Here is a 47698-nt window from a genome sequence, read left to right on the forward strand (position 1 = left end):
CCCCGACGAACTCCGTCAGGGGCAAGGTTCCACATGGGTCAAATCTCAATGACAATTCCGACTGCCGCTGGGTCAGTTCTCAGTGACATCCAACACGCCGAGGGACTTCAGCGCCTCGCCGGACGTAAACGTATTGATGATCGCGAACGAGTGCGCACCGGAGGCACGGTTTTCGGCAAGCCGCGCGCGCGCGGTGGATGCAACGTCCGTCAATGCAGCGAGAGTATCCTTGGATATTCGCGCGACATCATCCCTCTGGCCCGGCTCAGTCATATTCCCCTCAATGCTTGTTCTCCTGGTGTGCCTCTCTCGTCAGATCCCAATGATGGACCTCACGAACATGTCTAGCGTTCGGCCCGCGGGTCTGTGAGAAATCGATGCACAACGGTGAGCAAGGTGCTGGACAATGTTGGCGTCGGCATACAGTTCAGTCTCGAAGAGTTCGAGGACCCCGATCGCCCGGCCAATGTCATCTTGATAGTAACTTAGTTCTACTTTGCGATCCTGGAAGCCGGTGGCCTTCACAGGGAAAGGATACGCTAAATTCAGTTCGAAGATCCTATCGTTAGCGCTCCTTACAAGAAATGCCTGGCCGTAGTGGGTATCGTTCCCAAAATTTGAGTCTGCATCCTTGGCTCCGAGATCGACGTAGCGATACCGATATGGGTCGCTCATAGGTAAGAGAAGCGTCCGGCCCTTTGGAAAGTGTTCAAGCAGCATTGGCTGAATTAGCTTTCCGTGATCTACAACGCGTCCACTTTTCGTTACACCCATGATCAAGGGGGGCGTGCCGACAGACCTTTCACGGACTCCATGAAGCATTCTCATGATGGGCCGATGTAAGCGTGCTGGTTCACCAAAAATTCCTAGAGGACCATCAACCAGGAACACGGCGCCATCCAAAATGGCGCGCGTATGTTCCGAAGCGTCTAGCCTCATGATAGTGTGCGCGAGTATGAGGTGCTCCAGCACATTCATTGCTCTAGTGTATGCCTGCTGATTGCTGCCTTCCTCGGCGAAGGCTTCTGACAATCGCAATACATCTGTCAAGAAAAGAGGTCTGTTTCCCGCGCGTGGCGACACCGCAAAGCCGATATCCTCGGGAATAAAAACATCCACCCCTAACAGCTCTCCCGTAATTGGACACCGCCGGTTCGAAGGGACAACCACATGGCGCTTTCCATCCTTTAGCCGCGTCTCCCCAGAGATTTCGAGAAGGTCTACGAGCGTCTTATCGAGGCCCTCGTCCAAGAGTTCAAAACGTGACGACCTAAACGCCTCAAACGTTGATCTCCTGAAGCTCTCTCTTGGACCTTCATTGTCTAGATAAATGCCGGCTCCGGTGAGTGGGACTGAATATGTGTTTTTCTCTTTTTCAAGCTTCGCAATAACAATAGGGTCTGGGTCGCCTCCAGACCGCGGGTCGATTTTGTGATAGGCTTTCGTGTCAATCCAGACCTGACCAATCTTGAGCAATCCCATGCGAGCGCTTGGGAAGCCGTCGGAGACCGATGCCTCGTAGTTTGATCCATCGGCAGCAATGACATAGCCGCGCTCCGGGCGCTTGACCTGATCGGTAACGTCCACAACCGCAGACAGGATTTCCTGTTGGTAGGCCACCGGATCGACATGATGTCTGCATCGGCCAAAAAGCGCTCGGACCTCCAAGTCCTTCATAATGTCCTCCGCACCAAGAGATGACGGAGTTTCTTTCGCGAATGGCATTATTCATGCTCCAGGTCGGGCAGAGGCCTAAACCAGTCGTTGTTGGGAATTGCCTTGACCCTTTGGAACTCTTCACGAACCGCATCTGGCTCGAACTTCAAAATCTGCGTTGGCGTCACAAAGTTGGCCGACAGTGTTTTAATTCTCGCAAAACCAACATCCTGACTCCTTTTGAGGCCAGCGCCAAAGTCAGCAAAATCATAGAAGCCGGAAAGAGCTCTTATCTCATTGTCATTGTTAAGGTGCGTTACGAAGAAGTTCTCAGTATTGGCGAGGATGTTCGGGTGAATCGAGCTGGGCTCCTGAGTCGCATATACCAAAGCGATCCCATATTTCGCTCCCTCCTTCGCGATGCGCGGCCAAATCTCTGTCAACTCCGCCTTCTTGCCGATTAGATTATGGGCCTCCTCAACGTAGATTACGATGCGGGGCGGACGTTCGCCCCGGTTGAACCGCCCGCTGCTCTCACGAAAAAGATCTTGGACGAGGTTCCGAGACAGTTCTTCTCGGATCGAAGGGCTTCCGACTGAGAGATCCAAGATGACAATCCTGCCCTTTTTCAAGAGCGCACATATGTCCTGTGCTATTTCACCCGATCCGTTCGGCCCGTGATATTCGCGTGCCGCGCCGATGGCCTGTCGCCCTGCTATCGGCGCGTCGTTGACCGAGGACCTTCCAACAAGCACACTCAACAGGCTGCGTTCCGTCTCATCGAGCCAAGGAGAGCCAGGAGCATTTCTAGTTGGTTGTTTGCTCAAGATGCCGTCGGTATCGCTGGTGTATCCACCTGCAGCGCGTTCAATTTCGCGGACTGACCTCCAGAGGCGCGTTACATCTTCCAGTGAGCCAACGACCTCACTTCCCGCCTCCCGAAGATTGAAGTACGTGCGGCAGGCATCAGCGAGTTCATCTTCAGTGGCATTGGCGTCAAGATCCCCAAGGCGAGATTGATCCAGCTTGTTGGTCCCGATGCCCTTACGCATCAGATCAGCCTGAACTTTTTTGCCCATAGTGAAGCGCTGCTGCCGCGCATTCGCGGCATCAGGTACGTATTGGGCAGTAAATAGGATGCTCCGGATGATTGACACCTTCTTGTGCCAGCGGACGGATGCCGATCGATCTGACTGAGATGGGCGCTCCAGGTTGAGTGAGAGAAAGGATCTAAAGTCACCGCTGCTGGCCACGTGCCCCTGTTCTTCCGCGGCATACCTGATCAGGTCCATTGCGATCGTTAGATCATCATAGAAATTCGAACGGAGGTCGCGAAAACCAGGGGTATCCTTAATCCGGTACCGAACAGTCAGGTCCGGGAAAACATCATTGATTGCACTGCCCGCATCCTGCTCGTTTGCATTGGAGTACTCGCCGTTTATGTCGAAGATCAATTGCCCGATAGGCTGATGGGTCTGAAAGGCTGTTGTCGCTACCTGCGACACCATCGTTTTTGTCGTGTTCGACTTGCCGGTTCGTGTCATTCCAAACACAGCTGTCCGCCGCGCAAGAAAATCGACCGGTGAGATGTAGACTGGTACCTTTGTGCTACCGCCTCGCTCGGCCATGTGTTGCGTGGACGTGTAGCGAACAGTACCGATTTGGAACGGAACTGGAACTCCGACGCCAGCAGCTTTGGCCTCATCTTCGGCGTTCTTTACCCGGTCTGGATCTACGTAATTGACGATCTTCTCAAGCGCGGTAGGAGTAGGTTTGTAGACCCGCATCATTCGAGTCGCAAAGATGTCTTCGATATCGGTACCCATGCGCAGCTTGCTGTCTTGACCGACGAAAAATGTGCCGAGTATGTGGCCGCGCATTCCCGACCAACTCATCCGGTTCACGGTGATCGGTTCGAGTCCCTCAAGCCTGCCCGTCCTTACGTCGGGATTTTCCTGAAAGAACTGCGTAATTGCTCTGAGATGCTCAGAGTCAGTCTCTATCGGTGCGCGTCCTGTCACGCGAAGCAAGATTACCCTCCGATCGACCGGTGGCGTGGTCGCGAATGCCGAAGGATCGAAGGTTGCCGCAAGCAGATAGGAGTTGTGCGGTATCCCCTCCACGTCGTTTCGCCAACGGTCGTGTACCATCACAAGCGCTTCGTTGTAGTCCATCGAAAGGGTGAAGCCGATACGTCGGCTATCTTGCGCTTGCGGATTCGAGGGATCGCCTACGACTAGTCCCACGAGTGGGGAGGTTGCCGCTGTCGCACGCTCGATAATACTATTCATGTTCAGCTCCAATCTCTTTGCATTGCATCGGCCCCCAGCATGAAATGCATGGATCTTCCATGTTAGGGCCGCGCGATGGCGTCTAGTCTTGCGCTCGGCTCGACTGTGACTTGGGCCGCTTCACCACTATGCGCTTCACTTGTCGGACCTGGGTCACCGAAAGCGTCCTCAGTCGAGATGTCGGTTTGCTGTGCGAAGTTATGGGCGGTAACCTCCTTTGAGGAGATATCATCGATCATCGATTTCTTGTTGGCTGTGTAGCGCATATCAGCAAGCGCGTATCCTGGGAGGCTTCGTAGCGATGCTCGAGCTTCAGGGCAGTTGTCGTATGACAAGAACCACCTACCGGGGACAGACGCTAGATGCTCCTTCAGAGCTCGGTGATCGTCATCGGCGAACCACATCCTGTAGAGCCGGTCAGCCTTGTGAAAGAAAGGTGGGTCAAGGTACCAGAAGTCATTTGGAACAATAGCTCGGCGCGTGGCAGCTGCCCTGTATGAAGCGATAAGCCGGCGGAAGTCCGTGTTCTTAACCGAAACGCGGTGCGACAGACGTGAAAGCTCCCAGATTCTTTCCGCCAATGCATACCGATTGTAGCGACATCCAATCTTGTATTCTGACTTCTGCGCCATGCCGCCTATTGGACCGGCAGTTGCGCTTAAAGCGCCTGAAAAAGATGTTCTATTTAAAAATAGGCACTTGAAAGCACGTTCTATTTGGTCTTGCGGGGCATTGGATCGCAGTCGTATCCATTCATCGACTGAAACCTCAGCATCCAGCACTCGGTCTGCAAGCTCGCCAGCGCGAGACGAGAAAACTGTTGCCCAAAAGTCCGCAACGAGCGGGTCCAAATCAGAAATTACCGCACGGTCAGCAACTCTGGCTTCAAGAAACGCTATTGTTACGGAGGCTCCACCCACAAAGGGTTCAAAGATCCTATCGAAGTGGTTCAGGCCGTGACAATCCATTTTCATAGCAATTCGTGCGGCGAGTTTGCGCTTGCCGCCAGGATACCTTAATGGACTTAGATAGTATTTTTGCAGTGCCTTACGTACTCGAGCCTCTGCACTGCTCGAAGCACCGGCCGCGCTAACTCTTCTTGACATTGCCTGATGTAACCTCTCTCGCTTTAGACCATTGCGCGGCAAAGCTCATAAATCAAGGGGTTGGAACTATCAGAGGCACAAATTCTGTGGCTCTGCAGCGGTGGGACTTCGATGAGCGCCGCGCTTTTGGCCTGAGAATTCGTCCCTCTGCATCGTCCAGCTGAGCGGGAACGGCTCAAACACCTGCGCAAGCGTCACCTCCGGCCCCTGCTTCCCGTTCAGGATCGCCTCGATGACGTGGGGCGCGAGCAGCGTCAGCCGCAGGACGCGTGCCATGTAGGTGAAGGCGATACCCTCGCGCTCAGCAAGTTCGGCGATAGTAGCAAACTCGCCCGATTCCAGCATCCGTTTCCAGCGAAACGCCCGGGCCAGCGCCTTGACCAGCGCGTTGTCCGCCTGGCGCGGCAGCGCGTTGCCTTCCGGCAACCGCATTTCCTTCCGCCCGCCGCGCTTCACGATCCGGAACGGGACGTGGAGCGTCACTGTGTCTGGAACCTGCGCTTGCCGGCTCATGCCGCCTGCCCCATCTCGCCGCCCACCATCTCGCGTGCGAGGCCGCCGAGGCCATCGACGCGCAGGCGCACGTTCAGGCCCTCCGTGCCGATGTCCACGCGCTCGACCAACAGCGCCACGATGCGCGCCTGCTCGGCGGGGAACAGTTCGTCCCACAGCGGGTCAAGCTGCTGCAACGCCGCGTGCGCATCGGCCTCGGTGAAATCGCAGTCTTTCGCGCGTGCCGCCTTCCACGTTCCCGCGACGATCTCTGGCTGGCGGAACACGGCGCGCAGCTGATCGATGACGGCGGCCTCGATCTCCCCCGCAGGCACGCGGCCGACCGGGCATGATCCGGCGCCATGCTTCAGCACGGTCTGGCTGACATAGTAGCGGTAGAGCCTGTCGCCCTTGCGGGTGTGTGTCGGCGAGAACGCCGCGCCATCGGGGCCGAACAGCAGCCCCTTCAGCAGCGCGGGCGTGTCGGCGCGGGTGCGCGCGGCTCGCTTGCGCGGGCTTTCCTGCAAGATGGCGTGGACGCGGTCCCACGTCTCGCGGTCGATGATCGCTTCGTGCTCGCCGGGATAGCTATCGCCCTTGTGGACAGCCTCCCCGATGTAGGCGCGATTGCTGAGCATCCGGTAGATGTATTTCTTGTCGATCCGGTTGCCGCGCGGCGTGCGGATGCCGCGCGCGCCGACCTCCCGCGCCAGTTCGGTGCAGGACCCGATCTCGAGGAAGCGGGCGAAGATCCAGCGCACATGGTCGGCGCTTTCCTCGTCGGCTACCAGCTTCCGGTTCTCGACCCGGTAGCCGTACGGCGGTACCCCGCCCATCCACATGCCCTTTTTCCGGCTGGCGGCGACCTTGTCGCGGATGCGCTCGGCGGTAACCTCGCGCTCGAATTGGGCGAACGACAGCAGGATGTTCAGCGTCAGCCGCCCCATCGAGGTAGTCGTGTTGAACGACTGCGTGACCGAGACGAACGTCACGCCGTTCCTGTCGAACACCTCGACCAGCTTGGCGAAATCCGCCAGCGACCGGCTCAGACGGTCAATCTTGTAGACCACGACCACATCGACCAGACCGTCCTCGATATCCTCCAGCAGCCGCTTCAAGCCGGGGCGCTCCAGTGTGCCGCCCGAGATGCCGCCGTCGTCATACTGATCGCGGACCAGCACCCAGCCCTCGGAACGCTGGCTGGCGATGTAGGCCTCGCAGGCCTCTCGCTGGGCGTGGAGGCTGTTGAACTCCTGCTCCAACCCTTCCTCGGAGGATTTCCGGGTGTAGACCGCGCAGCGCAGCTTGCGGACGACCTTCGATTTTTCCGGCGGCTTCGTCATGTCCGCCCCCTGTGGTTCTTCAGCCCGAAGAAGGTCCACCCGTTCCAACGCGTGCCGGTGATGGCGCGCGCGATGGCGGACAGCGACTTGTACGGCCGACCTTGCCACTCGAAGCCGTCGGCGGTGACGGTTACGATCTGTTCGACGCCCTGCCATTCACGCAGGAGGCGCGTGCCGGTGATGGGGCGGTCGCGATCGGCGCGGATGCCGCGCTTGGATCGGTCGCCGCCGTCCAGTTCTTCGCCGAGCCGCTCCAGCAGCCGGATCGTCTCCGGCTTCAGTCCGCCATAGGCGAGTTCCTGGATGCGGTAGGCCAGGCGGGACTCGAGGTAGCGGCGATTGAACGGCGGCGGCTCGCTGTCGAACAGGTCGCGCCACTGCTTTTTCAGGTCAGGCGTCGGCGTGGTCTTGAGCGCGGCGAGGCGCGCGGGGATGGGATCGGGCTTGTTCATGCATTTCTCCGGTGCGTTGGAGTTGCATGACGGCATTGGTCGGGCGGATAGTGTAGGCAACGTTCTCCAGTATCGTCAGATACTTCGTCCCCATCGCGCATCCGCAGCCGAACCAGCCCGAGCGCCAGCAGGCCGCACAGCTCAGTACGGCGTTCTGCGGGCGTCATCGCCGAGGGGGCGAGCGGGTTGGGGCGACGAATGGGACCGGGATCGAAAATCATGATCCATCGGTGCCGGATTGCGCCGCCGGCCGCGACCTCGGAACGGGTCAGCCCGCGACCGACAGGAAAGGGTGAACCCCTTAGGTGTTGCAACACCTTGGTGGGTTGAGGGCTCAGGGCGTTCCCATTATGTTCGAACTGTCCCCAATCGATTCACGAGGCCGCCCATGTCGCTGCAAACGCTCGATCGCACGCAATGGAGTTTTGCAGAGGCGTTTGCCCATGTGCAGAACGTGACGGTCGCGCGGCGCGCGGTTGAGGCGGCCAAGCTGCCGCCGAAGCCTGTGCCGGAATACCAGACCTGGAACCCGCCGCAGGACCCCAAAGTGGCCTGGAAGGCGGAGGCGGAGACCGAGTTGCTCGTCGCGCTGCGAGACGGGGATCTTCTGGCGCAGGGGCGCTTCACCGAGGAGCGAACCCATGGCTGGGGCAACGGCGGCAGTAGTAGCGGTTTCGGTCTGCATTCGGGCTATCACACCAGCATCCGCCCGGAGCAGTGGCGCGAGGGAAAGTATTCGTTCGGGCGACTGACCGCGCGGGACTGGGAGTTCATCGACATCCGCGTGGCGCGTTTCCTCGTGAAGGCGATCTGGCCGGATTACATCCCGGAGCCGGTGCGACCCGCGCAAGGCGCGGCAGATGCGATTTACACCACGCCCTATCTCAAGCTGATGCAGACGGCGATTGCACATTTCGGGATTTCACCGGGGAACCAGGGCAAGAAGGAATGCCTGATGGACTGGTTTCTCGAGCAGCAGATCGAGGGCGAGCCTGTGTCGAACAAGCTGGCCGACGCCATGGCCACGCTGATCCGGCTGCCGTCGGCACAGCGCGGCGGCGCGAAGCGGGTGCTGGGGCCCGATCTGCGCCAGACCGGATAGGATCGGCGAAGGCGCCGGCAATCGCGTTGTTGGGGACAACGCGATTACGACGGCGGCTGGCTCTGGCCCGTGCCTTTACCATTGCCCTCGATACCCCTGTTGCAAATGCGGCTCCGGACGCTGGGCGTCTCGATGAAGGGCGGAACCGTTCACCCCGTTCGCGCGGACGAGGGGTCACCCCTCTGATCGGCCGCGGCCGCTGAGGGCGCTCCACAGGGGTCGCTAGGCTCGTTGGGGTCCACCCATGAACTGACGTTATTTCAACGCCTTGCCGGAAGGGGTTACCCCTTTCCGGAGCGATGGCCCGTGGCCGGCCAGACCGGTTCCGAGGTCGCGAGGGTGGTCTGATGCGCGGCAGAACCGGGGGCAACGACGCCCCTATCCGGTTCTGCAGCCCCCGTGTCCGCCCGTCTTCGCCAACTCTCGCACCAAGCCGCCGCGGCTCCTTTGCCGACCGGCGTGCATGCGCCCATCCCGCGGGGGCGGCGATGAGCGGGCGGGACTGGCGGGCCTTCGACGCCGAGCTGCGTGCCCGCGTGCCGGAACTCGCGGTGGAGCTTCTGGGCAAGCCGACCTTCTGCGCGGGGCAGGAATGGCGCTGGGGCCGCAAGGGCAGCCTCTCGGTCGTCGTCAGCGGCGCGCGGGCGGGGATGTGGTTCGACCACGAGGAGGGCCGGGGCGGCTGGTTCTCGGATCTCGTCGGCCGCGACCTCGGCATGGCCCGCGAGGATGCGACCGACTGGATCGCGGACCGGATCGGCATGGGCGCCCGTCACCGCCCGGTGCGCCAGCGTCCGGCACCTCGGGAAATGCCGGCGAACGATCCGGGCGAGCCGCCTTCGGCACCGGGCACAGAAAGTTCCGAGGCGCGCGTCGATCACGATGGCGACGCTGCGCCAAACCAGGCGGACGAGGCCGCCGCGCGCGCAGCCCGGATCTGGTCTGGCGCGCGTCCCGCCCCGGAGCACTATCCCTATCTGGTCGCCAAGCAGGCCGCGCCTCTCGCCCTGCGCATGGACGCGAGCCGCCGCCTAGTCGTGCCATTGCAGGACATCGGCGGCCGGATCCACAGTCTGGAGACCATCGCACCGGACGGGGCCAAGCGCTACCTGGCCGGTGGGGTCAAGAAGGAGCATTTCGCGGTGGTGGGCGCCGAGCCCGCGCCGCTCGAGGAATGCACCGGCCCCATCCTGATCTGCGAGGGTTGGGCGACCGGCGCCAGCCTGCGCATCGCCACAGGCCATACCGTGATCGCGGCGATGGACGCGGGCAACCTGATGCCGGTCGCCGAGGCGCTGCGGGCTCGGTTCCCCGAGGCCGATCTTGTCCTCGTCGCTGACAACGACCTGAAGCCCGACCGCGATGGAAATCCCGGTGTCGAGGCGGCGCGGAAGGTGGCCCTCGCCGTCGACGGTCGCCTCGCAGTGTCAGTCGGCCCGGGCGATGCCAACGACCTCTTCTGCTCCGAGAGGCCGGAGGCCGTTGCCGCGCTCGTCGCCGGCGCGGCCCGGATCCCGCCGCCACCGCCAACCTATCCGGAACCGATCCTCACGCCCGAGGAGGCCCGCGCCAGCCTGGCCGAGGCCATCGCCGGCTTCATGGCCGCGATCCCGGATTACTGGGCCGCCGTCGAGGCGGCGCAGGAAGAGGCCAGGAACACCAACGCCAACCGCGATCCGCTGGATTTCAACATCGTGGCGCGGGCGGCCTTGTCGCCGCTCCTCGGCCTGCCGGTCGACGTGGGCCTCGGCAAGACCTCGAGCGCGCGTGCCGCCATAGCGGAGCTGATCGCCGGGGGCGGGATCGGCAAGCGCAAGGTCGTCTATGCCGTCCCGCGGCACGATCTCGGCGCGGAGCAGGTCTCGGCCTTCGGGGCGTTGGGCCTCAACGCCATGCTCTGGAAAGGCCGCACCGCGCCCGATCCCAGCGACGACAAACCCGACCAACTCATGTGCCTCGACACCGAGGCGACCTTCGACGCGCTCGAGATTGAGCATCCGGTCGAGCAGAGCTGCTGCAAGGTCAAGAACGGGGCCGAACTGCTGCTCTGCCCCTGGTTTCACGACTGCGGCTACCAGAGCCAGAAGCCGCTGGCGCAGGCGGCGCAGGTCATCGTCTGCGCCCATGACAGCCTCTTTCACATGAAGCCGCAGGCCATCGGCGAGGTCGGGCTTCTGGTCATCGACGAGGGGTTCTGGCAGTCGGGCCTGCGCGGGCTCGACGGCAAGGCGACGCTGACACAGGACGGTTTGGAGCCCGGCCGCACCTCGCTCACCTGCTACACCGGCAAGGGCAAGATGGATGTCGGCGCCACGGCCGACCTGATCGCCGCGCGGGAGCGGCTCTGCAAGGCGCTGCGGGTCACCGAACCCGGTCCTCTGCGCCTCGGCCTGCTGGAGGCCGTGGGTCTCACCCCGGAGGACTGCCGTCATGCCGCGACGCTGGAACGTCGCCGCATGCGCGATGCCGGGCTCCTGCCGGGCATGTCGCCGGTCGAGCGGCGCAAGCGGATCGAGGCAGTCCTGCCGCAAATGGGCGAGCCATGGGCGCCGCCCGGGCGTTGCGCCACGCTCTGGCTGATCCTCGCCGAGGCGCTGGAGAACGGCCATGACGCCGCCGGCGCCGAGCTCGTGCACGAGATGACCGAGGCCGGCTCGGTCCGCGCCCTGCGCCTGCGCTGGCGCAGCCGCATGCGGACCGGCTGGGCGGCCCAGGCTCCGATCCTGCATCTCGACGCGACACTGCGCCCGGAACTTGTCGAGACCTACCTGCCAAGAATCGATATCGGCACGCCCGTCGCCGCGCGCCAGCCCCATGTCCGCGTCCGCCAGGTCACCGGCAGCCCGACCTCGGCACGCGCCCTGACGCCTTCAGCCGACGCGCCCGAGCGGGACCGCAAGGCCGCCGCGACCCGTCTGCGTGACCTCCGCGCCTGGATCGACCTCCGCGCCCGCCAGTGCCATCGCCCCGGCCATGCCATCGATCTGCTCGTGGTGGGCCAGAAGGCCGCCATCGACGCGCTCCGGTCGGCCGGCCTGCCGTCGCGGGTCGAGGCGGTGCATTTCAACGCGCTGAGCGGTCTCGACCGCTGGGGCGGCATCGGAGGCATGGTGATCCTCGGCCGCACGCTGCCAGCGCCTCGCACGGTCGAACTGATCGCGATGGCGCTGACCGGACGGATGCCCGCACCGAACCCGCAGGACGCCGGCTGGTGGTATCCGATGGTCGAGCGTCGAGTCCGGCTTGCCGGCGACCGGACCGCGCCGCTCGCGACGGAGGAACACGCCGATCCCATCGCCGAGGCCGTGCGCTGGAGCATCTGCGAGGGCGAGCTGATCCAAGCCATGGGCCGCGGGCGCGGCGTCAATCGCACCGCCGCCACGCCGCTCGAGATCGACCTGCTCACGGATGTGGTTCTGCCGGTGACCGTCGACGCGCTCGTGCCGTGGTCCGACCTGCGCCCGACCCGGCGCGACCTGATGGCGCTCACCGGCATCGTGCTCGAGAACGCGGCCGACATGGCAGTGTGCTTTCCGGAGCTCTGGGCAACCCGCGAAGCCGCCAAGAAGGACGGCCAGAGGAAGGGGACAAATGACTATTATAGGGATCTCTATAATAGCAGAATGTCCCCATCCTCTGCGGAGGTGACCTGGCGCCCGGAAGGCGCCGGCCATCGCGCCCGCACCGCCCGCGTCGATCTCTCCCGCATTCCCGATCCGGAAGCCTGGCTCACCAACCGCCTCGGGCCGCTCGCCAGCTTCGAGATGCGGTCGATCGCGGGCGCCAGATCCGACGCACCCGATCTCACTGAGGCGGCACGCCTCGACACCCTCTCATCCCGCCTGACCGCCAGCATGCAGGCCGTGCTCGCCGCGCGACGTGCGGCCCTCGACGCGCTGTCTGTCCGGCTGGAGGCCGCGAAGCCCGACGCCCAGCGACACCCCCATCACCCCCAACCAGAAGAGGAGACCGAGGCATGAGTTACGACAGGATGCGCCTCTACGACGCCGGCCGCTTCCACGATACCGAGCTGCCCGACTGGTATCACGATGCCGAGCGGCTGAGCGAGACCGAACGCATCGACTTCCACCGGGCGCTCGAGCGCGTCCTCGATTGCGAGCACACGCTCCTGACCGAGGAGGGCATGCTGGGCGGCACGCTCGAGATCCGGTTCTGGCCAAGCGAGATCCATGGCGTCTTCGTGCTGATCGAAACGCCGCTCTCCTTCGTCGAGCATGTCATTCTCCCGAACCCCGCCGACTGGCTGCCGTTCCTCTCGCGCCATCTCGCGCCCCTCATAGCGGTCTCGCACCAGAGTTCCCTGATCGCGCTGCACGGCAAGATCGGCAACGCCTTCATAGCCTGGGCGCGCCATGGCGAAGGCAGTCATGTCGATCGCGACACCGGCCTCAGCCGCATCGATTTCGACAACGACCGCGACCGTCGCCGGGCCCAGCAGGCCCGAGCAGCCATGGAACGGGCGAGGCAGGTGGGCCGTACATGAAGACGATGCGCTGGCATCCTCCGGGCTATGGAGGCGAGCGCCGGGACCCCGACCGTGTGAAACGCGACGGTTGGCGCGATCAGGGCGTGCTGGCCATCTCCATTGACGACGAGCGGCTTAGCTGGCCGGAGCGGGAACTGGTCCGTCAGCTGGGCGATAAGCTGTATGGTCCGCGACACCGCGAACCCGAGGCGCCGGACCCGTGACCGGACTCTCTATGGACCCCGGACTCCGCACCGGGGTCCACGTGGGGTCCAGGGCCTGCCCGGGGAGTTTCTGGTTCCTTTCCGGGCACTTGCGTATACGGGAGGGCACAGCGCGGCGCATCGCCAGCGACAGGACCGGTTTTTTGGGAAGCCACCCCGGAACCCGGAGTCCGGCTGATGGCGAGAAGAACCAATGATCATTGGCGTTCGAGCGGACGGGAAAGTGGATTCCACGGTGGATCCGGAATCCGACTGGAGTCCGGTGGATACGATCTTCGCGGAGTCCACCTTTGGGAAAGCAGAATAGAATCCCACATGATGCCACGATGCGTTACCGTCGGACCGTGGACGCATGCACACGATGGCAGGCGGACAGGAGCATTGGGACGGGGTCTACGGCGCGAGGTCGGAAGACGAACTGACCTGGTTCGAGGCCACGCCAGCCCTGTCGCTCGAACTCGTTCGCGCGCATCTGCGGCCGCGTGAACCGTTCATCGACATCGGCTCCGGCGCGTCCCGGCTCGTCGACGCGTTGCTCGATGAAGGGTTCGGACCTCTCGCGGTGCTGGACCTCTCCGCGGCCGCCCTGGCCGTCAGCCGGCAGCGGCTCGGCCCAAAGGCCGACGACGTTTCGTGGATCGAGGCGGACATCACGACGTGGACGCCCGACCGGGACTACGCGGTCTGGCACGACCGGGCGGTGTTCCATTTCCTGACCACAGCCGAGGATCGCGCCGGGTATGCTCGTGCCCTGTCCGTTGCCCTGCGCCCGGGCGGGATCGCGATCATCGCGACGTTTGCCGATGACGGGCCGGAGATGTGCTCGGGCCTGCCGGTAGTGCGCTATGCGCCAGAGGCGCTGGCGCAGGAACTCGACCGACTGCTTCCGGGCCGGTTCGAGACGCTCGATGCCAGACGCCACATGCACATCACGCCGAAGGGCAACCGGCAGAGTTTCCAGTACAGCGTGTTCCGCAAGACGGACCGTTGAGACGAGAGCCGCCGCCCTCTTGGGGCGGCGGCATTCAACGGGATGCCGTGCGCGGGGTCAGTCCTTTGCGATCATGTAGGCCCTGCCACGCCCTTCGATTTTCTCGGAGGTGATCGTCAGGCCCAGCTTCTTTTTCAGCGCGCCGGATATGGCGCCCCTAGCGGTGTGAGCTTGCCAGTCGAGTGCTGCTACGATTTCCTCGATGGTCGCGCCGTCCGGCGCGCGCAGCATGGCGATCAGCGTGGCCTGCTTGGTGCCCTCGCGCGGCGTGCGCGTCTTGGGCGCGGTCTCGGCCCCGGTGGGGGTATCAGGCGCGGGCTCATCGGTCGGCGCGCCCGTCGCGCCCGCAGGCGCGGGGTTCGCGTCATCGATCTCGATGCCGATGGCGGCGAGGCCTGCGTCGGTGGCGACCAGCGTGACGCCGTGGCCGTCGCCGGTCTCGCGCCAGACGGGCTCGCCGTTGCGCACGTCCGCGTCGACCTCATCGAGGAAGCCCTTGGCGAGCATCGCGCCGACCACCTTGGCGGCGGCCCCGCCGCACAGGCTCCCGGGCAGCGGCAGGGCGATGTGCTCGGGCCGCTGGGCGGCGGCGCTGAGGATGATGGCTTGGGTATCGGAAAGCTTGGTCATGGGGTCGTCTCCGTATTCGGGCCCGCGAAATGCGGCGCCTTCTACGACCCCGAGCCGCGCAGGGCGCGCGGCAGGAGTTCTGGCTGGGCCGGAGATCAGCGGGCGTGTTCGCCCTCGCCAAACGCACTGTCGGTGATGCGCTTGAGGAGGCTGGCGTAGTGTCCGAGGGTGCCGACGTGGCCCCAGTTCACTTCGTCGGGGCGGGCGTTGAAGTGGTCGTCGCTGAGCGCCTGCAGGCGGGCGAGCATCTCGTCGATCTCCGCCTTCTTGCCGATGAAGGCCGCGAGCGCGGCTTCCTTGTTCCGGCGCGCCTTCTCGGCGCGGAGTTCGTGGCGCGGGGTGGTGATCGGGCTCAGGCGGGTGGTCATCGTGGTGGCTCCGTGGTGAGTTGCATCGTCCTCGTGGGATCACGTTCCCTCTGTCCGCGACGCTTATCAACTCGATAAGGACATGATCTTGAATGATAATCGGAGCCGTCGATGCAGGGCATGAGCGAGCGTCAGTACGCCGCCCATGTCGGGCTGTCGCGGGGCGTTAGGCCATTGAAGGAACTTGGACCGTCTCGACCACCGCTGCTGACAAGATGGTCAGGTTGGTGGAGTGAGCGCTCAAGCTGAGATCACGAACATTGGTCCAGTATCACCTCTGAAATCTGACGATAGCCGATCCGATCCGGGCACGCACATCGGGTGGTTCACCATCCACGGCACGGGCAATGGCCAGAAGATCCTTGCGTGTGGCGTGGAGTTGATCGATCAGGGTGATGACGACGCCGAGCGCCGTTTCGTCGAGTTCAAGACCATCTGTCAGATCGCAAAGCAAGTGCAGGCGGGCGCAGTCGACCCGGCGAAAGACATGGACTGGGTCGCCCGCATTTTCCCAGCGCAGTGGAATGATCAGTTCGGACTCGACGAATGCGAGAAGACGGGTCCGCGTCAGCCCCGGAATGGCGACAAGCACTTCGTCCTCGGTCAGATGGTCGGTCATGATGCGGCCTCGTTGAGCAGATCGACGCGCGGGTCATGGGAATGGGTCTTGCGCCATTCGGTCAGGAAGTCGCGCAAGGATCCGTCGATCTCCGGGGGTGTCACGATCTTCAGGTCAACAAGCTGATCACCGGCGGTCTTTCCCCCTTGATGTGCCACGCCGCGTCCACGCAAGCGCAGAACCCGGCCGGAACTTGCGCCTTTCGGGATCGTCAGATTGACAGGCCCGGAGATAGTCGGCGCCGTGACCTTCCCTCCAAGAATGGCCTCATCAATGGTGATGGGCAGGGTGACGAAGACGTCATCGCCGATTCGACGGAAGACGGGATGTTGGCTGACCGACAGCGTGATCAGCGCGTCACCCGGAGCACCACCCCCAAAGCCCGGCCCACCCTTGCCGCGAAGGCGCAGGGTCTGACCGTCATGTGCCCCTTGCGGGATCCGCACCGCCAGGCTGGCGCCGTCCGGCAGGGTGATGCGCATCTCACCCCCGCGCGCGGCGTCGAGAAAGGGCACCTCGAGCGCATATCGAAGATCAGAGCCGGGCGCGGAATACCCGTGGCCACTGAAATCATCGCTGTCCTGGCGTGTTCGCTGGCGCAGGATTTCCGCAAAGATGTCAGCCGGATCAACGTGGCGTTCAAACCCGTGCCGTTGCTGGTACGGATTTCCTCCGGCCTCGGCGAAATCGCGGTAGTATTGGCGCTGCGGCCGTTCAGCACCCGCCCCATCGATCTCGCCCGCGTCGAAACGGGCACGGGTGTCGGGATTCTTCAGCAGGTCATGGGCGGCAGCGATGGCCTTGAACCGCGCCTCCGCCCCGGCGTCGTCGGGGTGCAGGTCAGGATGGCTGGTGCGCACCAGCTTGCGGTACGCCTTCTTGATGTCATCCGGTGTGGCGGATTTGGTCAGGCCGAGCGTCTCATAGGGATCGACAGTCATCCGTCAGCCTTCCCTTCCCGGCAGGACCACCAGCCTCCCACATCGCATAGGGCTGTCGGTGCGGGCCTTGATGCAGATCAGCACATGGCAAAAACCGAGCTGATATCATGATCCAATCAACCGTCTTCCGTCCCATCCGGGCTGTTCGCGGGCTTGGAGAGGCAGATGGAAACGCCGGAACGACAAAAGGGATCCGACCCTTCAGACAAGGTCGCCGTCGCGTCCACCATGGCCGGTGAGCCCCGTTTGCCAGCAGTGCGTCCGCAACCTGCGGCTCCCGTCCGCCGGCCATCGCGGCGCGTCTGGACCTGGGCCATTGGCGGTGTCCTTGCCGGGGTGGCGGGTTTGGGTCTCTATGTCCAACCGTGGGCAACCGGGCCGCTGGTCGTTGCCGTGGAAATTGCTGCCCTCGCCCCCGCAACACGGGTTCTGGCTGTCAACGGCAGGATTGCCGCTCTGCATACGATCGATGTGCGTGCGCTGGTCGGCGGCACGCTCGCGGATGTCCCAGTGACCGAGGGTGACAGCGTGGAAACGGACGAAGACCTGGCCCGGATCAGCGCCGCGGCCCAGCACGCCATGGTGCGGCAGGCCGTGGCGGGGCTCGACGCTGCCCTGGTGGCCGAGGCGCAGGCACGGGACACGCTTGCACGGACCGAGGCACTTGGCGCAAACGTCCCCCGTTCATCGCTCGAGGCTGCCGCCCGCGCCGTTCAATCGGCAGAACAAGAAGTGGCGCGGACCACCGCACTGGTCGATCAGGCGCGGGTGCAGCTTGACAACCACACCATCCGCGCGCCCATGACCGGCACGATTCTGGCGCTGAATGTCGAGCCTGGGCAAAGCATTGACCCTTCGACCCTGTTGATGACGATCGCCGACCTTGAACAACTGGTCGCCCGGACGGATGTCGACGAGGCCTACGCCACCCAGATACACACGGACCTGCCCGCAGTGATGCAACTGGCCGGTGAGACGGCCCGGCGCGATGGCCGTGTCGCGCGTGTGTCGCAGCGGGTCGACGCGGCGACCGGGGGCCTTGCGGTCGAACTCGGCTTCGACGCGCCGGTGCTTGCCCCGGTCGGCCTGACGGTCACGATCAACATCATCATGGACAGCCTCGATGCAGCGATCACCGTGCCGCGCGCGGCGATCCAGACGACCGAGGCGGGCGACGCGGTCTTCGTGATCACCGATGGGACCGCGCAACGCCGCCCCGTATCGGTGATCGACTGGCCCGCCGCGCGGCTGATCGTGACCGCCGGACTGGCCCCGGGCGAGGTGCTGATCCTGGACGCGACCGGGATCACCGACGGGCAAGCGGTGCGCGTGGGGGCACCCTGATGCTCTATGCGCTCAAGATCGCCACCCGCTATCTGACCGCCAGCAAGGCGCAGACGGCCCTTCTGGTGCTGGGGGTCGCGGTGGGGGTCTTCATCTTCATCTTCATGTCGGCGCTGATCGGCGGGCTGGCGGAGTTCATCCTGTCGCGCACCGTGGGTGACATCAGCCATGTCACCATAACGGCCGAGGACCGCGACCCAGCCATCCTGATCAGCCCCGATGGCATGATCCTTGCCGTCACCGAACGCGGCCGCGCCCGTACCGCAACGCTGGCCGAGGCCGCAACCTTTGTCCCTCTCATAGAGACCGTACCGGGGGTCATCGCCGTCTCGCCCCAGATCACCGGTGCAGGGTTCCTGACAAGAGGGGCACAGGTTGCGCAGGTGTCGGTGACCGGGCTGGAGCCGGGTCGCGAATCCGCGATCCTCAACCTGGACGGCTACATGACCCAAGGCTCGGCCCGTCTGGGTGCGGGGTTGATCGTGCTGGGCGAGACCCTGGCCGACGATCTGTCGCTCCGACTGGGCCAAACGCTGCGGCTGCAATCCTCGAGTGGGGTTTCCGCAGTGCTGACGCTGAGCGGCATCTATAGCACCGGCAATGGCATGATCGACGCCAGCAGCACCTACGTGAGCCTGTCCACCGCGCGGACACTCTTCGGGTTGCCGCAGGGCGTCACACGGATCGAGATCAAGCTGGCCGACCTGAACGCCGCCGACGCCACGGCTCTGCGCATCCGGGCGCTGACGGGGCTGGATGCCGTGCCCTGGACCGACGGCGCGGAACAACTGATGGAGGCGCTGAACGCGCAGGCCCAGACCGGGTATTTCCTCAAATCCTTTGCGCTGATCACCATCGTGATCGGGGTGGCCTCGGCGCTCCTGCTGTCCACCTACCGCCGTCGCCCGGAAATCGGGATCATGCGCGCGATAGGGGCGGGGCGCGGGTTCGTGATCTTCGTCTTCGTGACCCAGGGCGCGCTGATCGGGCTGATGGGCGGGCTGACGGGCGCGGCACTCGGGTATCTGGCGCTGCTGCCGTTTCCGTCGCGCGATGCGTTCGAGGTTGGCACCCTGCCGATGGACATCACCCAAGGCTCCTATGGCCTCGCGATCACGCTGACGGTGATCGGCGCGATCCTCGCGTCGATCCTGCCCGCACGGGCGGCGGCGCGGGTCGATCCGGTCACGGCTATTGGTCAATGACCGCGCTGCTGGAGGTGTCGGATCTGGTCAAAACCTTCGGGACCGGCGAGGCAGAAACCCGCGTTCTGCGCGGCCTGTCGCTGACGCTGGATGTGGGCGAGATGGCGGCGCTGCTAGGGCCGTCAGGGTCGGGCAAAAGCACGCTGCTGACGATCCTCGGCACGCTGATGAAGCCGACATCGGGCCGCCACGCCATGCTGGGGCAGGATCTGGTGGCCGCCAATGACCGCGCCCTGACCGAATTTCGCAACCTGCACATCGGTTTTGTCTTTCAGTTCCACAACCTGTTGCCCGATTTCACCGCGCTGGAAAACGTGGTGTTCCCCACCGCCGTGCGGATGGGGCGCGAGACTCCGGTCGCCCGTGCGCGCGGGCGCGAACTGCTGACGCGCATGGGACTGGAAGCACGGTTCGACTTCCCCTCGGCCAATCTGTCAGGCGGGCAGAAACAGCGCGTCGCGGTGGCACGTGCGCTGATGAACCGGCCCGAACTGGTGCTGGCAGACGAGCCCACCGGCAACCTCGACCGCGCCTCGGCCATGCAGGTCATGGACCTGATCGCCGAGATCAACCGCGACGAGGGGACGACCTTCCTGATCTCGACCCACGACGAAAAGATCGCGGGCCTTTGCCGCCGGCAGATCGTGGTGGGCGACGGTGTTGTGACGGGGTGACCGGTCGCGCGCTGTCAGGGGCATGGCCAATACCCAGCGAAGCGCTCTCGGAGCGTTCCGGTCTGTTATTGCGCAAATCGATAGGCGACCCGCGCGACCGTCCCCCGAAAATACGGCCGCTCGCCCTGCGGTGTGATCCATGCCACCTCGCCGAAAAAGGGGACCATCATCCCATCCTGAAGGCGGTAGTCCCGGAATCGGCCTTCCCACGGCATCATGACGGTTTCTCCCCCCACCAGCGCGCCGCGCTCCTCGACACGGATGCCTGACACCAGCCCATCCTCGCCAAAGCGGAACAGCATGGTCAGCGTGATCGACCCGTCGATCAGTGTGGCCTGCGCCGACGCGTCATCCACGGGTTGCCAGGTGACGCCTTGTCCGGGCAGCAGGACGGTCGGATACCACACGCTTTCCGCCAGCCAGCGCATCAGCTCGCCCCGCGCGATTTCTCCATCGCCCTCAACCGTTCCCAGCGAAAAAAGCCCGAACAGCGCGGGGCGGAGCACACCTGTCCCCGCCACATAGGCATCATGCACGCGCACGGGGACGCCGGGAAACATCGAAATCCGCCCGCTCCAGACAAAGCCCGGGCGGTTGGCAACGACATGCTGCGTGGAGGTGAACGGCTTCCATTGTGGTGCATCAAGGCTCAAGTTGAACATGCCGCCCAGTTCAAGATCGACCGATCTGACCATCGGCTGGCCGTCTGTCAGAACCTGCTCGAAGTATCGCCTGACCGGGGCGGGAAGATCGGCAATATCGCGGGCATCGTAGCGCAGGGGGCCATTCGTAAAGTCCGCCGCGTCCAGCCGCGCGACAAGCACCCCTGTCGCCTCCTTCCAGCGCCACGCACCAAAGGCCACGAGGCCGCCGTAGAGGATTGCGACCAGGATCAACGCAGCGGCGATCAATTTCAGAATGTCCATTGCATCATCTATCCGGGCTGTTTCGGTGACGTGGCAAGGTCAGGTCCACGATGTCGTTGCGGACCAGGAAGCGCCCCTCAAAGCGGATGGGAACCGGGGTGCCGGAGAACGGCCTCTCAGGCGTGCCTGGAAGCTGGGCGTGAATGTGCAGATGCGGCTCGCCGGTTTCGCCCGAATTGCCGACTTCGCCGATCTGCTGACCCACAGCGATGATATCGCCCGTCGCGACCTGCACGCTGCCCTGCCGGAAGTGACCCAGCAGGATGTCGATGCCGGCGCAGCGCAGAAGGACATGGTTCCCGGCCGGATAGCCATCGTCGACCAAGGGCACCGTCATGTCGGGGCGGTCATCAACTGCCATAACGACCTCGCCTGCGCACGGCGCAAGCACGGGTGTACCGAAGATGGCATAGGCCGACGGCTCGGAAGGTTGGATGCCAGCGGTGCGAATGCCCCAGCGATTGACGGCGATTAGATCGACGCCATAGCCACTACCACCAAACCCTGCGTGCAAGGGATGCGAGGGGTCGATCAGCGCCGCATGCGCGTTGATCGATGGTGACGCGCCGCCGTTGGCAACAAGATAGATCCCGGGTGCCAGTGGCCAGCCAAGGTCGATCGCTTGCCCTTGGGGGATCTGACGTGCCGATATCGCCGCCCATGATTGCGCGCCGGACCAAGCGGCGATCGCGACCAGAACCGCAACGGGCAGGTATCCGACGCGGCTGGTCGGCAGGATAGGTCTTCCCTGCGCCCGGATGAGGTGCAACGTCACGGCGGCAACGAGCGACAGGGCCAGCAGATATGGCACCCACCATGGCGGAAACACCCATACGCCCTGCAAGGCCACCATCAGGATCAGGAGCGCTGCGGCAACAGACAACAGCCAGAAGCCGACCAGGTTGCGCGGCGGCAGAAGCGCCATCCAGAGGACCAGCGTCAGGGGCAGAAGTGTTTGCAGGATGTAGATGACAATCATGGCGGATTTCCCGCCGCCGCTGGATGTGGGCCAGGTTTCAGCATCACTGCGACAGCGAGCAGCATCACCAGCCCCATGACGATCGAGTAGGGTTGTGTATCGCCGCCCGCCGGCATGACCGGCAGCACCATCGACGACCAGTTGATCACCCCGTGCAGCAGGATTGCGGGCAGGACGCTGAACTGCGTGTTCACGGACAGTCGCGCAAAAACCACCGACAACGCGACAGTGCTCGCCAGAAACAGTCCCATCGGCAGTTCGGCCTGCGCCGTGCCGGGCATCCAGAACAATGGCAGGTGCCAGAGCCCCCAGACAGCGCCGATCAGGATCGCCGCCCATCGCCATCCCAACAGGTCCGACAGCGCGGGCAGTGCGTAGCCGCGCCAGCCGAATTCCTCGCCCAAGGGGCCGCCGAAGACCGTGATGACAGCGAATTGCGCGATGATGATCAGGATCGGACACTGAACGGGCATCGGGGGTGTGGTGCCGCCTGAAATCGCATTGAGCCCGAGCGCTGTCCCCATCGCAAGCGGAGCGGCAAGCACCGCAAGCGCATACCATCTCCATCCAAGCCGCCAGCGCAGGCACCGTCTGAGCCAGTGCGCAAAGCCTGCCTTGCCGTGGAAGCCCAGGACCGTGACGAAAGCCGCCACGCCCGGACCGAAGGCTGACGCCAGAAACAGCGCCCCGCTCAGGCGCGGCGCTGAGGGGCCAATCAGCGAGACGGCGGCCCATAACCCCCATGTCCATCCGAAGGTCAGCGCAACAAAGGTCCAGATTGCAGCTTGCGGGTGCCGTTGCGCCGTTGCCTGAGGCGTCGCGGCGATCATCGTGTCGCTCGACCCTGCCAGAAGGCAGCCGCCAGAAGTGCTGCAAGCAGGGCTCCTGCGATGGGCATTCCCAGATCCTCCGGGATGCCAAGCTGAACTGCGGCGGACAGTCCGATGAGTGACCACAGGATCGGGATGGTGGACAGCCAGACGACCCAGCGCCCATGGGCGATCATCAGTATTCCAATCGTGAAGATCGTCGTCGGGCATGGCGCCACGCCGAACATCGGGCCAGCCATCAATCCATGTCCCGCCCACAGTCCAAGGACCGGATAGATCGCTAGCGCATAGACAATCGTCATCAGACCCGCGACGAACCGAAAGCCCCACCTTCGGCGCAGGCGCAGGTCGCCGGGTTGGATTGCACTGGCCAGCAACAGCACGGCCTGAAGGACGAAAGACGCCGCAAACACCGGCGCAACCGGATTGATCGGCGCAAAGAAGATCATGTGATAGCCGATGCCGTTGACTGCCCAAAGCACTGCCAAGCCCGCAAACCCCAGCCGCATCAGCGCATGGCTCTGCGCGACAAGTGCGAAGGCCACGACAAGCCCCAGCCCATAGGCGACGATCTGAAACGGCCAGATCGCAGCATTGTAGGCAGCAAAGACGGCCAGGAACTCGTCGATGGCGAAGGGCATGGTCACACCATCACCGCTTCGACCGGTCTGCGCGCCGACATCGGCATCGCGGGCGCGCGGCCGAACCGCATCACGATGTCGGGCCGGCGCCCCGGCAGACCGACCAGTGCGGCGAGGTCGGCCCGCAGACCGGGGACTTCGACAGGCTGATTGATGTATGCGGTCTTCAATCCCAGCGCGGTCGCCTGCAAGGAAAACCGCTGGCAGGCGCGACCGGCCTGCACCCAGTGTTCGGGGTTGGCTTGTGCTGCAACAAACACCGCGACCCCGGAGGAGGAAGCGATCTGGCGGGCGTATTTCTCGTTCTCCGCCTGCGCGGTGAACACCATGTCAAAGAGGCGTGGCCCCAGCCAATCCGGGAGAGCTGGGTTGCCGCTGGCGACGCTGTAGAGGCCATCGCCGGTTGTCATCGCCGCTGCCGGATTGAACCGCAGCCAGTGCATGAGTTCCGTCACGAAGGCCGGGTCGGCCATCTGCGCGGTATTGCCCGCGATCACGAGATCGCGCAGTTGGTCGATCTGCGCCCGCTCGGAGATCAGGATCAGATCGACGCCTGGAACCGCTGCTGACATCGCAAGCTGCGACAGATCGGCGGCACTCACCGCGCTGCCATCATAGTCAGACCGCGTGGATTGCCGCAGCGGGATCGCCTCGAACAGCGCCGCATCGCCGCCCTGAGCCGTGCCAAGATCGACGCGCACCCTGCCGCCGCCTTCGGGATCGAACCCGATCTCGCCCGATTTCCCCCGCGCGCCTGCGGCAAGTGCAAGGTTCTCGGCTGCACATCCGAGGCTTGCGAAAAAGTGGTGATCGTCGGGGTCCACGACGGGGGTGCGGCGCGTGACGTCGGGAAGGATGTCGATGCCCCGCGCATCCGGACGGAACAGCCAGGGCTGCGTGTTGTGCCCGTTCGCGGCGAGCGTCGCATAGCGGATCAGATCACGGCTGGATGCCGGGAGGGGCAGGGTTTGCCGCTGACGGGTAACAAGGGCCGCCATCTCCGCCGACGACCCCATGCCGCGCCATCCCAGCCAGCCCGCAGCGCCAAGACTCGCCAACACCACCCCGCCGCCAGTCAGCAGGCCTCTGCGACCCATCGTCATGTCGCCGCCTCACTACGCCGCAGCAACATGCCGCGCGGCAGAACGAAGGCTGCCAGCGTGCCGATCCCCAGCATTGTCAGGCCCAGAACAAAGAACCAGCCGGCCACCGGCACGAGCCAGGCCAGCCCGGCAATAAAGGCGCCAAGACAAGCAAGCCCGAACTTGCCCGCGATCCCGTCTGGCATCGCCCGCCCCGCCGCCAGCCACAGCCCGACGCCCAGCACATAGGATCCCAGCGCATAGCCCGCGAAGATCGCCACGGCGGTGACGATCAGCATGACCGGCAGCAGGAACATGCCGATGATGGTCAGCATCAGCACAAAGCCCGATCCTGCCAGCGCGGAGGTGACCAGAAAACCCGACCAGATCGCCCGGCCCGGATGAGCCAGCGCCAGCTCCCGCCAGCTTTGCACCGCTTTGGGCGCGATGGCGATCACCATGGCCAGGATCAGGCCCGAGATCAGGACACCGACCAGAAACCCGCCGACGATCTGCCACAGCGCGGGACTCGGCGACGCCATTCTTGACCAGTCCGCCCGGTCATAGTTCGCCCGCTGCTCGATAGTGACCCGCGCCGCCGGGGCGACGGTTTCAGGGACGCGGACGCGCTCGGGATCCTCGGCATAGATCGTCAGCGACCCCGCAACCGTGGCTTCGGGGCCGAACCTGATGTCATCCGCCACCAGAACGGCATCGCCCGCAATCGAGCCGGTCAGGCTGACATCGGCCCCGATGATCAGCGCATAGCCCCCGACAGGCCCGATCGTGATCTCTGATCCGGTGACGCGCAGGTTGCCTGCGACGGACCCGGTGATGACCTCATAGCCCATGGCGGTGGCATCGCCACCCACCGCCCCGGCCACCTCGACCCGGTAGCCCGCCGCGAACACATCGCCCGCAACCGCCCCCTCGACCGTCATGCGCCGTCCAGCCAAATGCGCGGACCCCGCAACGGGGGCCGCCACGACCACGCGATTGCCCGCCATGAACAGGTCCTGCACAGGTGGTCCGTCGAACCGCAGGTTGGCGCCTGCCTCGTATCGGTCCTGCGTGATGGTCAGCAAAGAGGTGTCGGCAAGTACCGGACCCGTCAGAAGGCAAGAGGCAAGAATCAAGGATCGCAACATGACGGAGTCCTTTTGGAGTAGTAGTCACCGTAACGCGGAAGCCTTCAGCCGGTCGCAACCTGCGTCAGTCCCCTGCCGGCCCGTCCGCCAACCGGACGCGATTGAACAACACGTCCTGTCTCAGGATCTCGCGGGCGCGCAGCGGCTCTTCGAACAGCGGACTGTGGGCCGATGCATCGAATGTGTAGAACCCCTTCACCGGGGCATCGATCTGGTCGAAGTACATACGCGACAGGTCGTGATTTGCTGTCAGGTCATGCGCGCCGGTAAAGAAGTACACCGGCAGATCGAGCCGGTGGATCCGTGTCGTCAGGTCCGTTGCGATGAATTCATCCCATAGGAAACGTCTGGACCACGCCATTCCTCGCCAGATCGCGATCTTTTCGCAGATGGTGTAGGCGCGGCAGCGCCACACGGGAATGAACACCCCGGAGATGACCGATCGCATGTCGCGCGTCGTGCCGACGCCGAGCCTGTGCATCGCGTCGTCGCGCACCCGCAGCCAGGCATCCGACAGGCCGTCCGCCCTGCTGACAGGGGCCGCCTCCAGCCTGCGCACCATCGCGGTATCACCCAGCGCGCGGTATTGCTCCAGCAGGAACGCGTTGGCCGCGACCTCTGATTGCAGTTGATAAGAGACCTGTCCCATGCCGACATAGGCATGAAACCGCTCGGGGGCCGCCGCGGCGACCTGTATGCCCAGGAAGCTGCCCCAGGAATGACCGAGAAGGTAGATCTTGTCCTGTTGGAAGCGGTCGCGCAGGTAGTCTGCCACCGCGACCGTGTCCGCGATCATTTGCGCGACAGTCATGCTCTGTGGCGGGATATCGGCTGAAAATGACAGGCCCGCACCGCGCTGTTCCCACCAGACCACGGTGAAGTCATTCTCGAGTCCTGTGGGATGCGTGGTGTTCAGAAAGAACTCGGGCATGCCCGGTCCGCCGTGCAGGAACAACAGAACGGGGTTTGACGGATCCCGGCCCTGGATGATAATCCCCTGACGGATGCCGTTGATCGGGACAAAAACCCGTTCAGACAAACTCCCTGCGATCCGATGCCCGGCCTCATCGACCAGCCGCGGCGGCTCACCGGGGCTCAGGGCCCGCAGAGCTCCACCAGTCCCGATGAGCGCAGCGTCAAGCACCGCTGCGCCGCCGATCAGAAGCCTGCGACGGCTACTCGGTTGCCACGCCATCGAAGGTCTCGTGCGAAGCCTCGGCCTCGGCCTTCTTTTGCTGGACCAGACGATCCATGTGTTCGGGCGGACCATAGAGCGTGTAGAGATGCAGGGGCTTGTCGCCGGTATTGGTCAGGTTGTGGACCGCGCCGGCGGGCACGATGACGCAATCGCCGTCCTTGACCTTGTGGGTCACGCCGTCGATCACGATGGCACCCTTGCCTTTTTCGATGCGAAAGAACTGGTCATGGGTCGCGTGCGTCTCGGTCCCGATGTCCTGCCCGGGTTTCAGCGCCATCAACACCAGTTGCAGATGCGTGCCGGTGTAGAGAACATGCCGGAAATCCTCGTTCTTCTCGGTCAGCTTCTCGATATCGGCAACATAGCCCTTCATCGCGGTCTCCCTTTCCATGGCTGCATCTGGCGGCGTCCGATCGGACGCCAACTCAAGGGCAGTCAACGCGCAATTGTCTGCTCCGTCCCTGATGCACATCAGTGCAGGGACCGGTCCACTCGATCACAATCGGGTCAAACGCCCGATGCGGCGTGAGTCAAGACCCCGAAAGGAGACCCGATGCCCAAGGCGACACCCGCAGGGCGGGTCCATGCCGTGCGCGGCGCGGTGGTCGATGTGCGTTACGATTCGGGCACGCTGCCAGCGCTCAACGAGGCGCTGCTGGTCGAATTGGACCGCCCCGGCCCGCTGATGCTGGAGGTGCAGAGCCATCTTGACCTGACGACCCTGCGCGCGGTCGCTTTGCAGGCAACGGCGGGCTTGGCGCGTGGCGTGCCCGTGCGCGCATCCGGTGCACCGATTACCGTGCCGGTGGGGGCCGCGGTGCTGGGCCGACTTCTCGATGTGACGGGTGGCCTTCGCGATCTGGGTGAGGCGCTGCCCGAGGACACCCCGCGTCGGTCAATCCATGCCGCCCCGCCGCCGCTGTCTGCGCAAAGCACCACGACCGAGGTGTTCGAGACCGGCATCAAGGTGATCGACCTGCTGACGCCCATGGCGCAGGGCGGCAAGGCGGCGATGTTCGGCGGTGCGGGCGTGGGCAAGACGGTTCTGGTGATGGAACTGATCCACGCCATGGTGGAGAAATACGAAGGAATCTCGGTCTTTGCAGGCATCGGCGAGCGGTCGCGCGAGGGGCACGAGTTGCTGACCGAGATGTCGGAGTCGGGCGTTCTGCCCCGTACGGTGCTGGTCTACGGCCAGATGAACGAACCGCCGGGGGCAAGGTGGCGCGCGCCACTGACCGCGCTGACCATCTCGGAATACTTTCGCGATACAAAACACCAGAACGTTTTGCTGCTCATGGACAACGTGTTCCGCTTTGTTCAGGCGGGGGCCGAGGTATCCAGCCTGCTGGGCCGGTTACCCTCGCGCGTCGGGTATCAGCCGACGCTGGCCTCCGAGGTGGCGGGATTGCAGGAACGCATCGCCTCGGTCGCAGGCGCGGCGGTGACGTCGATTCAAGCGGTTTATGTCCCGGCCGACGATTTCACCGATCCGGCGGTGACGACGATATCGGGCCACATGGATTGCGTGATCGTGCTGAGCCGCGCGCTGGCGGGGCAAGGCTTCTACCCGGCGATTGATCCGCTGGCATCCTCTTCCACACTGCTCGATCCGGCCGTGGTGGGCGATGACCACTACCGGATTGCCAGCGAGGTGCGCGAGATGCTGGCACGGTTTGCCGAATTGCAGGACATCATCTCGCTTCTGGGCGTCGAGGAGCTGGGCAGCGCCGACAAGCGCATCGTCACGCGTGCGCGGCGCCTGCAACGTTTCCTGAGCCAACCCTTTGCCGTGACCGAGGCATTTACCGGCACACCGGGCCAGTCCGTCACACGCGCTGACACACTCGCCGGATGCCGCGCCATTCTGGACGGCGAGGCGGATCAGTGGGCCGAGGCATCTCTTTACATGGTTGGCCGTTTTGCAGACGGGCGTGCGAAAGAAACGGCCGCCGCATGACCCGCTCCATATCCCTGCGCATCATGACCCCGCTGGCGATCATCGTGGATCAGCCGGCCGGCAGCCTGCGCGCCATGGATGCCAGCGGCAGCTTTGGCATCCTGCCGGGCCATGCCGATTTCCTGACCCGGCTTGCGGTGTCGGTCGTCTCGTGGACGGCGCCAGACGGTGCGGCCCGGTTTTGCGCCGTCCGCGGCGGGGCGCTGACAGTGAACGCGGGCCAGGTCGCCATCGCCACACGCGAGGCGGTGACGGGCGACGATCTGGCAACGCTCGACCGCGAGGTGCTGGCCCGGTTCCGCGCCGAGATGGACGAGGAAAGGGTCGAGCATGTGGAAACCACGCGCCTGCACCTGAGCGCGATGCGGCAGATGCTGGCCCGCTTACAGCCGAAACCACGGGGGGCGGGTGTATGAGCGACCCTGAAGACGACGATCCCCTGATCCGCGAAGTGCGCACCCATCAGGCAAGGCGTGCGGCATGGGCGCGTGACGGAGAGGCATCGGTCGGTCGGCGGCTGGCGCAGATCGGCGTGTTGGGCTGGATCATCGTGGCGCCGATGCTGGGCGGGATTGCTCTGGGTCGCTGGCTGGACGGGCGGTTCGATACGGGGCTGTTCTGGACGGCACCGCTGCTGATGGTCGGGCTTGTGCTTGGTGGCTGGTTCGCCTGGCGCTGGATGGGCAGCGCATGAGCGGTCTGTTGATCCTGACGCTGTGGCTGGCGGGTGGGGTGCTGATCGGCCTGATCTACTTCCGCATGGTGCGGCACAGCGCCGATCTCATGCTGTCGCGGCGGCGCGGCGGCCCATGGTTCGGTGTGGCGCTTGTGCTGTTGCGGATGGCCGGGCTTGGCGGGGTGCTTGTCATCGCGGCGATGCAGGGGGCCGGGCCGTTGCTGGCAGCCGCACTTGGACTGCTGATCGGGCGCTTTGCCATGATGCGGAGGGCGGTGTGATGGACAGCCCGCTGGAAACATTCCCGCTGTTCATGGTGGGGCCAGAATCGTTCGCTGTGCCGATCATGGCGTCGGTGGTGGTGACATGGGCGATCATGGCGGTGCTGGTATTGGGCGCGGCCTTGCTGACTCGCCGCCTGACAATGGTCCCGTCAAGGGCGCAGGCGACGGCGGAATTGCTGGTCGGCACCGTCGATCAGCAGATCCGCGATGTGACCGGAGCCGCGCCGGCGCCTTACCGCGCCTTTGTCGGCACGCTCTTCCTGTTCATCCTGATCGCCAACTGGTCCTCGCTCATCCCCGGCGTCACACCGCCCACCGCCACGATGGAAACGCCCGCAGCACTGGCCGCCATCGTGTTCCTGTCAATCATCTTCTTCGGCATCCGGGGCGGTGGCGTGGGCGGCTTTCTGCGCGGCTTTGCCCTGCCCAACCCCGTGATGATCCCGCTCAACATGCTTGAAAGCATCACCCGCAGCATTTCGATGTTCGTGCGGCTGTTCGGCAACGTGATGAGCGGGGTGTTCGTGATCGCCATCGTCGGATCCTTGGCCGCCCTGTTGGTGCCAATCCCGCTGATGGTGCTCGATCTGCTGACGGGCGCCGTGCAGGCCTACATCTTTGCGGTGCTGTCGATGGTGTTCATCACGTCCGCCGTGGAGAAGGGCAAGCCTCAAACCGCCCCCGAAACCAAGGAGTCCTGAATGGATTATGTCAACATCGTCAGCATCTTCTGCGCCGCCTTTGCAGTGTCTTTCGGCGCGCTTGGCCCAGCGCTGGCCGAGGGACGCGCGGTTGCCGCCGCGATGGATGCCATCGCTCGCCAGCCCGAGGCTGCCAACACCATCTCGCGGACGCTGTTCGTAGGTCTGGCGATGATCGAGACAACGGCCATCTACTGCCTTGTCATCGCGCTGTTGCTGCTGTTCGCCAACCCGATGATGCCATGACGTTCGACTACTGGACCCTTGGCTTTCAGGCGGTCAATGTCCTTGTCCTGATCTGGCTGCTGCACCGGTTCTTCTGGAAACCAGTGGCTGCGATGATCGCCGCGCGGCAGGCAACCGTTGCGACCCTGCTGGACGAGGCAAAGGCAAAACAGGCCGAGGCCGAGGCTGCACTGGCCAAGATTGCCGCCACAAAGGCGGGGCTTGCTGCCGAGCGTGACGCGATGCTGGCCACGGCCCGCAAGGATGCACAGGCCGCCCGAGAAACCCTGCTGGCCGAAGCGCGGGCCGAAGCCGAAGCCCTGCACGCCACCGCCAAGGCCGCCCGCGTCCGCGCCGCCGAGACGCTGAAGGCCAACGCAATTGACGAGGCACAAGGCCTCGCGCTGACCATTGCCGGTCAACTTGCTGCGCGGCTCGACGGCCCGGCGACCGATGCGGCGTTTCTGCGCTGGCTGGTGGAGGGTCTTGCGGCGCTGTCCGATACCGAGCGCACGGCGCTGGCGGGTGTGGAGTTGGAGCTCGTGAGTGCCGCCGATCAGGACAGCCCGGTCCAGGACCGGATTGCCGCAGCAATCACAAACGCCCTTGGCACCCCTGCCAAGCTGACCTTCCGCACCGAACCGGCGCTGATTGCGGGGCATGAACTTCACGCGCCGCATTTCAGCTTGCGGAATTCGTGGCGCGCCGATCTGGACCGCATCGCCGCAGCCCTTGGCGAAAAGGGCGATCTTTCCGATGCCGCATGATGCGCTCTGGCTGAAAGACGCCGCCGCCCGCGTCAGGTCCACCGCGCTCGGCCCCCTCGCCGAACACCGGGGTCGGGTCGAGGAGATTGCCGACGGTGTTGCGATGATTTCAGGCCTGCCGGACGTGCGGCTCGATGAATTGCTGCGCTTTGACACCGGGCCTTTTGGCTTTGCGCAGGTTCTGGAACCCGACCGGATCGGCTGTGTGCTGCTGGATGCCGCCCACGCCCTGCAAGCAGGGGACGCCGTCCACGGCACGGGCGATGTGGTGCGTGTGCCAGTGGGGGCCGGCCTTTTGGGGCGCATCGTCGACCCGCTGGGTCGCCCGCTGGATGGCAAGGGGTCGATCAGCGCCGACGCGACCCTGCCCATCGAGCGTGAGGCCCCCGGCATCATCGAGCGCGACCTGGTCGTCAATCCGGTGCAGACCGGGGTGCTGGTGGTCGATATGCTGTTCGCATTGGGGCGGGGCCAGCGCGAGTTGATCATCGGCGATCCGGCCACGGGCAAGACGACGCTGGCGATTGATACGATCATCGCGCAGCGCGACACCGACATGATCTGCATCTATGTCGCGGTCGGCCAGAAAACCTCTGCCGTGCGCCGCGCCGTCGATGCGTTGCAGACCCATGCCGCCTTTGAGCGCTGCATCGTGGTGGTGGCCGGGCCCGCCACCCCGCCCGGCCTGCAATGGATCGCCCCCTTTGCCGGCATGACCATGGCCGAGCATTTCCGCGACAAGGGCCAGCATGCCCTGATCGTGATCGACGATCTGAGCAAACACGCCGCCACCCACCGCGAGATCGCCCTGCTGACCCGCCAGTCACCGGGGCGCGAGGCCTATCCGGGCGATGTGTTTTACGTCCACGCCCGCCTGCTGGAACGCGCAGCCAAGCTGTCAGCAGCCAAAGGCAGTGGGTCGCTCACGGCGCTGCCGATTGCGCAGACCGAGGCGGGGAACCTGTCGGCCTATATCCCGACCAACCTCATCTCGATCACCGACGGGCAGATCGTGCTGGATGCGCGGCTGTTCCAAGAAGGCCAGAAACCCGCTGTCGATGTGGGCGTGTCGGTCAGTCGCGTGGGCGGCAAGACGCAGGCCCCCGCGCTGCGCGATGCGGCGAAATCCCTGCGGCTGGACTATGCGCAGTTTCTGGAGATGGAGGTGTTCACCCGCTTCGGCGGCACCATCGAGCCGCGGGTGCAGGCAAAGCTGACGCGCGGGGCGCGGCTGCGCGCGGTGCTGCGCCAGAACCAGCATACGCCGATGCGGCTGGGCGAAGAGGTGGCGCTGGTGCTGGCGGTGCAGGAGGGGCTGCTGGACGCGCTGGCGCCCGATCAGCTCGCCAGATTTCGCGACGATCTGGCCACGTCTCTGGAAGCAGGAGGCGCTGACGTGCTACGCAAGATCGAGACAACGGGGAAACTGGAGACGGCTGACGAGGCCGCGCTGCTGGCGGTTCTGAGCAAGCTGGCCATTTCACAGGCCACCACCGATGTCTGACGCCGACCTCTCTGCCCGGATTGACGGCATCCGCCAACTGGGCAGCGTCGTGCGCGCAATGACAGGTATTGCCGGTGCCCGCGCCCGCACCGCCCGCGCCCAGATCGCGGCCGTGGACGAATATGCCGCCACGCTGGACGCGGCATTGTCGCAGGGCCTGGCGGGGATGCCTCAGGAAGAACCTGACCTGACGGCCCGTCCGGCGCTTTTGGTGTTCTGCGCCGAACAGGGGTTCGTCGGCGGATTCTCGGAGCGTGTGCTGGACGCCGTTGGAGCGATCCCGGAAGGCACCGATCTGTTCCTGATCGGAAATCGCGGGACGGCGATTGCGGCGGCACGGGGGACCCTTCCCGTATGGTCGGCCGCGATGCCGTCCCGCTCTGCCAGCCTGCCGAAGTTCGCGGACCGGGTGCTGGGGGCGGTGCTCGCAGACGGCGACCTGCGCCCGGTGTCCGTGGTTCATTCGATCTGGAACCATGGACAGGCGGCGGTTGAACGCAGCGCCTTGTTCCCGCTGCCGCCCGCGAAAGACGCCGCACCTCGGGCCGCACCGCTGACCAACCTGCCTGCCGCCGATCTTGCTGCCGCGCTGGCACTGGACCAACTTCACGCCGGACTGACCCGTGCCGCACTCCATGCTTTCGTCGCAGAGAACGAGGCGCGGATGGCCGCCATGTCCGCCGCATCCCGCCAGATTGAGGATGAGTTGGGTGTCCTGGAGGCCCTTGCACGCAGAGAGCGGCAAGAAGCGATCACCGCCGAGATCATCGAGATCGCGTCTGGGGCGATGGCGGGCCTCCAAGGGCGCAGCGCGGTTCAGAGTGTCCACACCTAACCTGCGTCAGCACATCCCGGCCTCATCCCGGCTACCCTGATCCCGACACTTCACTTCCGGGAGCAGCCTCATGCCATCCACTGAAGAACCGGATATAAAATCGGGGTTTCGCTTCCCGTCGGCGTTCACCATTCTGTTCGCGCTGATCGTCCTGGTCGCAGTCCTGACCTGGATCATCCCCGCAGGACAGTATGAGCGCGTCGCCTCCGAGGCCCTTGGCAAGGATGTGCCCGTCGCGGGCACCTATGCGCCCACGGACGCCGCCCCGCAGGGCTTTTTCGACGTCATCCTCGCCCCGATCGCGGGCTTCTATGACCCCGTCGAATACGTAGCCCGTGCCATCGACGTGTCGCTGTTCGTGCTGATCATCGGCGGGTTCATCGGGGTGGTGACGAGGACAGGCGCCATCGATGCCGGGATTGCGCGGGCCATGGTGCGTCTTAAGGGGCGCGAGAACTGGATGATCCCGATCCTGATGGCGCTATTTGCCCTTGGCGGCACGACCTATGGCATGGCCGAGGAAACGCTGGCTTTCTACGTCCTGCTGATCCCGGTGATGATCGCGGCAAAATACGACGCGCTGACGGCGGTGGCTGTAATCCTGCTGGGGGCCGGTGTGGGCGTCCTGGGATCAACGGTCAACGCTTTCTCGACCGTAATCGCCTCCGATGCGGCGGGGATCAGTTTCGCCGATGGTCTGGTGCTGCGGCTGATCATTCTGGTGGTTTGCTGGGGGGTCACAGTGGCCTTCGTGATGCGCTATGCGGCAAAGGTTCGAGCCGATCCGACGAAATCGCTGGTCTATGACAGACAGGCAGCGAACGAGGCGCATTTCCTTGCCGAGACCCCGTCAGAGAACGTCGGATTCACCGTGCTGCACAAGATCGTTCTGATCATGTTCGCGCTGACCTTTGGCGTGATGGTCTGGGGCGTATCCATCGGCGGCTGGTGGATGGCGGAAATGAGCGGGCTGTTTCTGGCGGCCGCAATCGTGATCGGCATCGTCGCCCGGCTGGGTGAGGGCAAGCTGGTGGAGGCTTTCGTGAACGGCGCGCGCGATCTGCTGGGGGTCGCGCTGATCATCGGGCTCGCACGCGGAATTGTCGTCGTGATGGATGCCGGGATGATCACCGACACTATCCTGCACGCGGCGGAAACGAGCGTGGCCGGCCTGTCGCAGACCGCCTTTATACTCGTGATCTACTGGGTTCAGGTCGGGCTGTCGTTCTTCGTGCCTTCCACCTCCGGGCTGGCCGTTCTGTCCATGCCCATTCTCGCCCCAGTCGCTGATTTCGCGGGCGTCAAGCGCGAACTGGTCGTCACCGCCTTCGCCACCGCCAGCGGCATGGTCAATCTGATCACGCCCACGTCGGCCGTGGTCATGGGCGGGTTGGCCATTGGCCGCGTTCCCTATGAACGCTGGCTGCGCTTTGTCTGGCCGCTTCTTCTTGTTCTCACTGTCATCGTCATGGCCGCCCTCGCGCTCGCCGTCCTGTTTGGAGCCCCCGCATGACACTCACTTACGGCGTTCATTCCGAGGCGGGCCAGTTGCGCCGCGTCATGGTTCACCGGCCCGGGTCGGAAATGGCGCGGCTGACGCCCGCCAATGCGGAAAGTCTGCTGTTCGACGATGTGCTCTGGGTCAAGCAGGCCCGCATTGACCACATGGCGTTCGTCGATGTGCTGCGCGAGCGCGGCGTCGAGGTGGTTCTCCTGCGGGAACTGCTGGAGGAGGTCGTCACCAACCCCGAGGCGCGTCGCTGGTTGCTGGATGCGCGCATCAATGACAATTCGGTGGGTGTGGGGCTGGCTGCCGACCTGCACGCCTGCCTGATGGAGATGCCGGCCAACGCGCTGACCCATATCCTGATCGGTGGAATGAGCCGGGCGGAACTGCCCATTCCGATGAAGGGCGTCGTGGCCCCCATGCTGCGGGACGAGGATTTCCTGCTGCAGCCGATGCCCAACCAGATATTCACGCGCGACAGTTCCTGCTGGATCTACGGCGGAGTGACGCTCAACCCGATGTTCTGGCCCGCCCGCCGGCTGGAGACGCTGAACCTGGCCGCGATCTACCGGTTTCACCCCGATTTCAAGGATGCCGGTTTCCCGATCTGGTATGGCGATCCGATGGTGGATCACGGCCTTGCCACGCTCGAAGGCGGCGATGTGATGCCAGTTGGCAATGGGGTCGTGCTGGTCGGCATGGGCGAGCGCACCACGCCGCAGGCGGTGGGCCAACTGGCGCGCGCGCTGTTTGCCGGCGGCGGGGCGGAACGGGTGATCGCCTGCCAGTTCCCGCGCGCCCGGTCCTCGATGCATCTCGATACAGTCTTCACTTTCTGCGACCGCGATTTTGCGACGGTGTTCAGCGAAGTTACCGACGCGATCCAGGCCTATTCGCTGCGCCCGGATGACACGGGCGGCGTGCAGGTGACGACGGAGAAGGCCCCGTTCCTCGACGTTGTCGCCGGGGCTATGCGCCTTAAAAGACTGCGCACCGTATCAACCGGCGGCGACGCCTACGAGAGCCAGCGCGAACAATGGGACGACGCCAACAACCTGCTGTGCATCAGCCCCGGCGTCGTGGTGGGCTACGCGCGCAACACTCATTCCAACACGCTCCTGCGCAAGGCCGGGGTCGAGGTCATCACCATTTCCGGCGCCGAACTGGGGCGCGGTCGCGGCGGGTCGCACTGCATGACCTGTCCGCTCGTCCGCGATGCGGTGTGATGCGCGCGATTTTCCTGAAAGGACCACCCCATGCCCCAAAACCTGCACGGTCGCAGTTTCCTGAAACTGTTGGACTTCTCACCCGACGAGTTGAGGTTTCTCCTTCGCCTCGGTGCCAGCCTGAAGGAGGCCAAGGCGACAGGCACCGAAAAACAGCTTCTGAAGGGCAAGAACATCGCGCTGATCTTCGAGAAGGACAGCACGCGGACCCGCAGCGCGTTCGAGGTTGCCGCCTTCGATCAGGGCGCACATGTCACCTATCTTGGGCCCTCGGGCAGCCATATCGGCACCAAGGAGACGATGAAGGACACGGCGCGGGTTCTGGGCCGGTTCTACGACGCCATCGAATATCGCGGCTTTGGCCAGGCGGATGCAGAAGTGCTGGCGCAATTTGCCGGGGTGCCCGTCTACAACGGGCTGACGGACGAATTTCACCCGACGCAGATCCTTGCCGATCTGATGACGATGCGCGAATACACCCACAAGCACCTGTCCGACATTTCGTTCTGTTTCATCGGCGACACCGGCAGCAACATGGGAACATCCCTGATGGTTGGCGCGGCCTTGATCGGTATGGATATCAGGCTGTGCGGCCCGCAAAGCCTGTGGCCCGATCAGGCATTGGTCGATCAATGTCACAAACTGGCGGAAACCAGCGGCGCGCGGATCACCCGGACCGAAAAACTGGCAGAAGGGGTGGAGGGCTGCGACTACATCTACACTGATGTCTGGGTGTCGATGGGCGAGCCCGAAGAGGTCTGGGCCGAACGCATCGCATTGCTGTCGCCCTATACCGTGACGCGGGAGGTATTGGCCCTGACTGGCACGCCGCATACCAAGTTCCTGCATTGCCTGCCTGCCTTCCACAACCGTGACACCGACACCGGCGAGAAGATCTTCCAGACCTACGGGATCGACTGCATGGAGGTGACGGACGAGGTGTTCGAATCCCCTGCCTCGGTCGTATTCGATCAGGCGGAAAACCGGCTGCACTCGATCAAGGCGGTTCTTGTCGCCACGATAGGCGCCTGAGATGCGGATCGTGGTTGCCCTGGGCGGCAATGCCCTGTTGAAGCGCGGCGAGCCGATGACCGCAGAGGCGCAGCATACCAATGTCCGCGTCGCGGCGGCCGCTCTGGCCGATCTCGCGCGCGATCATCAGATCATCGTGGCGCATGGCAACGGCCCGCAGGTCGGGCTGATGGCGCTGCGCTCTGCCGCCTATGCGCCGGACAACCCCTGGCCGCTGGATATCCTCGGCGCCGAGACCGAAGGCATGATCGGTTATCTGATCGAACAGGAACTGATGAATGCCCTTCCGAAGGGCACCGATTGCGCCACGCTGCTGACGCGGGTGGAGGTGGACCCGCAAGACCCCGCATTTGACCAGCCCACGAAACCCATCGGCCCGGTCTACACGGCGGAAGAGGCAAAACTGGTGCGCGCCGAACACCGCTGGTCGATGGTGGAAGAGTCGAAGGGCGGGTTGCGCCGTGTCGTGCCATCCCCGCTGCCGGTGGCCATTCTGGGCATCGGGCCGATCCGTTTGCTGGTCGAAGCCGGTGTCTGCGTGATCTGTGCGGGCGGTGGTGGCATCCCGGTGGTGCGTGGTGCAGATGGCAAGATGGAGGGCGTCGAAGCGGTGATCGACAAGGATCGCACTTCGGCCTTGCTGGCGCAGGCTCTGCACGCCGATGTCCTCTTGATGCTGACCGACGTGGAAGCGGTGTATCGCGACTGGGGTGGGCAGCATCAGGCCGCTATCGGCCAGGTCACGCCGGATGCGCTCGACGCCATGAGCTTCGCGGCAGGCTCAATGGGGCCAAAGATCACCGCCGCCTGCGATTTCGTGCGGTCGGGCGGTGCCATGGCCGGGATTGGCCGCCTGCAAGACGCGCGCCGGATCGTTGAAGGGCACGCTGGCACGCAAGTGCGCATGGAACAACTGCCGGATGAAAATCGATTGCCCGGCGAAAAGAGCTCCGCAAAGCTATCGAACCACCAACATGAATCAGTGCGGGGCCATGCTTGACGGTTCATCGTAGATTACAACCTTGCGGCAGGCCTCGTCCCCGATGGCTCCGCAGGGTGCTACCCCGTCCCACCCGATGCACCTGTCCCCCTCGTCCGATGCATCGGGTGGACGGTCCAATGCCTGCGCTCAGATGCGGCGGTGGGTGACCCAGAAGGATAGAAGATGACCCAATCCATGACCGGCAAGATCGCTCTCGTCACCGGCGCCGCAGGTGCTCTTGGGATGGCTGCCGCCAGGTTGCTTGCAGACCGCGGCGCGACTATCGCCGCCACTGACATGGCGGGCGCGGATTTCGGTCCACTGCGCGCGGCAATCCCGGATGCGCAACGCTTACTGACCGTTGAGGCCGATGTGACCGATGAGACTGCGTTCGGTGCTGCCGTAGCGGAGACCGTCGAGAAGTTCGGCACCATCGACATCTTCTTCAACAACGCAGGAATCGAGGGGCCGGTCGCCCCCATCCCAGACTTCCCGACTGACGGCTTCCGCAAGGTGATGGACGTCAACGTGACGGGCATCTTCCTCGGGCTGAAGCTGGTTATCCCGGTCATGGCCAAGGCCGGGCGCGGCAGCATCATCAATTCCTCCAGCGTGGCCGGGCTGACCGGATCTGCAGGCCTATGCGCCTATGTCGCCAGCAAGCATGCCGTGTTGGGCCTGACCCGCGCGGCGGCGGTCGAATGGGGGGCCAAGGGCATCCGCGTGAACTGCATCAACCCCGGCCCCATCGAAAGCCGAATGATGTCTTCAATCGAGGAAGGCGCCAGCCCCGGCGCAGCCGCCGCCGTTCATGACGGTTTCGCGGCGACGATCCCGATGAAGCGCTATGGGACGCCGGACGAAGTCGCAGGTGTCGTGGCTTTTCTTGCATCCGACGAGGCCGCCTATGTCAACGGGGCAGCCTATACCGTCGATGGCGGCATGACGGCCGCCTGATCACTTGAGCAAAGGTCCGTCGTGATCGAGATAGGTCTTGTCGAACTCTGCAAGCGCCACCAATCCGTCCAGATCGTGAATCTCGACCTGTCCGTGCTGGAACGTCACAAGGCCGTCCTCGCGCAGCTCACGCAGGACGCGATTCACATGAACCGCGCTCAGCCCCAACGTGTCGGCCAGCAGGTATTGCGACAGCGGGCAGGCATAGCCCGACGTCGATCCCAGCCCAACCAGTTTCAGCCTCGCACCCAATTCCAGAAGGAAATGCGCGGTACGCTCCTTCGCATCCCGACGGCCGATGCTCACAAGATGCTCGACCACCATGGCCTCATCGCGCGACGCGGCCCAGAGCACAGCGGTGGCAAGTCGCGGTGTCTCGTTGAAGGTTTCCAGCAGATCGCGTACCAGCACTTCGGAAGCCTCGACCTTCGTCACGGGTTCAATGTTGTGGTCCGAGGTTCGGAACAGCACAGACCGCAGGCCAAGGAAGTCTCCGGGGATCTGGAAATCGACGATCTGTCGCGTGCCATCCGCGAGGATCTTGTAGGAACAGACCCAGCCCGATGCCAGGATATAGGCCGCCTGATCGGTCTGCCCCTGATGCACCATGTCCACGCCGACGGGAAAGACCTTTCGCCGACCATGCAATCTGTCAAGCGCCGACTGCTCTTTGTTGGACAGGGCGACAAAGGCACCGAGTTTACGCGCGAATGGGCTGTGAATGACACTCAATGCCAACGCTCCTCTGACGACAGATGTCCCGGAGGGACGGACGCGGGCACATGGGACTGTGTCTGTGCAAACGACACATAGGCGCCAGGACACCTGTTCGAACTGATCTGCCTCAGCCAACGCTACCACACATCTGCGACACTGGCGCACTGATCCCGATCAACGGGCGTCTCACACCCGACATCTGTTCACGGAAGGCCAAGCCAATGCCCCACATCCCCGACGTGCCAGGAAGTGCGGCGCTCGCGATCTGCGAGTCGCTTCTGCTTGCACTGAATGACCGCAACATCCTGCCGGAACGCGAGATCGTCGGAATCCTTCGCGATGCCGCCGCGGCGCACGCAAATGACACGGGTGATGACGGACAGACCGAGCTCCACGCCGCAGTCGCGGCCCTGATCAACGGAATTCTTGCTGGTGGAAACTCGGTCCGTCGCAGGTGACGGCTGTTGAAGCGATAGAAGCCCACTGTCCATCTGCAACAGGAGAGGCCAGAAAAGGTCAAAAACACGCAGCGCAGGATAAAGGCGGCCAGTTCGATGAACCGAATCCCAGGTCGGCGGGGTCGAATGGAAGCTGGCGTATCCGCGCTCACTCCCGCCCCCGACCGATCCAGCCCTTGCTGCGAAACCAGATCAGCAGCCCGGCCGCGATTATCGCCATGAGCATCAGGATCGCCGGATAGCCGTAGCGCCAGCCGAGCTCCGGCATGGACAATGGCCCTGCTTCGGGATCGAAGTTCATGCCGTAGACGCCGACGATGAAGGTCAGCGGGATGAAGATCGTGGCGATGATGGTCAGCACCTTCATCACCTCGTTCATCCGGTTGCTGACGCTGGAGAGATGGATGTCGACCAGGCCCGAGCATATTTCGCGATAGGTCTCGATCATGTCGATCAGCTGGCTCGCGTGGTCGTGGCAGTCGCGCAGGTAGATCAGCGTCTGCTTTTCGATCAGGGGCGAGTCCTCGCGCAGCAGCGCATTGACCATGTCGCGCAGTGGCCATAGCGCGCGGCGGGCCGTCAGGAGGTTCCGCTTCAGTTCATGGATGCGGGCGATCTGCCGGTTTCCGGGCTGTGCAATGACATCGTCCTCCAGTTCCTCGACTTGCTCGCCATACGCCTCAAGGATCGGAAAGAACGCGTCGATCGCGGCGTCGGTCAGCGCATAGGCCAGATAGTCCGGGCCGCGCTGGCGGATCTGGCCGCCGGGATTGCGCAGCCGGTGGCGTACCGGGTCGAAACTGTCTCCCGGGCGCTCCTGGAACGTCACGACGAAGTCGCGCCCCAGTGCCATGGTGACCTGCTCCGTCTCCAGTCTGGCCGGTGAAACGTCCACCGTCGATGGAGAGGCCACCGGCATGCGCAGGACGATGAAGAGATAGCTGTCATAGGCCTCGACCTTGGGGCGCTGGTGCAGGTTCACGATGTCCTCGAGCGCCAGCGGATGAAGCCCGAATTCCTTGCCAATGTGCTGAAGCGTGGGGATGTCTCCCAGCCCGTCGACATTGATCCAGCGGACAGCCGGGGCATGCACAGATGCGGCCAGGTCAGTGAGGACCGCGGACGCGGTTTCTTCAAAGCTGTCCGCACCGTAGGCAATCGTCTGGATCTGCGGATGCACGGCCTCCGGCGCCACGGTCAATGTTCCGGGGGCGGCACCCGGCGGGGTCCGGCGGCGATGTCTGTTCCGGTGCGGTTTCGGGTGGCTCAAGCCGTGTCTCGATTCAGTTGCAGGTCAGACCTTGGCAGAGATGTCGTGCAGCAGAGCATGCCTCACTCCCTCCACGACGAGACTAACCTGGCGGCGGGAGCCACCAGATACTTGACGAGCGGGATCGTTGTGAGACCGAGCGCAAGTCCGAAGAGGCCGTCCAGACTGGCGGTCACTGTCCACTCAACGACGGCGCCTGCAGCCCCGACCAGTCGCGCTGCACCCGCCGCCACATCATGGATCTGGTGACCGATCATGCCCCATCCCAGCACTTCCAGGCCATGGATCACGATCGAACCGCCAACCCACAGCATCGCGGCCGTGCCGATCGCGGATATCACCGCCAGCACCGACGGCATCGCCTTCACGATCCCCACGCCAAGGGAGCGGGTGACCGGCCAGTGCCCAACCTGCGCCAACCGCAGACCGACATCATCTGCTTTGACGAGGATTGCGACGCTGCCGTAGACGAGAACGGTTATCCCGATGGCGACCAACGCGAGGGCCGATCCCGTAACCCAGAGGCTGTCGGATGTGATCTGCGCCAACGCGATGGTCATGATCTCGGCAGAGAGGATAAAGTCCGTCTTGATCGCCCCCGCGACACGGTCCGCCTCCAGATGCGCGGCGTCGAGCGTCTCGGGCGCGGGTCCGTGATGGGCCTCGGGGCGGATCAGATGCAGGATCTTCTCCGCCCCCTCGAAACACAGATAGGTGCCGCCCAGCATCAAGAGGGGCGTCAGAAGCGAGGGCGCGAAGATGGACAGCAGCATCGCCGCAGGCAGCAGGATGACCAGCTTATTGAAGATTGACCCGCGCGCGATCTTCCAGACCATCGGTAGCTCGCGCGCGGCGGGCAGGTTCTGGACGTACTTGGGCGTAACGGCGGCATCGTCGATGACGACGCCGAGCGATTTCGTTCCGGCCTTTGCGGCGTCATTGATCACCGACCCGGCGATCTTCACGCCAGCTCGGGAGGCCTGAGACGCAACATCGTCAATATGAACAGCCGCGAGCTTGGCAAGTGCGGCTACGTCGTCGAGCAGTGAAAGCAGGCCGCTCATTCGCTATGCTCCTTGGTAACCGCTGCCGCAGATGTCAAATAATGCCGTATCAAACATTGGCCCCGCCGGCAGGCAACCTGACGGACGCCTCAAACCCCGAAGCAGCGCCGGAACGCGGTGACCTCAGAACCAGCGGGCTTTCGATGCGATCCGCGATGGCGGCGACAATCGCGAGGCCCAGCCCGCTGCCATCTGCACTTGCGCCCGCGCGCTCGAAGCGGGCTGTGAGCCGTTCCAGAGTTTCAGGTGGCAGGACGGGCCCGTCGTTCGCGACGATCAACTGGCCATCCCGCGTCAAGGTCACGTCGACCGGGGCGGCGTCCGAGCCATGTCGCAGAGCGTTCTCCACGAGGTTTCGACACAGGATCCCGAAGGCATCGGGATCGAGGTCCGACATCACCGGTGCCTCCGGCAGCGTCAACGCGATGCGGCCAGGCGATCCAGTTCGGGCGACATCGTCGACTACCAGGCGCGCAACGATCCTGAGATCGGAGCATCGATCCAGACGAAGCTGTCCGCCTTCGGCCCGCGCGAGTTGCATCAGGCGTTCGGACAGGCGGGTCAGTCTCTTGAGAGTGGCCTCGATCTCGGCCGCCCGCCCCCTGGCGGCCGTGTCGCCAGTTTCCGACTGCAGGCGCTGGACTTGGGCGATGGCGCCGGCCAAGGGCGTGCGAAGCTCATGCGCGGCGTTCGCGGCAAAGCTTCGTTCGGCATCAAAAGCGGCCTTCAGCCGGTCGAGCAGCCTGTTGAGGGTGGCCGCCACAGGAGCGATTTCGGATGGAATGTCACCGCTTGGAACGGGTGACAGGTCCCGGGCATTGCGCGCATCCAACCGTTCGCCGAAGCGTCGAAGGGGTGCGAGGCTCGCCTTGACGGCGAAAACGATGGACAGCAACGCCAGGGGCACCACGATCAGCAGGGGTAGACCCAGACCCATCTGTATCTCGCGCGCGACGGAGGCGCGGTGGTCCAGGGGTTCGGCAACCGTGATCCTGACCGTGCCCTGCAGCGCGTCTTCGTTGTAAAGCCGGTGGGTTGCGGTCTGGCGGAAGCCCGGACCGTCGTAGGCCGGAAAAGCCGCCACGTCGGCTGCGTGCGACTGAAGCAGGATGCGACCGCCGGCGTCACGCACGATGTAGGTGAAGAGCTCGTCATGCGCGCGGATGGCGCCAAGCCGCTGCGTGACCCAATCCTCTTCATCCTCTTCGCGCCCGACGATATCCACGACCGCCAGTGGCAACAGGCGCTGCGCAGTCTCCTGCAGCGCAGAGTCGAAGACCTCGTCCATCTCACTCCGCAGGATCAAGGCCGTCACGGAGGCGGCAGCGATCCACAGCACGGTCAACAGAATGCCAAGGAACAGTCCGAGCCGGGCCTGCAGGCTCGCGGGTCCCCTCATGGCTTGCCCAGGCGGTAGCCCATGCCGCGCTCGGTCTCGATGAAGTTTGGCCCGAGCTTCTTGCGCAGGCGGCTGACATGGACCTCGATGGTGTTGCTCTCCACCTCGGCGTCGAAGGCGTAGAGTTTCTCTTCCAGCTGCGCCTTCGACAGAAGCTGACCGGGGCGGGACAGGAGCGCCTCGAACAGCGCCCATTCCCGTGCGGTCAGCGAGACTGGCTTGCCCTCGCGGCGGATGCTGCGCGCGGCAAGGTCGATCTCCAGCGCGCCATGGCTGATGATCGGGTTCGGATTGCCGGTGTATCGCCGGGCGACCGAGCCGATGCGCGCCGACAGTTCCGACAGGTCGAATGGCTTCACGAGGTAGTCGTCGGCCCCGGCATTCAATCCTTCGATCCGGTCCGACACCTGGTCGAGCGCGGTCAGGATGATCACGGGCGTCACGTCGCCGCGCGCGCGCAGGGTTCTGAGAAAGCCGATGCCGCGGCCATCGGGCAGCATCAGGTCGAGCAGCACGAGATCGTAAGCGGCGCCGGCCATGGCATCTCCCGCCGCATCCAGCCGCGTGACCCAGTCCACCGACTGACCGTCGCCTGCGATCTGATCGCGCACGGCGGCGCCCAGAACCGTGTCGTCCTCGATCAGCAGGATGCGCATGTTGGTCCCGATCCTTTCCCGATGACCCTCCATGACTTGTCTGGCTGACGCAAAGCTGACGCCGCCGGGCTCCGAGCTTCAGGCTCCCGTCAGCTTCGCCGCGCATGTGTTGCATCAAGAGGCGTGCCACGAGGAGTTTGCCCCATGAAGAAGACATTGACAATTCTCGGCTTTCTCGCGGCCTTCCCGGCGGGGGTAGCGCTTGCCGATGACGACTGCTTCGTGCCCATGGCGGACTGGCAGCCGAGGGATGCCGTTCAGCGCCTCGCCGAAGACAACGGCTGGACCGTGCGCCGCATCAAGATCGACGACGGCTGCTATGAGATCGACGGCCGGGATGCCGAGGGGCGCCAGATCGAGGTGACGGTTCATCCCGCCACGCTGGAAGTCATCGAGTTCGAATACGAAGACGATGAGGACGAAGACGATCGCTCTCGCAGGGATCGGGAGCAGCGAAGCGATGACTGATCTGGCGCAGCCCACAAAGAACGTGAACGTGGGGCCAGTCCGGTCGTCCATTTCCTGGACGACAGCCGTTGGCGACCTTCTGAACCTGTCTGGCCTCTTGCTGGTCGCCCTGATGTGCGTTCTGGCGGGGCTGCTCGGCTTCACCACCTATGCGTCCTACGGTTCGGAGGCAGCCATCGGTATTGCCGTCGGGGCCGCGGCGGTGGTCGCCATGAGCCAGACCCTGATCCTTGCCGCACGACCGCGTCTGCTGGAGCCGTTTTTCGGTGGGCTCGACCGCATGTACCGGGTCCACAAGTGGCTGGGTATCTCCGCGATGGTCCTGATGATCCTGCACCAGCAAATCGAGCCGGATTTCGAGCGGACGGTGCGCGAGACCGGTTTGGGGGAGCTGGCCGAGGAGGCAGGGGAGTTCGCCTTCAATGCGCTGCTCGTGCTGATCGCAATCAGCTGGTTCCGGCGCCTGCCGTTTATCGGGCTGGAGATTCCCTATCAGTTATGGCGTTTCAGCCATCGGTTCATGGGCGTCCTTTTCGCCGTCATCGTGTTTCACCAGTTCTTCGTCGACATGCCGACCGGGGTCGATCCGTCGCTGTCGGTGATGCTGAACACGTTCGGGCTCGGTGGAGTGATCGCCTGGGTGCATACCGAATTCGTTGCACCGAGCCTGCGGCGCAGGGAGTATACGGTCAGCGACATCAGCCGACATGGCGACACCACCGCGTTGACGCTCAGCCCCAAAGGGCGGGCCATGCGCTGGCGGCCTGGGCAGTTCGCCTTCTTCCGCGCGCCTGAGGCGGGTTTTTCCGAACCGCACCCGTTCACGATCACCAGCGCCCCACGCCCTGACGGCGCGCTGACCCTGTCAATCAAGGGGCTGGGTGGCTGGACCCGGCGCTTGCCTGACGCCCTTCGAACCGGGATGAGCGTGCAGGTCGAGGGGCCCTATGGCCGGTTCGACTTCCGCAAGGGTGGCGCGCGCCAGATCTGGCTTGCGGGCGGCATCGGCATCACGCCGTTCCTTGCGTGGGCGGAAAGCCTGACCGAGGCAGAGCGGCGAAACATTCACCTCGTTCATTGTGTCAGCACACCCGAAGAGGCGATTGGTGTTGAGATCCTTCAAGCGGCGGCGGCGCGCAACCCGCGGTTCAGCTTTCAGTTGGTCGCAACCGCGCGTGATGGGCGCCTGACGGCCGAGCGTCTGATCGGTATGGCGCCATTCGCGGTCCGGGATGCCGATCTGTGGTTCTGTGGCCCGAAGGGCCTGAAAGACGGGACCCTGAAGGGTTTGAAGGCGCTGGACCAGACGCCGCGATGCGTCCGCTTCGAGTATTTCGAGTTCGCCTGACAATCAGAACATCCGTTCAGCGCACTTACCAGGCTCCGCTCGCGCCCCAGCTTCCCGCCCCGCCAGATCGGCGGGGCTTTTTTTCCTGACGGCAAGCTGAAGCGGGAATCGCAAGGCCGTCAGGAAGGCCTCAGGTCAGGTCTGCATATCGGTCTCAGAAAACGAAAAGGAGACCCTCCGATGCGAAAGACCCTCACCCTGCTTGTCGCCTCCACAGCGCTGACCGCCGTGATCGGCAGCACCGCCTGGAGTGCGATGAGCACCGCCCCCGATGGGAGCCCTCGGCCCTTCGCGGCGATCTGGCAGGACGCGGCGCAGTCCTTGCCCCTCATCCTCGCCAGTGACGACGATGACGACGATGATGAAAACCGCGGCTCGCTGCGTGATCACGACGACGATGATGACGAAGAAGACTGCGACGACGACGATGATGACGACGACGACTGCGGCACCGGCGCTCCCAATCCTGCGCCCGCCGGCACCGTCGCCCCACCGCAGAACGGGCTTTTCGGGAACGGCGCTCCGCCGCAGGTCCAGGTGAACTGAGCCACTCCGCCGCAACTCTCCGAACAAGGACCGATCCGATGAAACTGAAATCTCTTCTCGCAACGCTCGCGCTCACCACTGCGCTGACGCTTCCCGGTCTCGCCATGGCAAGGCCGGTGACGCTCACCACGACCCTTAACACCTACGGCGGCGACGGCGCCTACCTCGCGCTCTATGTCACCGACGCCTCGGGCGCCTATGTCGGCAGCCTCTGGATGGCCGGCGACAAGTCGAAGTACTACGAGCATCTGAGCGATTGGTACCGCGCCACCGGCGGCGACACTGCTCAGGTCAACGGCATCACCGGCGCCAGCGTCGGCGCGGGCCGCACGCTCGAGATCACGCTCGATCTGGCCGACGCGCTGTTCGATGCGGGCTACACGCTCCA

Annotated in this window: 51 protein-coding genes; 27 read left to right on the plus strand and 24 right to left on the minus strand. The window is 64.2% G+C overall.

What is annotated here, in order from left to right:
- Nucleotides 1–72: 72 nt before the first annotated feature.
- The 7 genes from EV216_RS14940 to EV216_RS14970 form a co-directional block, all read right to left on the minus strand.
- Nucleotides 73–273, minus strand: a complete 201-nt coding sequence (locus tag EV216_RS14940; protein WP_132696336.1) for a hypothetical protein — start codon at nt 271–273, stop codon at nt 73–75.
- Nucleotides 274–312: 39 nt separating this feature from the next.
- Nucleotides 313–1677 (minus strand): hypothetical protein, encoded by a 1365-nt coding sequence (locus EV216_RS14945; RefSeq protein WP_132696337.1) that lies wholly within the window; start codon nt 1675–1677, stop codon nt 313–315.
- A gap of 47 nt (nt 1678–1724) precedes the next feature.
- The gene (locus EV216_RS14950) at nt 1725–3959 is read right to left on the minus strand and encodes an ATP-binding protein (RefSeq protein WP_165899274.1); all 2235 of its coding nucleotides are present in this window, start codon (nt 3957–3959) and stop codon (nt 1725–1727) included.
- 50 nt (nt 3960–4009) lie between these two features.
- Nucleotides 4010–5053, minus strand: coding sequence for a DNA adenine methylase (locus tag EV216_RS18890; RefSeq protein ID WP_132696339.1), 1044 nt, complete (start codon nt 5051–5053; stop codon nt 4010–4012).
- Between the two features lie 69 nt (nt 5054–5122).
- Complete coding sequence (locus tag EV216_RS14960; RefSeq protein WP_243642095.1) at nt 5123–5566, minus strand: hypothetical protein; 444 nt, start codon at nt 5564–5566, stop codon at nt 5123–5125.
- Nucleotides 5563–6888, minus strand: coding sequence for a recombinase family protein (locus EV216_RS14965; RefSeq protein ID WP_132696340.1), 1326 nt, complete (start codon nt 6886–6888; stop codon nt 5563–5565). Before EV216_RS14965 ends, EV216_RS14960 begins: the two co-directional genes overlap by 4 nt.
- A complete protein-coding gene (locus EV216_RS14970) occupies nt 6885–7340 on the minus strand; it encodes a DUF2924 domain-containing protein (RefSeq protein WP_132696341.1) in 456 nt (151 codons plus the stop codon). The genes EV216_RS14965 and EV216_RS14970 overlap by 4 nt, the downstream gene beginning before the upstream one ends.
- Before the next feature lie 388 nt (nt 7341–7728).
- Here EV216_RS14970 and EV216_RS14980 point away from each other — a divergent pair, with 388 nt between their 5' ends.
- The 5 genes from EV216_RS14980 (at nt 7729) to EV216_RS15000 (ending at nt 14143) form a co-directional block, all read left to right on the plus strand.
- Nucleotides 7729–8442: a hypothetical protein gene (locus EV216_RS14980; protein WP_132696342.1), complete on the plus strand. Its 714-nt coding sequence runs from the start codon at nt 7729–7731 to the stop codon at nt 8440–8442.
- 488 nt (nt 8443–8930) lie between these two features.
- Nucleotides 8931–12422 carry a toprim domain-containing protein gene (locus tag EV216_RS14985; RefSeq protein ID WP_132696343.1) on the plus strand — a complete coding sequence of 1164 codons (3492 nt, stop codon included), beginning with the start codon at nt 8931–8933 and terminating at the stop codon, nt 12420–12422.
- On the plus strand, nt 12419–12946 hold the full coding sequence (locus tag EV216_RS14990; RefSeq protein WP_132696344.1) for a hypothetical protein: 528 nt from the start codon (nt 12419–12421) through the stop codon (nt 12944–12946). Before EV216_RS14985 ends, EV216_RS14990 begins: the two co-directional genes overlap by 4 nt.
- Nucleotides 12943–13152, plus strand: a complete 210-nt coding sequence (locus tag EV216_RS14995; RefSeq protein ID WP_424511189.1) for a hypothetical protein — start codon at nt 12943–12945, stop codon at nt 13150–13152. The genes EV216_RS14990 and EV216_RS14995 overlap by 4 nt, the downstream gene beginning before the upstream one ends.
- Before the next feature lie 352 nt (nt 13153–13504).
- On the plus strand, nt 13505–14143 hold the full coding sequence (locus EV216_RS15000; protein WP_243642096.1) for a class I SAM-dependent methyltransferase: 639 nt from the start codon (nt 13505–13507) through the stop codon (nt 14141–14143).
- 57 nt (nt 14144–14200) lie between these two features.
- Here EV216_RS15000 and EV216_RS15005 read toward each other — a convergent pair whose 3' ends face one another.
- From EV216_RS15005 to EV216_RS15020, 4 genes are all read right to left on the minus strand, one after another.
- Nucleotides 14201–14773 (minus strand): DUF3489 domain-containing protein, encoded by a 573-nt coding sequence (locus EV216_RS15005; RefSeq protein WP_132696345.1) that lies wholly within the window; start codon nt 14771–14773, stop codon nt 14201–14203.
- Between the two features lie 95 nt (nt 14774–14868).
- Nucleotides 14869–15141 (minus strand): hypothetical protein, encoded by a 273-nt coding sequence (locus EV216_RS15010; protein WP_132696346.1) that lies wholly within the window; start codon nt 15139–15141, stop codon nt 14869–14871.
- A 271-nt stretch (nt 15142–15412) separates the two neighbouring features.
- The gene (locus tag EV216_RS15015; RefSeq protein ID WP_132696347.1) at nt 15413–15760 is read right to left on the minus strand and encodes a hypothetical protein; all 348 of its coding nucleotides are present in this window, start codon (nt 15758–15760) and stop codon (nt 15413–15415) included.
- Nucleotides 15757–16701, minus strand: a complete 945-nt coding sequence (locus tag EV216_RS15020; RefSeq protein ID WP_132696348.1) for a DnaJ C-terminal domain-containing protein — start codon at nt 16699–16701, stop codon at nt 15757–15759. The genes EV216_RS15015 and EV216_RS15020 overlap by 4 nt, the downstream gene beginning before the upstream one ends.
- A gap of 165 nt (nt 16702–16866) precedes the next feature.
- Here EV216_RS15020 and EV216_RS15025 point away from each other — a divergent pair, with 165 nt between their 5' ends.
- The 3 genes from EV216_RS15025 to EV216_RS15035 are packed head-to-tail and all read left to right on the plus strand — an operon-like array spanning nt 16867 to nt 19924.
- Nucleotides 16867–18045, plus strand: coding sequence for an efflux RND transporter periplasmic adaptor subunit (locus EV216_RS15025; protein WP_132696349.1), 1179 nt, complete (start codon nt 16867–16869; stop codon nt 18043–18045).
- Nucleotides 18045–19250: an ABC transporter permease gene (locus tag EV216_RS15030; protein ID WP_132696350.1), complete on the plus strand. Its 1206-nt coding sequence runs from the start codon at nt 18045–18047 to the stop codon at nt 19248–19250. Before EV216_RS15025 ends, EV216_RS15030 begins: the two co-directional genes overlap by 1 nt.
- A complete protein-coding gene (locus EV216_RS15035; protein ID WP_132696351.1) occupies nt 19247–19924 on the plus strand; it encodes an ABC transporter ATP-binding protein in 678 nt (225 codons plus the stop codon). Before EV216_RS15030 ends, EV216_RS15035 begins: the two co-directional genes overlap by 4 nt.
- A gap of 65 nt (nt 19925–19989) precedes the next feature.
- Here EV216_RS15035 and EV216_RS15040 read toward each other — a convergent pair whose 3' ends face one another.
- From EV216_RS15040 to EV216_RS15070, 8 genes are all read right to left on the minus strand, one after another.
- Nucleotides 19990–20850, minus strand: a complete 861-nt coding sequence (locus EV216_RS15040) for a DUF6920 family protein (protein WP_132696352.1) — start codon at nt 20848–20850, stop codon at nt 19990–19992.
- 4 nt (nt 20851–20854) lie between these two features.
- On the minus strand, nt 20855–21829 hold the full coding sequence (locus EV216_RS15045) for a M23 family metallopeptidase (protein WP_132696353.1): 975 nt from the start codon (nt 21827–21829) through the stop codon (nt 20855–20857).
- Complete coding sequence (locus EV216_RS15050; RefSeq protein ID WP_165899275.1) at nt 21826–22659, minus strand: CPBP family intramembrane glutamic endopeptidase; 834 nt, start codon at nt 22657–22659, stop codon at nt 21826–21828. Before EV216_RS15050 ends, EV216_RS15045 begins: the two co-directional genes overlap by 4 nt.
- Nucleotides 22656–23300, minus strand: a complete 645-nt coding sequence (locus EV216_RS18350) for a DUF6064 family protein (protein ID WP_165899276.1) — start codon at nt 23298–23300, stop codon at nt 22656–22658. Before EV216_RS18350 ends, EV216_RS15050 begins: the two co-directional genes overlap by 4 nt.
- A 2-nt stretch (nt 23301–23302) precedes the next feature.
- Nucleotides 23303–24403, minus strand: coding sequence for an Acg family FMN-binding oxidoreductase (locus EV216_RS15055; protein ID WP_207894014.1), 1101 nt, complete (start codon nt 24401–24403; stop codon nt 23303–23305).
- Entirely contained in the window at nt 24400–25467 is a 1068-nt protein-coding gene (locus EV216_RS15060; RefSeq protein ID WP_165899277.1) for a DUF8173 domain-containing protein, read from the minus strand. The genes EV216_RS15055 and EV216_RS15060 overlap by 4 nt, the downstream gene beginning before the upstream one ends.
- A gap of 127 nt (nt 25468–25594) precedes the next feature.
- Nucleotides 25595–26725: an alpha/beta hydrolase gene (locus EV216_RS15065; RefSeq protein ID WP_165899278.1), complete on the minus strand. Its 1131-nt coding sequence runs from the start codon at nt 26723–26725 to the stop codon at nt 25595–25597.
- Nucleotides 26706–27101 carry a cupin domain-containing protein gene (locus EV216_RS15070; RefSeq protein ID WP_132696357.1) on the minus strand — a complete coding sequence of 132 codons (396 nt, stop codon included), beginning with the start codon at nt 27099–27101 and terminating at the stop codon, nt 26706–26708. Before EV216_RS15070 ends, EV216_RS15065 begins: the two co-directional genes overlap by 20 nt.
- A 180-nt stretch (nt 27102–27281) precedes the next feature.
- Between EV216_RS15070 and atpD the strand changes: the two genes are divergently transcribed.
- The 14 genes from atpD (at nt 27282) to EV216_RS15140 (ending at nt 39384) form a co-directional block, all read left to right on the plus strand.
- Nucleotides 27282–28688 carry a F0F1 ATP synthase subunit beta gene (gene atpD, locus EV216_RS15075; protein WP_132696358.1) on the plus strand — a complete coding sequence of 469 codons (1407 nt, stop codon included), beginning with the start codon at nt 27282–27284 and terminating at the stop codon, nt 28686–28688.
- Complete coding sequence (locus EV216_RS15080; protein ID WP_243642097.1) at nt 28685–29104, plus strand: F0F1 ATP synthase subunit epsilon; 420 nt, start codon at nt 28685–28687, stop codon at nt 29102–29104. Before atpD ends, EV216_RS15080 begins: the two co-directional genes overlap by 4 nt.
- On the plus strand, nt 29101–29382 hold the full coding sequence (locus EV216_RS15085) for an AtpZ/AtpI family protein (RefSeq protein ID WP_132696359.1): 282 nt from the start codon (nt 29101–29103) through the stop codon (nt 29380–29382). The genes EV216_RS15080 and EV216_RS15085 overlap by 4 nt, the downstream gene beginning before the upstream one ends.
- Entirely contained in the window at nt 29379–29645 is a 267-nt protein-coding gene (locus EV216_RS15090) for an N-ATPase subunit AtpR (RefSeq protein WP_132696360.1), read from the plus strand. The genes EV216_RS15085 and EV216_RS15090 overlap by 4 nt, the downstream gene beginning before the upstream one ends.
- Nucleotides 29645–30349 carry a F0F1 ATP synthase subunit A gene (locus EV216_RS15095; RefSeq protein ID WP_132696361.1) on the plus strand — a complete coding sequence of 235 codons (705 nt, stop codon included), beginning with the start codon at nt 29645–29647 and terminating at the stop codon, nt 30347–30349. The genes EV216_RS15090 and EV216_RS15095 overlap by 1 nt, the downstream gene beginning before the upstream one ends.
- Nucleotides 30350–30595: a F0F1 ATP synthase subunit C gene (locus tag EV216_RS15100; RefSeq protein ID WP_132696362.1), complete on the plus strand. Its 246-nt coding sequence runs from the start codon at nt 30350–30352 to the stop codon at nt 30593–30595.
- Entirely contained in the window at nt 30592–31341 is a 750-nt protein-coding gene (locus EV216_RS15105; RefSeq protein ID WP_132696363.1) for a F0F1 ATP synthase subunit B family protein, read from the plus strand. Before EV216_RS15100 ends, EV216_RS15105 begins: the two co-directional genes overlap by 4 nt.
- A complete protein-coding gene (locus EV216_RS15110; RefSeq protein ID WP_132696364.1) occupies nt 31331–32845 on the plus strand; it encodes a F0F1 ATP synthase subunit alpha in 1515 nt (504 codons plus the stop codon). Before EV216_RS15105 ends, EV216_RS15110 begins: the two co-directional genes overlap by 11 nt.
- Entirely contained in the window at nt 32838–33680 is an 843-nt protein-coding gene (locus EV216_RS15115) for a F0F1 ATP synthase subunit gamma (RefSeq protein WP_132696365.1), read from the plus strand. Before EV216_RS15110 ends, EV216_RS15115 begins: the two co-directional genes overlap by 8 nt.
- 70 nt (nt 33681–33750) lie before the next feature.
- On the plus strand, nt 33751–35193 hold the full coding sequence (locus tag EV216_RS15120) for a YfcC family protein (protein ID WP_132696366.1): 1443 nt from the start codon (nt 33751–33753) through the stop codon (nt 35191–35193).
- On the plus strand, nt 35190–36413 hold the full coding sequence (arcA, locus tag EV216_RS15125) for an arginine deiminase (RefSeq protein ID WP_132696367.1): 1224 nt from the start codon (nt 35190–35192) through the stop codon (nt 36411–36413). Before EV216_RS15120 ends, arcA begins: the two co-directional genes overlap by 4 nt.
- 30 nt (nt 36414–36443) lie before the next feature.
- The gene (gene argF / locus EV216_RS15130; RefSeq protein ID WP_132696368.1) at nt 36444–37445 is read left to right on the plus strand and encodes an ornithine carbamoyltransferase; all 1002 of its coding nucleotides are present in this window, start codon (nt 36444–36446) and stop codon (nt 37443–37445) included.
- Between the two features lies 1 nt (nt 37446).
- On the plus strand, nt 37447–38445 hold the full coding sequence (gene arcC / locus EV216_RS15135) for a carbamate kinase (RefSeq protein ID WP_132696369.1): 999 nt from the start codon (nt 37447–37449) through the stop codon (nt 38443–38445).
- 177 nt (nt 38446–38622) lie between these two features.
- Nucleotides 38623–39384, plus strand: a complete 762-nt coding sequence (locus EV216_RS15140) for an SDR family NAD(P)-dependent oxidoreductase (protein WP_207894015.1) — start codon at nt 38623–38625, stop codon at nt 39382–39384.
- Here the strand turns inward: EV216_RS15140 and EV216_RS15145 are convergent, their stop codons facing one another.
- On the minus strand, nt 39385–40116 hold the full coding sequence (locus tag EV216_RS15145; protein ID WP_132696371.1) for a Crp/Fnr family transcriptional regulator: 732 nt from the start codon (nt 40114–40116) through the stop codon (nt 39385–39387).
- 206 nt (nt 40117–40322) lie between these two features.
- Between EV216_RS15145 and EV216_RS15150 the strand changes: the two genes are divergently transcribed.
- Nucleotides 40323–40559 carry a hypothetical protein gene (locus EV216_RS15150; protein WP_132696372.1) on the plus strand — a complete coding sequence of 79 codons (237 nt, stop codon included), beginning with the start codon at nt 40323–40325 and terminating at the stop codon, nt 40557–40559.
- Between the two features lie 148 nt (nt 40560–40707).
- On the opposite strand, the gene corA is transcribed toward EV216_RS15150, so the two are convergent.
- The 4 genes from corA to EV216_RS15170 all read right to left on the minus strand — a co-directional run bounded on the left by corA (nt 40708) and on the right by EV216_RS15170 (nt 44948).
- Nucleotides 40708–41754: a magnesium/cobalt transporter CorA gene (gene corA / locus EV216_RS15155; RefSeq protein WP_165899279.1), complete on the minus strand. Its 1047-nt coding sequence runs from the start codon at nt 41752–41754 to the stop codon at nt 40708–40710.
- 137 nt (nt 41755–41891) lie between these two features.
- Entirely contained in the window at nt 41892–42893 is a 1002-nt protein-coding gene (locus EV216_RS15160; RefSeq protein WP_132696374.1) for a DUF808 domain-containing protein, read from the minus strand.
- Nucleotides 42894–42942: 49 nt separating this feature from the next.
- Nucleotides 42943–44292: an ATP-binding protein gene (locus tag EV216_RS15165; RefSeq protein ID WP_132696375.1), complete on the minus strand. Its 1350-nt coding sequence runs from the start codon at nt 44290–44292 to the stop codon at nt 42943–42945.
- Nucleotides 44289–44948, minus strand: coding sequence for a response regulator transcription factor (locus EV216_RS15170; protein ID WP_132696376.1), 660 nt, complete (start codon nt 44946–44948; stop codon nt 44289–44291). The genes EV216_RS15165 and EV216_RS15170 overlap by 4 nt, the downstream gene beginning before the upstream one ends.
- 144 nt (nt 44949–45092) lie before the next feature.
- Here EV216_RS15170 and EV216_RS15175 point away from each other — a divergent pair, with 144 nt between their 5' ends.
- The 4 genes from EV216_RS15175 to EV216_RS15185 form a co-directional block, all read left to right on the plus strand.
- On the plus strand, nt 45093–45416 hold the full coding sequence (locus EV216_RS15175) for a PepSY domain-containing protein (protein WP_132696377.1): 324 nt from the start codon (nt 45093–45095) through the stop codon (nt 45414–45416).
- Nucleotides 45409–46764 carry a ferredoxin reductase family protein gene (locus EV216_RS15180; protein ID WP_132696378.1) on the plus strand — a complete coding sequence of 452 codons (1356 nt, stop codon included), beginning with the start codon at nt 45409–45411 and terminating at the stop codon, nt 46762–46764. The genes EV216_RS15175 and EV216_RS15180 overlap by 8 nt, the downstream gene beginning before the upstream one ends.
- 180 nt (nt 46765–46944) lie before the next feature.
- Nucleotides 46945–47310, plus strand: a complete 366-nt coding sequence (locus EV216_RS18355) for a hypothetical protein (protein WP_165899280.1) — start codon at nt 46945–46947, stop codon at nt 47308–47310.
- A 44-nt stretch (nt 47311–47354) separates the two neighbouring features.
- Nucleotides 47355–47698 (plus strand): DUF2271 domain-containing protein (locus tag EV216_RS15185; RefSeq protein WP_132696384.1); only part of this gene is annotated, 344 nt, incomplete at its 3' end.

Source organism: Rhodovulum steppense, from assembly GCF_004339675.1.
GTDB classification, from domain to species: Bacteria; Pseudomonadota; Alphaproteobacteria; order Rhodobacterales; family Rhodobacteraceae; genus Rhodovulum; species Rhodovulum steppense.

Bases quoted from the DNA above. Each gene is read 5' to 3' on its own strand.
- EV216_RS15080 (WP_243642097.1), top strand. From the start codon at position 28,685: ATGACCCGCTCCATATCCCTGCGCATCATGACCCCGCTGGCGATCATC.
- EV216_RS15035 (WP_132696351.1), top strand. From the start codon at position 19,247: ATGACCGCGCTGCTGGAGGTGTCGGATCTGGTCAAAACCTTCGGGACC.
- EV216_RS14990 (WP_132696344.1), top strand. From the start codon at position 12,419: ATGAGTTACGACAGGATGCGCCTCTACGACGCCGGCCGCTTCCACGAT.
- EV216_RS15150 (WP_132696372.1), top strand. From the start codon at position 40,323: ATGCCCCACATCCCCGACGTGCCAGGAAGTGCGGCGCTCGCGATCTGC.
- EV216_RS14940 (WP_132696336.1), bottom strand. From the start codon at position 273: ATGACTGAGCCGGGCCAGAGGGATGATGTCGCGCGAATATCCAAGGAT.
- EV216_RS14985 (WP_132696343.1), top strand. From the start codon at position 8,931: ATGAGCGGGCGGGACTGGCGGGCCTTCGACGCCGAGCTGCGTGCCCGC.
- EV216_RS15100 (WP_132696362.1), top strand. From the start codon at position 30,350: ATGGATTATGTCAACATCGTCAGCATCTTCTGCGCCGCCTTTGCAGTG.
- EV216_RS15120 (WP_132696366.1), top strand. From the start codon at position 33,751: ATGCCATCCACTGAAGAACCGGATATAAAATCGGGGTTTCGCTTCCCG.
- EV216_RS15050 (WP_165899275.1), bottom strand. From the start codon at position 22,659: ATGATCGCCGCGACGCCTCAGGCAACGGCGCAACGGCACCCGCAAGCT.
- EV216_RS14965 (WP_132696340.1), bottom strand. From the start codon at position 6,888: ATGACGAAGCCGCCGGAAAAATCGAAGGTCGTCCGCAAGCTGCGCTGC.
- EV216_RS15110 (WP_132696364.1), top strand. From the start codon at position 31,331: ATGCCGCATGATGCGCTCTGGCTGAAAGACGCCGCCGCCCGCGTCAGG.
- EV216_RS15165 (WP_132696375.1), bottom strand. From the start codon at position 44,292: ATGAGGGGACCCGCGAGCCTGCAGGCCCGGCTCGGACTGTTCCTTGGC.
- arcC (WP_132696369.1), top strand. From the start codon at position 37,447: ATGCGGATCGTGGTTGCCCTGGGCGGCAATGCCCTGTTGAAGCGCGGC.
- EV216_RS18890 (WP_132696339.1), bottom strand. From the start codon at position 5,053: ATGTCAAGAAGAGTTAGCGCGGCCGGTGCTTCGAGCAGTGCAGAGGCT.
- EV216_RS14995 (WP_424511189.1), top strand. From the start codon at position 12,943: ATGAAGACGATGCGCTGGCATCCTCCGGGCTATGGAGGCGAGCGCCGG.
- EV216_RS14980 (WP_132696342.1), top strand. From the start codon at position 7,729: ATGTCGCTGCAAACGCTCGATCGCACGCAATGGAGTTTTGCAGAGGCG.
- EV216_RS15010 (WP_132696346.1), bottom strand. From the start codon at position 15,141: ATGACCACCCGCCTGAGCCCGATCACCACCCCGCGCCACGAACTCCGC.
- EV216_RS14945 (WP_132696337.1), bottom strand. From the start codon at position 1,677: ATGAAGGACTTGGAGGTCCGAGCGCTTTTTGGCCGATGCAGACATCAT.
- EV216_RS15015 (WP_132696347.1), bottom strand. From the start codon at position 15,760: ATGACCGACCATCTGACCGAGGACGAAGTGCTTGTCGCCATTCCGGGG.
- EV216_RS15160 (WP_132696374.1), bottom strand. From the start codon at position 42,893: ATGAGCGGCCTGCTTTCACTGCTCGACGACGTAGCCGCACTTGCCAAG.
- EV216_RS15095 (WP_132696361.1), top strand. From the start codon at position 29,645: ATGGACAGCCCGCTGGAAACATTCCCGCTGTTCATGGTGGGGCCAGAA.
- EV216_RS14970 (WP_132696341.1), bottom strand. From the start codon at position 7,340: ATGAACAAGCCCGATCCCATCCCCGCGCGCCTCGCCGCGCTCAAGACC.
- EV216_RS15055 (WP_207894014.1), bottom strand. From the start codon at position 24,403: ATGACGATGGGTCGCAGAGGCCTGCTGACTGGCGGCGGGGTGGTGTTG.
- EV216_RS14960 (WP_243642095.1), bottom strand. From the start codon at position 5,566: ATGAGCCGGCAAGCGCAGGTTCCAGACACAGTGACGCTCCACGTCCCG.
- EV216_RS15005 (WP_132696345.1), bottom strand. From the start codon at position 14,773: ATGACCAAGCTTTCCGATACCCAAGCCATCATCCTCAGCGCCGCCGCC.
- EV216_RS15140 (WP_207894015.1), top strand. From the start codon at position 38,623: ATGACCGGCAAGATCGCTCTCGTCACCGGCGCCGCAGGTGCTCTTGGG.
- EV216_RS15000 (WP_243642096.1), top strand. From the start codon at position 13,505: ATGCACACGATGGCAGGCGGACAGGAGCATTGGGACGGGGTCTACGGC.
- EV216_RS15020 (WP_132696348.1), bottom strand. From the start codon at position 16,701: ATGACTGTCGATCCCTATGAGACGCTCGGCCTGACCAAATCCGCCACA.
- EV216_RS15045 (WP_132696353.1), bottom strand. From the start codon at position 21,829: ATGATTGTCATCTACATCCTGCAAACACTTCTGCCCCTGACGCTGGTC.
- EV216_RS15175 (WP_132696377.1), top strand. From the start codon at position 45,093: ATGAAGAAGACATTGACAATTCTCGGCTTTCTCGCGGCCTTCCCGGCG.
- EV216_RS15085 (WP_132696359.1), top strand. From the start codon at position 29,101: ATGAGCGACCCTGAAGACGACGATCCCCTGATCCGCGAAGTGCGCACC.
- EV216_RS15115 (WP_132696365.1), top strand. From the start codon at position 32,838: ATGTCTGACGCCGACCTCTCTGCCCGGATTGACGGCATCCGCCAACTG.
- atpD (WP_132696358.1), top strand. From the start codon at position 27,282: ATGCCCAAGGCGACACCCGCAGGGCGGGTCCATGCCGTGCGCGGCGCG.
- argF (WP_132696368.1), top strand. From the start codon at position 36,444: ATGCCCCAAAACCTGCACGGTCGCAGTTTCCTGAAACTGTTGGACTTC.
- arcA (WP_132696367.1), top strand. From the start codon at position 35,190: ATGACACTCACTTACGGCGTTCATTCCGAGGCGGGCCAGTTGCGCCGC.
- EV216_RS15180 (WP_132696378.1), top strand. From the start codon at position 45,409: ATGACTGATCTGGCGCAGCCCACAAAGAACGTGAACGTGGGGCCAGTC.
- EV216_RS15170 (WP_132696376.1), bottom strand. From the start codon at position 44,948: ATGCGCATCCTGCTGATCGAGGACGACACGGTTCTGGGCGCCGCCGTG.
- EV216_RS15030 (WP_132696350.1), top strand. From the start codon at position 18,045: ATGCTCTATGCGCTCAAGATCGCCACCCGCTATCTGACCGCCAGCAAG.
- EV216_RS15070 (WP_132696357.1), bottom strand. From the start codon at position 27,101: ATGAAGGGCTATGTTGCCGATATCGAGAAGCTGACCGAGAAGAACGAG.
- EV216_RS15025 (WP_132696349.1), top strand. From the start codon at position 16,867: ATGGAAACGCCGGAACGACAAAAGGGATCCGACCCTTCAGACAAGGTC.
- EV216_RS15040 (WP_132696352.1), bottom strand. From the start codon at position 20,850: ATGGACATTCTGAAATTGATCGCCGCTGCGTTGATCCTGGTCGCAATC.
- EV216_RS15105 (WP_132696363.1), top strand. From the start codon at position 30,592: ATGACGTTCGACTACTGGACCCTTGGCTTTCAGGCGGTCAATGTCCTT.
- EV216_RS15065 (WP_165899278.1), bottom strand. From the start codon at position 26,725: ATGGCGTGGCAACCGAGTAGCCGTCGCAGGCTTCTGATCGGCGGCGCA.
- EV216_RS18355 (WP_165899280.1), top strand. From the start codon at position 46,945: ATGCGAAAGACCCTCACCCTGCTTGTCGCCTCCACAGCGCTGACCGCC.
- EV216_RS18350 (WP_165899276.1), bottom strand. From the start codon at position 23,300: ATGCCCTTCGCCATCGACGAGTTCCTGGCCGTCTTTGCTGCCTACAAT.
- EV216_RS15090 (WP_132696360.1), top strand. From the start codon at position 29,379: ATGAGCGGTCTGTTGATCCTGACGCTGTGGCTGGCGGGTGGGGTGCTG.